We start from the raw sequence: 55,007 nt of genomic DNA, 5'->3' as shown, positions 1-55,007 counted from the left end.
CCGCTCGGCCTACGCCGCGCTCGCCGCCGACGTCCGCGAGCGTCATGGCATCCCCCTCGAGCGGATCGGCGCGATGGGCGTGTCGGCGATGATGCACGGCTATCTGGCCTTCGACGAGACCGACGAACTCCTCGTGCCGTTCCGCACCTGGCGCAACACCACGACGGGTCCTGCCGCCGCCGAGCTGACCGATCTGCTCGGCGTCAACATTCCGCTCCGCTGGTCGGTCGCGCACCTGCGACAGGCGGTGCTCGACGCCGAGCCGCACGTCCGGCGCGTGCGATTCCTGACGACGCTCGCCGGCTACGTGCACTGGCGCTTGACCGGCTGCAAGGTGCTGGGCATCGGCGACGCGTCGGGCATGTTCCCCATCGATGCGGCGACCGGCACGTATGACGCCGCTCTCGCCGCTCGCTACGACGGCCTCGGCGGTCCGGCCCCGATCGCCGAGCTGCTTCCCGAAGTGCTCGCAGCGGGCGATTCCGCCGGGCGGCTCACCGCCGAAGGAGCGGCGCTGCTCGACCCGTCGGGTGCCCTCGAGCCCGGCGCCCTGCTCTGCCCGCCCGAGGGCGATGCGGGCACGGGAATGGTCGCGACGAACGCCGTGGCCCCCCGCTCGGGCAACGTGAGCGCCGGCACCAGCATCTTCGCGATGGTCGTGCTCGAGCGTCCGCTCGCGCGGCTGCACCACGAGCTCGACGTCGTCACGACGCCCGCGGGAGACCCCGTCGCGATGGTGCACTGCAACAACGGCGCGAGCGAGCTCGCCGCGTGGGCGGGCCTGTTCGCCCGGTTCGCCGCGGCCGCCGATGCTCCCCTCGAGCTCGACGCCGTGTTCGACGTGCTGTTCCGCGAAGCGATCGACGGGGCAGCCGACGCGGGCGGGATCCTCGCCTACAACCACCTGGCCGGCGAGCCGATCGCCGGTCTCGCCGAGGGCCGACCGCTCGTGGTGCGAACGCCCGACAGCGTCCTCACGCTCGCCAATCTCATGCGCGCCCAGCTTTACGGCGTCTTCGGAACCCTCGCGCTGGGCATGCGCGTGCTCACCGACGAGGGCGTCGCACTCGATCGGATGTTCGCGCACGGGGGCCTGTTCCGCACGGCCGGCGTCGCCCAGCGCTTCCTCGCCGGCGCACTGGCGGCACCCGTCTCGGTCCGCGACACCGCGTCCGAGGGTGGCGCGTGGGGCATCGCGGTGCTCGCCGCCTATGCGCGCACTGCCGCAGCCCACCCCGGCACGCTCCTCGAGCCCGCGGCCTCTGGAGCGGGCACGTCCGACGCCTCTCTTTCCTCGTATCTCGATGACCGCGTCTTCGCGGACGCCGTCGTCGTGACCGCCGACCCCGACCCCGCGGACATCGCCGGGTTCGACGCGTACCTCGAGCGCTACCGCGCCGGGCTCGCCGTCGAGGCCGCTGCCGTCGCCGCTCTCTGACCCCGTTCCGCTCCGCAAATCGCGCGAAGCCGGCCCCGCATCCGGATTCCCGGCTCGCGCGACCTGCGCTCATCGAAGGACATCCTCATGACCCGCACACCCCTTTCCACCTCCCTCGACGGCTACGAAGTGTGGTTCGTCACGGGCAGCCAGGGCCTCTATGGCGACGAGACGCTGCGTCAGGTCGCGTCGCAGTCGCAGGCCGTCGTGGAGGGTCTGGCGGACCTTCCCGTCACCGTCGTGTGGAAGCCCGTGCTGACCGACGCCGACAGCATCCGCCGCCTCGCGCTCGAGGCCAACGCCCGCGACGACGTCATCGGCATCATCGCCTGGATGCACACGTTCAGCCCCGCCAAGATGTGGATCGCGGGACTCGATGCGCTGCGCAAGCCGCTTCTGCACCTGCACACGCAGGCGAACGTCGAACTGCCGTGGTCCGAGATCGACTTCGACTTCATGAACCTCAACCAGGCAGCGCACGGCGACCGCGAATTCGGGTACATCCAGACGCGCCTGGGCGTCGCCCGCAAGACCGTCGTCGGTCACGTGACGAACCCCGCCGTGCGTCAGCAGATCGAGGATTGGCAGCGCGCGGCGGCCGGGTGGGCGGCATCCCGCACGCTCAAGCTCGCGCGGTTCGGCGACAACATGCGCTACGTCGGCGTCAGCGAGGGCGACAAGACCGAGGCCGAGCTGCGCTTCGGCGTGCAGGTCAACACGTGGGGCGTCAACGAACTCGCCGAGGCGGTCGGGCAGGTGACGGATGCCGCGATCGACGACCTCGTCGCGGTGTACCTCGACGAATACGACGTCACGGGGGAGCTGCGGCCCGGCGCTGAGCGCCACCAGTCGCTCCGTGACGGCGCGGCGATCGAGCTCGGCCTGCGCTCGTTCCTCGAGGAGGGCGGCTTCGGTGCCTTCACGACGTCGTTCGAAGATCTCGGCGCCCTGAAGCAGCTGCCGGGCCTGGCGGTTCAGCGGCTCATGGCCGAGGGGTACGGCTTCGGTGCGGAGGGCGACTGGAAGACGGCGATCCTCGTGCGCGTCGCGAACGTCATGGGTGCGGGCCTGCCGGGCGGGGCCAGCCTCATGGAGGACTACACGTACGACCTCGTCGCCGGTGAGGAGAAGATCCTCGGCGCGCACATGCTCGAGGTGTCGCCCTCGCTCACGAACGCGCGGCCGCGTCTCGAGGTGCATCCGCTCGGGATCGGCGGCAAGGACGACCCCGTCCGGCTCGTCTTCACCGCCGATCCGGGGGCGGCCCTCGTCGTCGCGATGAGCGACATGCGTGACCGGTTCCGCCTCGTCGCCAACGTCGTCGAGAACGTCGAGGCGCCCGACCTGCCGAATCTCCCGGTCGGTCGCGCCGTGTGGAAGCCCGCACCCGACTTCGCCACGTCGGCGGCCTGCTGGCTGACGGCGGGCGCCGCGCACCATACTGTGATGACGACCGCCGTCGGCGTCGAGGTGTTCCGTGACTTCGCGGAGATCGCCGCCACCGAGCTCGTCGTCATCGACGAAGACACCACGGTCCGCGGGTTCCAGCGCGAGCTGCGGTGGAACCAGGCGTATTACCGACTCGCTCAGGGAATCTGATCCATGGCACGAACCGCGACCTCCGGCACTCAGCACGCGCTGCGCGCCGGCGACTACGAAGCCGTCGTGGCGAGCGTCGGCGCGACGCTGCGTTCGCTGACCTACCGGGGGCGAGATCTCGTCGTGCCCTTCGGCGCCGATGACGTGCGTCCCTCGTACCGCGGGGCGACCCTCGCGCCGTGGCCGAACCGCGTCGTCGACGGCGCGTACTCCTTCGGCGGGCGGGACTTCCGCCTGCCGCTCACCGAGCCCGCGCGCGGCCACGCGCTGCACGGCCTGGCCGCGTGGCTCGACTTCGAGGCGATCGACAAGGGCCCCGACCATGTGACGCTCGCCGCCGCGATCCAGCCGCAGACCGCGTACCCGTGGCGCATCATCGTCTTCACGACCTATTCGCTCGGGCCCGACGGTCTGACGCAGACCGTGACGGCGCGCAACGAGTCGAGTGAGCCGGCCCCGTGGGGCGTCGGACCGCACCCGTATCTCGTCGCCGGAGAGGGCACGGTCGACGACTGGACCCTCGAGCTCCCCGCCGGCGAGGTGCTCGAGGTGACGGCCGACAGGCTCGCGCCGACCCGGGTCGTCGCGGTCGACGCCGATCCCGAGCGGTTCGACTTCCGCAGCGCGCGCCGCGTCGGCTCCGTCGAGCTCGACCACGCCTACACGGGCCTTCTCCGCGGCGAGGACGGCGACGTGACGGTACGGGTGACGGATGCCGCCGGCTCAGGCGTCGCGATGTCGTGGGGCGCCGCGTGCCCGTGGGTGCAGGTCCACACCGCCGACAAGCCCGAACCCGCACTGAGCCGCCTGGGTCTCGCGGTCGAGCCGATGACGTGCGCGCCCGACGCCTTCAACGCCGACCGCTATCGGCATGACTCGGGGCTCATCGCGCTCGAGCCGGGAGCGGAGGCCGAGGCCGGCTGGCGCATCTGCGCGATCGGCTGAGGCGTCGCGAAACGAGGACGCCCGTCGGGATGCGTGGCATCCTGACGGGCGTCTTGCGCACTCATTCACCGGATGCTGCGAAACCCCCGAGTACTCTCCAGGGTCCCGCGCATGCTCGGCGACGGCGCAGTGTGGTCAGGGAATCAGTCCCTGAGGTCTTCTTTGATCTCGTTGCGGGTCTTCACCGAGTCCCGTTCGGCTTCGGCACGCTTCACCTCGGCGTCGGCCTTCATCTCGTCGGCTTTGTCTCCGATGCGGTCCGTGGTGTCCTCCCACGTGTCCTTGATCTTGTCGCCGACAGCATCGGCCGTATCCTTCGCGTCATCCAGGAATCCCATGGTCCTGCTCCTTCCGTGGTTTCGCGTGACATCGACGTTACGGGGACCGCCGCGAAACTCAGCGGGGGTTGCGTTCGCGCGTGCAGATTGCTACCGACGCGCGTGTCGCCGGTGGCAGAATCGTGCCATGCGATTCGAGACGACGCTGTTCTTGAGCGGCAACAACACCGGGATCGAGGTCCCACCGGAACTCATCGACGAGCTCGGCGCCGGCAAGCGGCCGCCCGTCGACGTCACGGTGAACGGGTTCGCGTACCGCAGCACGGTCGCTGTGATGGGTGGCAAGTACCTCATCCCGTTCAGCTCGGACAAGCGTGCCGCGACGGGGCTGAATGGCGGCGACCCCATCACCGTCGAGATCACCCTCGACACGGCGCCGCGCGAGGTCGACGTGCCCGATGATCTGGCGGCCGCGCTCGCCGACGCCGACGTGCGGGCGGCGTTCGACCGGCTGGCGCCGAGCGCACGCAAAGCGCACGTGACGAACGTCGAGGGCGCGAAGGCCGCCGACACCCGCGCGAGACGCATCGCGGCGATCGTCGCCAAGCTCTCGGGCTGACTCGCGGCATCCGACTCTCGCATGTCGCCCCGGACGATAGCCTCGTGGGGGGAGGTGCTGTGAGCAAGACCACGGACGCGATCGCCGAGGGCGTGTCCATCGCGTTCGCCGCAGCCAGACTGGTGGTGCGCAACCACATCCTCGTCGAGACGATCGCGCACGGCGCCCCCTTCGACGTCGAGCGCTTCGCTCCCGTCGCGCGTGATGCCCTGCTCTCGCTCGCGACCGAGCAGGAGGCCGCGGCAGACCTCGCGAAGCAGCAGCGCCGCCGCGCGTGGGGCAAGTTCACCGACCCCGACGGAACGCACGACTACCGTGACCGGGATACCCGCAACCTCCGCAAGCGCCACAAGCAGTACGTCGGTGTCGCGAAAGAGCTGCGCCAGCGGGCCGACGATCCCGATGCCGTCCGGTCGCTGGTCGAAGCATCGAGGGATGCCGCGTGGGGAGACGTCGAGGCGAATCTGCAGCGCCGCCTCACGGTCGAGGGCATGCGGCCCGACCTCGACCCCGATTACGAGCGCATGCGCGCCGCCCGGATGCAGTCCCTGCGCCTCATCGATCTGCCGCGTCTCGCCGCGCATCGGCGTCGTTCCGCCGACCCGCAGGACTCCGACGCGGAGGAGTGACGTCGATTCGCGACGAACGCGAGCGTGGGGTATTCTGGACGCTGGCCCGAGCGCAAGCGCGGGCCATGCGCCTCTAGCTCAATGGATAGAGCATCTGACTACGGATCAGAAGGTTGGGGGTTCGAGTCCCTCGAGGCGCGCGTACTGTGTTGAGACAGTCATGATCGAAAGCCCGCGAGCAATCGCGGGCTTTCGTGTCTCCGCTGTCGGCCGGCTCACGCGGTCACGTCGTCCCAGCCCTCCTGCGCGGTGTCGCACGTCTCGCGGAACACGAACTGCGACGGCAGCTTGCGTTGAGAGCTCGACCAGTCGATCGCGGGGCGCCGCTGCTCGGGCGGCAGATAGCCCAGTCGGTAGACGGCCATGAGCTCGAGGTCGTCGGGAACCCGCAGCAGATCGACGATCTCCTGCCACCGCCCCGGTGCTTCCATCGGGAACGAGATGAACTGGATCCCCATCCCGAGCTCCACCGTCGTGAGCCAGACGTTCTCCATCGCGGCGCCCATGCTGAAGACCGAGTAGAACGACGACAGCTCGCCCGGCCGGTACTCGCTGCGATCGAGCATGACGGCCAGAAGCAGTGGAGATCCGGCGACCAGCCTGCGGTTCTCGGCCCCGAGGGTCTTCGGCACGCCGAGAGCGTTCATGAGCTTCTGGCCACGCGACGTGAACACCTGGCCCGTGAAGGGCCGCAGCGGTGCCGGGAGCTTGTCGAACAGCATCCCGCTGCGCTCGTGCTCCATCTCGGCCTCGCTGAAGCGGAAGTACGGCTTGTCGCGCTCGAAGAACGTGCCGTTCGACATCACCTCGGTCATGCTCTCGCCCGAGATGCGCGCGATCGTCTCGATCGTGTCGCGGTGCTCGATGACGATGAAGCGCCACGGCTGACTGTTCAGCTGCGACGGGGCACGGCTCGCCGCCTCGAGCAGCAGGCGCTGATGCGCCGGCGACACCGGGTCAGGAAGGAACGGACCGTTCGTCGTCTTGCGACGGCGGATGACATCCAAGAACTCCATGGGACTCCTCACGCTGATCGGATGACGGCGGCGATCACGAACGGCGCTGCGGTCAGCGCGAGGATCGGATGCCGCCGCGTGTGTGTTCCGGCGAAGGGGATCGCCGCGAGGGGCCCGACCGCGGGAGCGAGCGCCAACGCCGCTCGACGACTCCGATCCCGCGGGCGCCCCCACCACGCCGAGCTCACCGCAGCCGCGGTCAGCGCGGACGTGGCGATGTAGAGCGCGTGGTGCACCCAGCGCGCGCGACGCGTGTCGACCCACCCGAGGGCGACCGTGAGCCCCAGCGCGCAGTTGGCGGCGTAGCATCCCGCCGTCCAGCCGAAGATGCCGGTCGTGCGTCGACGCGGGGTCGCAGCGAGCACGGAGGATCGCGTGTTCAGAAGACCGGCAGGCCGCCGGTCACGCCGACGACCGTCCCGCTGACGTAGCTCGCCTCGGCGGGGGAGGCGAGGAAGACATACGCGCCGGCCAGTTCCGCGGGCTGGCCGATGCGGCCGAGCGGAGTGTCCTTGCCCATGTTCGCGACGGCGGCGGGTTCCTTCGTCGCCGGCTGCAGCGGGGTCCAGACGGGGCCGGGGGCGACGGCGTTGACGCGGATCCCGTCGGGTCCGAGCTCGCGCGCGAGATTCACGGTGAGGTTGTTGATCGCCGCCTTCGTCGCGGCGTAGTCGATCATCGTGACCGACGGATCGTACGCCTGCACGGAACTCGTGTTGATGATGCAGTCGCCGCGGTCGAGGTGCTCCAGCGCCGCCTGGCTGACCCACAGCGTCGCGTACAGGTTGGTCTCGACGGCACGGTGCAGGTCTTCGGCCGCGAGCCCCTTCAAACCCTCTTCGCCGCGCGCCCAGTGGAACCCGGCATTGTTGGCGACGATGTTGAGTCCGCCGAGTTCCTCCGCGGCACGGGTCACGACGTCGCGGCAGGTCTGTTCGTCGCGCAGGTCTCCCGGCAGCAGCACGGCCGTGCGGCCGGCCTTCTCTATCCAGTGCGCCACGTCACGCGCGTCCTCTTCCTCCTCGGGCAGGTAGCTGATCGCGACATCGGCGCCCTCCCGCGCGAACGCGATCGCGACGGCCCGGCCGATCCCCGAGTCCCCGCCCGTGATGAACGCCTTCAGCCCGTCGAGGCGTCCGCGGCCCTGCCAGGACTCCTCGCCGTGGTCGGGACGGGGATGCATAGGCGCGGTCAGGCCGGGAGGGGACTGCTGCTGCTCGGGCATGCCTCCTTCGTCATCGGCGAGCGACTGGGCGTGCTTGGCGACGGGTGCTTCGGGCATGGTGGGCTCCTTCACTCGCGGGATTCGACCCTCAGAGTAAGGAGCGCGCCGCGGCGATGTCTGCCCCCTATCGACCAGGGGTGATGGATGCTACGCCCCGGTGTCGCGGCTCAGACGAGAGGTTCGGGAGCCGGTGCCGGCATCGAGAAGTCCCCGGCGTCGAGCCGCAGCTTCGCGATCGACTGTGTCAGCGGCGGGATCACCTCTTCGCAGACCTGCGCGAAGACCTGCTCGTTGAGCGCGGCCGTGGCAGCCTCCGTGATCTCGTACCCTGCCGGCGTGATGGTCAGCAGCGCGGCTCGACCGTCGCGGGGGTGGGGATCGCGGCGCACGAGCCCGTCGCGTTCCAGCCGGGCGACCGTGTTGGTCACGCTCGCGGGGTGCACCTGGAGTCGGGCTGTCGCGCTGGCCATCGGCATCGTGCCTTCTTTGCTGAACGCCAGCAGTCGCAGCATCTCGAACCGGGCGAAGGACAGCGAGAACGGCCGCAGGGTCTTCTCGACCTCGGCGAGCATCAGCTGGTGCGCGCGCATGACCGATGTCACGGCCGCCATACCGTCCGCCGCTTCGCCCCAGCCGTGCGCGATCCACTGACGCCGGGCTTCGGCGATGGGGTCGACGTGCAGCGGCTTGGGGGGCAAGAGGGGCTCCTTCCTGGCATCCACCGTATCGCCGGGGGCGCGTCGATCCGTCGATCGCGATCTTTTGATTGCAGATTAGATAGTTGAATGTCATAGTACTTCTATGACGCGAGAACTCACCCACTTCATCGGCGGCGCTCGCGTCGCCGGCACATCCGGCCGCTTCGGCGACGTCTTCGACCCGAGCACCGGCGAGGTGCAGGCCCGCGTTCCGCTGGCGAGCACGGCCGAAGTGCAGGCGGCGATCGGCAACGCCGAAGCGGCGCAGGTCGAGTGGGCGGCGCAGAACCCGCAGAAGCGGGCGCGCGTGCTGCTGAAGTTCCTCGACCTCGTCGCGAAGGACACGCCGACCCTCGCGCGGATGCTGTCGAGCGAGCACGGCAAGACCGTGCCCGATGCGATCGGAGACATCCAGCGCGGTGTCGAGGTCGTCGAGTTCGCTGCCGGAGCGCCCCACCTGCTGAAGGGGGAGTACTCCAGCGGTGCCGGCACCGGGATCGACGTGTACTCGATGCGCCAGCCGCTCGGCGTCGTCGCGGGGATCACGCCGTTCAACTTTCCCGCCATGATCCCGCTGTGGAAGGCCGGACCGGCGCTGGCCGCGGGCAACGCGTTCATCCTGAAGCCGAGCGAGCGCGACCCCTCGGTTCCCCTGCGCCTGGCCGAACTCTTCCTCGAGGCCGGGCTCCCCGAAGGCGTGCTCAACGTCGTCAACGGCGACAAGGAGGCCGTCGACGCGATCCTGCACGATGACCGCGTCAAGGCCGTCGGGTTCGTCGGCTCGACCCCCATCGCGCAGTACATCTACGAGACCGCCGCCGCCAACGGCAAGCGCGCGCAGTGCTTCGGCGGCGCGAAGAACCACATGATCGTCATGCCGGATGCCGACCTCGATCAGGTCGCCGATGCGCTCATCGGCGCCGGCTATGGGTCTGCGGGCGAGCGCTGCATGGCGATCTCGGTCGCCGTGCCGGTGGGCAAGCAGACCGGCGACGCGCTCGCCGCGAAGCTCGCCGAGCGCGTGGCGACCCTGAAGGTCGGCCCCGCCCTCGACGAGAGCAACGACTACGGTCCGCTCGTGACGGCCGAGGCCAAGCAGCGCGTCGAGCACTACATCCAGGTCGGCGTGGACGAGGGGGCGACCCTGCTGGCCGATGGCCGCGGCTACGAGGTCCCCGGCTACGAGAACGGCTTCTACCTCGGCCCGACCCTGTTCGACCACGTCGAGCCCGAGCATACGATCTACCGGGAAGAGATCTTCGGGCCCGTGCTGATCATCGTGCGCGCCGACGACTACGAACAGGCCCTGAGCCTTCCGTCGACGCACGAGTACGGCAACGGCGTCTCGATCTTCACCCGCGACGGGGATGCCGCCCGCGACTTCGCCGCCCGCGTCGACACCGGGATGGTGGGGGTCAACGTGCCCATCCCCGTGCCGATCGCATACCACACGTTCGGCGGCTGGAAGAAGTCCGGATTCGGCGACCTCAACCAGCACGGTCCCGACGCGTTCCGGTTCTACACCAAGACCAAGACCGTGACGAGCCGCTGGCTGTCGCACGATCTCAAGGAAGGCGCGAGCTTCGTCATCCCGACGATGCACTGATCATGAGCGCGGGAATGACAGAGGAGCGCGCCGCCCTCGTCGAGGCGGTCCGCGATTTCGCCGAGGCAGCGCTCGCCCCGCACGCGGGCACGTGGGATGCGGACAAGCATTTCCCGATCGACACCTTGCACCAGGCCGGTCAGATGGGTCTGGGCGGCATCTATGCGCGCGAGGAGTTCGGCGGGTCGGGCCTGTCCCGTCAGGATGCGCTGGCGATCTTCGAAGAGCTCGCCAAGGGCGACACGACGATCGCGGCCTACATCTCGATCCACAACATGGTCGTGTGGATGATCGACACCTTCGGTGACGCCGAGCAGCGGGCGCGGTGGATCCCGAAGCTCGCGACGATGGAGGATCTCGGCAGCTACTGCCTCACCGAGCCGGGCGCGGGCTCGGATGCGGCGGCGATCACGACGAGCGCGCGGCGCGAGGGCGACGAGTACGTCATCAACGGCGTGAAGCAGTTCATCTCGGGCGCGGGTTCGTCGGCCGTCTACATCGTGATGGCCCGCACGAACGGCCCGGGCTCCCGCGGCATCAGCGCCATCGTCGTTCCCGCCGATACGCCGGGGCTGTCGTTCGGCCCGAACGAGAAGAAGATGGGCTGGAACGCCCAGCCGACCCGCCAGGTGATCCTCGAGGACGTGCGCGTGCCGGTGGCGAACCGGCTCGGCGACGAGGGCGACGGATTCGGCATCGCCATGAAGGGCCTCAACGGCGGCCGTGTCAACATCGGCGCCTGCTCGCTCGGCGGCGCCCAGTGGGCCCTCGACCGTGCCGTCTCGTATGTCCAGGACCGGCACGTCTTCGGGCTGCCGCTCACGGCGAACCAGACCATCGTCTTCCGGCTCGCCGAGATGGAGACGGATCTGCAGGCCGCACGAGCGCTGCTCGAGCGGGCCGCCGAGAAGATGGATGCCGCTGCCCCCGACGTCGCCGTCGCGTGTGCGCTCGCGAAGCGTTTCGCGACGGATGCCGCCTTCGATGTCGCCAACGCCGCGCTGCAGCTGCACGGCGGCTACGGTTATCTGCACGAATACGGCATCGAGAGGGTCGTGCGTGATCTGCGCGTGCATCAGATCCTCGAGGGAACGAACGAGATCATGCAGCTGATCGTCGGTCGCGCAGTGATCGAGCAAGGCCGATGACCGGCGACGAAGGGAACCCCATGAGCACCATCGCATTCATCGGACTCGGCCACATGGGCGGACCCATGGCGGCGAACCTCGTCAGAGCAGGGCACCGTGTGCTCGGCTTCGACCTCGTCGCCGAGATCCGCGATGCCGCCGCCGCCTCGGGAGTCGAGCTCGTGGCCGCCGGCACCGAGGCCGCCGCAGCGGCGGACATCGTGATCACGATGCTTCCCGCCGGCCGACACGTCCTGGCCGCGTACGGCACCGCGGACGAGCCCGGGCTGCTCGCCGCGGCGCGCCCCGGCACGCTCTTCATCGACTCGTCCACGATCGCCGTCGACGAAGCGCGTCTGGCCGCCGAAGCCGCGATCGCCGCCGGTCACCGCGCGCTCGACGCCCCCGTCTCGGGCGGCGTCGTCGGGGCAGAGAACGCGACACTCGCCTTCATGGTCGGTGGCAGCGACGCCGACTTCGCCGAGGCGCTGCCCGTGCTCGAGGCGATGGGCAAGCGAATCGTGCACTGCGGAGGCTCCGGCCTCGGGCAGGCCGCCAAAGTCTGCAACAACATGATCCTCGGCATCTCGCAGATCGCCGTTGCCGAGGCGTTCGTCATCGGTGAACGGCTGGGACTGTCGCATCAGGCGCTCTACGACGTGGCATCCAACGCGTCGGGTCAGTGCTGGGCGCTCACGACGAACTGCCCCGTGCCGGGCCCGGTGCCGACCAGCCCCGCCAATCGGGACTACCAGCCGGGTTTCGCAGGGACCCTCATGGCGAAGGATCTGTCGCTGGCCGGTCAGGCGATCGACCTCACCGGAGTCGACGCGCGGCTCGGCTCGCTCGCGCGGGACATCTACGTCGCCTTCGCCGAGGGCGACGGAGCGAATCAGGATTTCTCGGGGATCATCAACACGATCCGCGAGCACAGCGCGGCAGCATCCGTCGCCGCGGACTGACGCCCGCGCGACAGGTTCGACTTCCCTCGGGGGCTGGGCTATGGTCGGCCGGAATACCCACCAGCTGTCACAAGGGAAGTGAGTATCCGATGGCAACGAAAGAGAACGGCAAGAAGGCGGCGCAGCTGTCGCTGAAGGAGAAGCGGGCGCTCAAGCGCGAGAAGTCGCAGGAAGACGTTGTCCGCACGCGCAAGCGCTGATCGTCGGCTCGCTCTCGCGGTCGCCCGTCATGCGCGACCGCGAGAGCGATCGGCGGTCAGCCGTGGGGGACGGCCGCGATGATCTTGACGGCGATGTTCACGCCGTTCGGGGCGCGATAGGTCAGGCGGTCTCCGGGGTGGGAGCCGACGATGGCCTGCCCCAGGGGCGATTCGGGCGAGTACACGGCCATGTCGCCGACCGGGCCCAGCAGTGCGCGGGCGCCGAGCAGGAACGTCTCCTGCGAGTTGTCGGATTCGAATTCGACCGTGACACGCATGCCCGGCTCGACGAGTCCGTCATCGGCCATCGATCCGACCTGCGCGCGGCGGATGAGGCCGCGCAGTTCGACGATGCGAGCCGACGAGACGTCGTCGGCGACGTCGCTCTTGGTGAGATCGTCCAGTTCCTGCTGCAACTGATTCAGGGCATCCTGCGTCAGCCAGATCGGCTCTTCTGCAACAGACACGGCAACCTCCACGAAGTGAACGGATGAAGTTTCGATCCTACCGCCGTTGGCCCCGAAACACCCCTTCCGTGACGCGACGACGTAGCCTGGTGATGTGAGCGCATACGTCTCGGCGTTCGAGTTGTTCTCCATCGGAGTAGGCCCCTCGAGCTCCCACACGGTTGGTCCCATGCGGGCGGCCCTCGATTTCGCGACCCGTCTTCGCGAGCTCGGACTTCTCGGCGACGTCGCGCGCATCACGTGCACGCTGTACGGGTCGCTGGGGGCGACGGGGATCGGTCACGGCACGCCCGACGCGATCGTCGCGGGCCTGCAGGGACTCGAACCCGAGACGGTGGATCCGGATGCCGTGCGGTCGGCCTGGAGCGATTGGCCGGACGGCGCCGATCTCGTGCTCGCGGGGGAGCGCTGCGTGCCGTTCGCGAAGCGCGACGTCGTCTTCGCGCCGCGCACGCGCCTGCCGGGACACCCGAACGCCATGTCGCTCGAGGCGTGGTCTCGCTCGACGGCAGGGCCGATCACGGCGGCGGGAGCGGTCTTCCGCGAGACGGGGGCGGCGATGCTGCCCCCCGCGCCGGTATCCGACGAGGGCCTCGTGCTGCGCGAGACGTACTACTCCGTCGGGGGCGGGTTCATCCGCCGCGACGGCGAGCCGCCGCGCGTGCAGGCTCACGCGTATCCGCTCGACTTCGCCAGCGCCGACGAGCTTCTCGCCCTGTGCGACGAGCGCGGCATCACGATCGCCGAAGCGGCGCGCATCAATGAGCAGGCGCTGCGCAGCGACACCGAGATCGCGGCGAAGCTCGACGGCATCTGGGACGCCATGGCCGGGTGCGTCGGAGCCGGGCTGAACGCCGACGGTGTGCTCCCCGGCATCCTGCAGGTCAAGCGGCGTGCGGCCTCGATCCGCGCGCAACTCGACGAAGCCGAGTCCTCGGGCCACCGTGAGCTTCCCGGTGAATGGCTCGGCGCGTTCGCGCTCGCCGTCAATGAAGAGAACGCCGCGGGCGGGCGCGTGGTCACGGCGCCGACGAACGGCGCCGCGGGGATCGTGCCCGCTGTCGCGATGTACTGGTGGCGCTTCCTCGCGGACTCGGGCCTCGGCGCCGGCAATGCCGTCACCCCTTACGGCGAGCTCGTCGGCAGTGCCCTGATGGGGTTCCACCCGCCCGTGCCCGAGCTCGTCGAAGGCTCGCCGGCCGCGCTCGCCGAGGCGAACCGGCGGCGCGGCATCCGTCGGTTCCTGCTGACGGCCACGGCGCTGGGCTCGCTGTTCAAAGCGAACGCGTCGATCTCGGGGGCCGAAGGCGGATGCCAGGCCGAAGTCGGCTCCGCATGCGCCATGGCGGCGGGAGGCTTGACGGCGGTCATGGGCGGCACGAATCGGCAGATCGAGAACGCCGCCGAGATCGCCATGGAGCATCACCTCGGTCTCACGTGCGACCCCGTCGGCGGGCTCGTGCAGATCCCCTGCATCGAGCGCAATGCGATCGCCGCGTCGACCGCCGTCACGGCGGCCCGGCTCGCGCTGCGCGGCGACGGCTCGCACTTCGTCTCGCTCGACACCGTCGTCGAGACGATGCGTCAGACCGGCATCGACATGTCGACGAAGTACAAAGAAACGAGCGAAGGCGGCCTCGCGGTCAACGTCATCGAATGCTGATCCCGCTCCAGGGGATCTCCGGCCTAGGATCGAACGCACCCCCTGGATCGTGAGCAAGGATGCCGATGTCCCGAGATCGCCTCGCGCCCGCGAGCGAGCCCACCCGGCGCCTCGCGCCGCTGTCCGGTCGCGTGTGGTTCACGGTGGTCCTGCTGGGCCTCGTCGGGCAGCTCGCGTGGACCGTCGAGAACATGTACCTCAACGTGTTCGTCTACGACACGATCTCGACCGATCCGACCGTCATCGCGATCCTGGTGGCGGCCTCGGCGATCGCCGCGACCTTCGCCACGATGCTCGTGGGGGCCTGGTCGGACCGTGCGCGCACGCGTCGCCCGTTCATCGCGGTCGGCTACATCCTGTGGGGTCTCACGACGGCGACGTTCGGGTTCGTCCAGCCGACGGCGGGCACGGATGCCGCGCTCGCGGTCGGCACGGCGGTCGTCGCCATCGTGGCCCTGGACTGCCTCATGTCGGTGTTCGGATCGGGAGCCAACGACGCGGCCTTCAACGCGTGGGTGACCGAGTCGACCGAGCCGGGTAATCGCGGACGTGTCGACGGCGTGCTCGCGATCATGCCGCTGCTGGCGATGCTCCTCGTCTTCGGTGCGCTCGACGGGCTGACGCAGGCGGGCGAGTGGCGCCTGTTCTTCGCGATCGTGGGCCTCGCGACGGCGGCCGTGGGGGTGCTCGCCTGGTTCCTCGTGCGCGATCCGGTCCACATCGCGCCCAGCGCCGACGGATATCTCTCGTCGGTCGTCTACGGCTTGCGCCCCTCGTCGGTGCGGGCGAACCCGCGACTGTATCTGCTGCTGCTCGCGTACGCGATCGTCGGCACGAGCACGCAGGTGTTCGTGCCGTACCTGATCATCTACATCCAGCGGTACCTGCGCATCGACGGCTACGCGATCGTGCTCGGCAGCGTCCTGATCGTCGCCTCGATCGCGAGCGTCCTGGGCGGGCGCGTCATCGACCGGATCGGCAAGGTCCGCGCGATCCTGCCCGCGACGGCGATCCTCGTCGCGGGTCTGATCGGAATGGCGTTCGCGCGCGACATGGTGAGCGTCATCGTCGTGGGTGCGGTGATGATGAGCGGCTTCATGCTGTCGGTCGCCGCCATCGCCGCGAGCGTGCGCGATGCGACGCCCCTCGACCGGGTCGGCGTCGTGCAGGGGCTTCGCATGATCGCCGCCGTGCTGGTGCCGATGGTCGTCGGTCCCTTCATCGGCGCCGCCGTCATCATCGGTGCGAACGAGACCTACACGGATCTGGGCGTCGTCAAGCAGGTGCCCACGCCCTGGATCTTCCCGGCGGCCGCCGTCGTCGCGGTGCTCGTCATCGTCCCCGTGCTGCTGCTGCGACGCGTCCGTAGTGCGGTCGACGAGGTCGGCGCATGAGCCTGCGCACACCGTGGGCGGACGCCCTCGATCCCGACGCGCCGCTGCCCGAGTATCCGCGGCCGCAGCTCGTGCGAGGCGACTGGCGCAGCCTCAACGGGCGCTGGCAGTACGCGGTCACGCCCTTCGCGGCATCCGATCCCCTGGCCGTCGCCGACCCGGCCAACCCGCCCTCGGCGTGGCAGGGCGAGATCGTCGTGCCGTTCTCTCCCGAGACCGAGCTGTCCGGCGTGGGGCGCGTCCTCGGCGCCGACGAGACGCTCTGGTATCGGCGGAGCTTCGCGCTGCCTCGCACCCTCGCCGAGGGGGCGCGGGTGATCCTGCACTTCGGCGCGGTCGACCAGTCGTGTCGTGTCGCGGTCGACGGTGTCGAGGTGGGCGCCCACACGGGCGGATACCTGCCGTTCGCGATCGATGTGACCGACGATCTCGCGCACACGGGCGAGCACGAGATCGTCGTCGCGGTGCGTGATGTGACGGATGCCGCCTGGCTGTCCCGTGGCAAGCAGTCCACGCGGCCGGGCGGCATCTGGTACGCGCCGCAGTCCGGGATCTGGCAGACCGTGTGGGTCGAGATCGTGCCGCGCATCGCCGTCGACGCGCTCGTCCTGACGCCCGATCTCGCCGCGGGCGAGGTCGTGGTGATGGTCGGCAGCGCGCACGCGCGGGCAGAGGATCGAGCCACCGTCGAGATCAGGGCGGCGGACGAGCTCGTGGCGACGGCATCCGTCCCGATCGGCGAGCCGACGCGGGTTGCTCTCACGGGGAGCGTCCGAGCGTGGAGCCCGGAGGACCCCTTCCTCTACGACGTGCGCGTCGTTCTCGGTGACGATCGCGTCGACTCCTACGTCGGCATGCGCTCGTTCGGCGTCGGAACGGACGCCTCCGGCCGGCGGCGCCTGCTGCTCAACGGCGAGCCGTACCTGCCCGTCGGACTGCTCGATCAGGGCTACTGGCCCGACGGCGGATACACCGCTCCCGCCGATGCCGCGCTCGAGTACGACATCCGGCTGGCCAAGTGCATGGGCTTCACGATGCTCCGCAAGCACATCAAGATCGAGCCGCTGCGCTGGTACCACCACTGCGACCGGCTCGGCATGCTCGTGTGGCAGGACGCCGTCAACGGCGGCACGCGCTACAACCCGCTCGTCATCACGGCGCCCGTCTTCGGCGCCCCCGCGCTCGACGACCGCCGGTACGCGAGGTTCGGGCGAGCGGATGCCGCGGGTCGGGACCAGTACGAGACCGAGCTGCACGACATGATCGAGCATCTGCGCAGCGTGCCGTCCATCGCGCTGTGGGTGCCGTTCAACGAGGGCTGGGGACAGTTCGACGGCGCGCGGATCGCGGACGACGTGCGGCGCCTGGATCCGACGCGTCCGATCGATCACGCGAGCGGATGGCACGATCAGGGGGCCGGCGACGTGCGGAGCCTGCACGTGTACTTCCGTCCCGTGCGGGCACCCCGTCGTGCGGATGCGCGGGTGCTCGCCGTCACCGAGTACGGCGGCTACAGCCTCGCCGTCCCCGGGCACACGGCGAGCGATCGCGTGTTCGGATACCGCCGCTACCGGTCGCGCGAGCGTCTCGTCGCCGCGCTCGAGCGGCTGCACGTGCGCGAGATCGAACCCGCGATCGCCCGAGGTCTCGCGGCGACCGTGTATACGCAGCTGTCCGACGTCGAGGACGAGGTCAACGGACTGGTGACCTACGACCGGCGGTTCGTGAAGGTGCCCGAACAGGCCATGCGGCGCATCAACGACGGGCTGCGCGCCGCAGCCCGATCCCACGAGGTGGAGAAGCCATGAACCCCACGCCCCTGCCCGAGCTGATCGAGCGCGTGCCGCTTACGCTGCCGAACGGGCGCCTGAACCGCGCGGCCGTCGGGTGGGCGCGCCAGCCGGTCGTGGACACCGCCGGGATCGGCTCGGGGTTCTGGGGTCGCAACAAGCGGTGGGAGTACTGGGGCATCACGACCCCGACGCATCTGCTCGCCCTCACGGTGTCGTCGATCGATTACGCCGCCGTGCACGAGGTGTGGGTCTTCGACCGCGCGACCGAGCGAGAGTGGCGTCACGGGGCGACGGTGCTGCCGGCTCGCGGGTTCACTCTGCCGCCGTCGCTCGGCGAGGGGTCGGCGCAGGCGCGCGCCAAGGGCCTCGAGATCGACATCGATCCCGCGGAAGCCGGGGGCACACGGCTGCGTGCCCGCATCGCCGATGCCTCGTTCGACGTCGTCGCCGAACTGCCCGACGGGCACGAGCGACTCGCGGTCGTCGTGCCGTGGAGCGACACCCGATTCCAGTACACCGTCAAGGACGTCGCCCGCCCCGCGTCGGGCACCGTCACGATCGAGGGCGTCTCGTACGATGTGCCCGCGGGGGAGTCGTGGGCCGTGCTCGACCATGGCCGGGGGCGGTGGCCGTACGACATCCGGTGGAACTGGGGTGCCGGGTCGGGCATCTCGCACGGCCGGGTCATCGGCATCCAGGTCGGGGCGAAGTGGACAGACGGTACGGGGTCCACCGAGAACGCCGTGGTCATCGACGGGCGCCTCCACAAGATCCACGACGAGCTCGTGTGGGACTACGACATCGCCGATTGGCGACGACCGTGGCGGGTCGTCGGCGGCGGGCTCGCAGCATCCTTCACTCCGTTCCACAACAAGGAGACGCGCACGAATCTCGGCGTCGTCGCGAGCGCGACGGATCAGTGCTTCGGGCACTGGGACGGAACCTTCCAAACGCAGGACGGTGTCTCGATCCCGTTCGCCGGTGTGCTCGGGTGGGCCGAGGAGGTGCACAACCGCTGGTGAGCGCGGTGCCTTGACCCGTACCCTGCCCGGAACGATAATCGCGCCGTGGCGAATGTCGTGGTCGCAGAAGCGGTACTCGTGCGGGATCTTCGCGTGCGGCGCGGCGGATCCGAGATCTTCGCAGGCCTGGATGTGACGATCCCGCGCGGCCAGATCACGGGCCTGCTCGGCCCGTCGGGATGCGGCAAGACAACGCTCATGCGCTCGATCGTCGGCGTGCAGAAGGTCACGGGTGGCATCGTCACCGTCCTGGGGGAGCGAGCAGGGTCGCAGCAGCTGCGCGGTCGGGTCGCGTACGACGCGCAAGCGGCCTCGGTGTACGGCGACCTCACGGTGCAGCAGAACCTGCGCTATTTCGCCCGGCTGGTCGAGGCTTCGCGCGGCGATGTCGACCGCGTGCTCGCGCAGGTCGGGCTGACCGGACAGCGGTATCAGAGAGTCGGATCGCTCAGCGGCGGTCAGGAGAACCGGGTGTCGCTCGCCGTCGCGATGCTGGGCGCGCCCGAGCCCATCGTGCTCGACGAGCCGACCGTGGGGCTGGATCCTGTGCTGCGCGCCGAGCTCTGGGAGCTGTTCCGCGACCTCGCCGACGACGGCGTGACGCTCGTCGTGTCGAGTCACGTCATGGATGAGGCGCTGCGGTGCGACCGGCTCCTGCTCATGCGCGAGGGGCGGATCATCGCCGACACGACGCCCGAGGGGCTTCTGCGCGACACTGGGGCGCCGGATCCGGATGCCGCGTTCCTCGCGCTGGTCGAGCGCGGTGGGGCGCGTCCGGGGGATGCGGCGGCGCATGACGGCGCGGCATCCGCTCCTCCCCTCACCCGGCGACGGGCCCGCTCACGCCGTGCCGGTGGGGGCCGTGCGTGATCGGCGCGCGGACGCTCGCGACGGCGGGCCGGGTGCTCACGCAGCTGATCCACGACCCGCGCTCGATCGCGCTCATGCTCGTCGCGCCGAGTCTGCTGGTCGGACTGTTCGCGTGGCTGTTCAGCGAGCAGGAGGGAGTCTTCGATCAGTTCGGCGGGGCGATCCTGGCGTTGTTCCCGTTCATCGTGATGTTCCTCGTCACCTCCATCACGACGCTCCGCGAGCGGCGCTCGGGCACCCTGGAGCGGCTCATGACGACGCCGCTCGGCAAGGCCGATTTCATTGCGGGCTACGCGCTGGCCTTCGGGCTCATGGCGATGCTGCAGGCGGTCGTGACGGTCGTGTTCGCCGTCGGAGTGTGCGGCCTGAGTGTTGATGGTCCGCTGTGGCAGCTCGGCCTCGTGGCGATCGTCGACGCGGTCCTCGGCAGTGCGCTCGGGCTGCTCGCGAGCGCGTTCGCACACACCGAGTTCCAGGCGGTGCAGTTCATGCCGCTGCTGGTGTTCCCGCAGATTCTTCTCGGCGGTCTGTTCATGCCGCGCGAGGACATGCCCGATGTCCTGCACGCGATCTCGGACTGGTTGCCGCTCGGCTATGCGATCGACACGATCGACGCCGTCATGGCGGGGGAACAGGGGTGGGACGTCTTCGGTCCGCTGCTCATCGTCGGTGCGTTCGCGCTCGGTGCCCTGGTGCTCGCGTCGGTGACACTGCGGCGGCGCACGCCGTAGACCTCAGGAGCGCGGACGTCCGGATGCCCGAAGCTTGGTCGTGATGTCGCGCAGCTGAACCAGTTCGTCGTCGCTGAGCACCGACATGCGCTCGGCGATCGACGATCCGTGGGCGGTCGCGATGCGGCGGAACGCCGCGACGCCGTCGTCGGTCGCCCGCACGAGCGAGCCGCGGCCGTCTTCGGGATCCGGCGCTTTCGTTAGGAGTCCCCGCGCGACCATGCGGTCGACGAGGCGCGACACGCTTGGCTGGCTGATGAGCATGTTGGCCGTGACATCTCGCAGCCGCGCGGTGCGGTCCTTGGCGCGCGTCACCGTGAGGAGCACGTCGTACTCGGCCTGCACGAGGCCGGCGTCTTCGAAGTCGCCGCTGATCTCTGCGAAGATCTCGTGCTGTGCGCGGAAGAGGCTTTCCCAGGCGGCGATGGCGAGACGGCGATCTGTCATGGCGTCAAGGGTACGACCTGGCCGCGCACATAGGCTGTTCTGCATGACGCGCGCCGTCGGCACCCCCTCGCATCGGACCCGTCTCATCGTGTTCGCGATGATGGCGATTCTGCTGGCCACCTTCGCCCCGGCGACGGCCTCGGCGGCCGCGGACGTCGAAGACTTCACGTTCGAGAGCCTCGAGGTCGATTACGTCCTGTCACGCGCCGACGATGGCACGAGCCGTCTGCATGTGACCGAGACCTACGTCGCGGTGTTCCCCGAACACGATCAGAATCGCGGCATGCGTCGCACGATTCCCGACGAGTATCTCGGGAGTCCCCTGCGACCGCGTCTGATCTCGATCACCGACGGGGACGGCGCTGCGCGCGCCGAGGAGACCTCATCGGATGACGGATGGTTCTCGATGACTTCGCGCGCCCGCGACTACGTGCACGGTCGGCAGACCTACGTCTTCGCCTATGAGCTCGAGAACGTCACGCGGTTCTTCGCGGACACGCGCGCGGACGAGTTCTACTGGAACGTCAACGGCACGATGTGGGCCCAGCCGTTCGGGCGGGTCACGGCACGCCTGACCCTCGATCCTGCGCTCGCCGGTGCCGCGACGGGGGCGGCGTCGTGCTACGTCGGACGCCAGGGCTCGAGCGACACGTGCCGAATCGAGACGGATGCCGCCGCGGGCGGGATCGTCGCAACGGCGGGACCCCTGGATCCCCGCGAGACCATGACGATAGCGGTCGCGTTTGACGAGGGAACCTTCTCGGCGTTCGACGCCTCGTATCTCGCGTCGCCGTGGGGCTGGCTGCAGGGCATCGCAGGGCTCGGAGTGGTCGGCGCGCTGGTCGGTGCGGGAGTCGTGCGGGGTCGGCGACTGCGTGATGACCCGGGCCGGCCGACCATCATCGCCGAGTACACACCGCCGCCCGGCATCGATGCGCTCGAGAGCGCCGTGCTTCTGCACCGCACGTCGAAGGCGATTCCGGCCGAAGTGCTGGAACAGGCCGTCGTGGGCAGCATCCGGATCGTCGAGGGAGAATCGCGGCGGTTCACGGGGCGCGCCCCGCTCACCGCCGAACTCGTGGACCCGTCGCGCGCCGACGGCGACGGGCTCATGCTGCTGCACGGGCTCTTTCCCGACGGAAAGCCCGGCGACACGTTCGAGTTCGGGCGCTCCGACACGAGGTTCTCGACGGCGGCGCAGGGCATCATCGCTGCCGCGACGAAGCAGCTCACGGCCCGCGGACTGTGGCGACGGGTGTCGCCGTCGCGGTACTTCGCCGTGCTCGGTGCGATCGCGGCCACCGTGCTGGTGTTCGCTTTCGGCTTCGTCGCGCTCGACGGCGGCGTCGACGGTGCCGTGCCGATCACGCTCATGGTGGCGTCGGGCCTTGCTGTCCTGGTCACGGTCGTGCTCGTCTCGCGTAAGCCGCTCACGTCGGCGGGAGCCGAGGCGCGCGATCATCTTCGCGGGCTGCAGCAGTTCATCGAGTGGGCCGAAGCCGACCGGATCCGGATGCTGCAGTCGCCCGCCGGTGCCGAGCGCGTCGCCGTCGACACGCAGGATCCCCGTCAGATGCTGAAGCTGTACGAGACTCTGCTGCCGTACGCCGTCGTGTTCGGCCAGGAGAAGGAGTGGGCGCAGCAGCTCGCCGTGCTCTACGGCGACGGGCACTCGCCCGGCTGGTACGCCGGGACGAGCGGATTCAACGCGGCTTCCTTCTCGGCCGGCATCTCGACCCTCTCGGCGAGCACCGCGTCGTCGTCGTCGACCTCTGGGGGTTCGAGCGGCGGTGGCTCTGCCGGTGGGGGCGGCGGAGGAGGCGGCGGCGGGGGCGTGTGACGCGCTCATCCCGCCCGCTTTCGTCGTCGTCGTTCGAACTCGACGGCGGCCGAGCGCCGCACGGGTCGCCACAGCTGGAGCGGATCGATATGGCGGGGTGCCTTGACCTCGGGGATGCCGTCGACCATCCGCACCCGCCACCCGCTCGTCTCCAGGGTGCGATGGTGGTGCCAGCAGAGCAGGACCCCGAAGTCGACGTGGGTCGGACCACCTCGTGAGTGCTCGATGGTGTGATGCACTTCGCACCAGACGGCGGGGACGTGGCATCCGGGAATGATGCAGTTGCCGTCTCGCACGGTGATCGCGCGGCGCTGATGACCCGTGAACACACGCTGCGGTGATCCCAGCTCGATGATGCGGCCATCGTCGGAGAGGACGACGCGTTGGGTGCCGTGGGAGCACGCGATACGTCGGGCGACGGCGGCGGGAAGGTGCTGATCGGTGCCGTCGACGAACGCGACGCCATTCTCGGCTTCGAGCTCGGCGGCTGAGATCGTGACGAGCAGTGCCGGCGCCGCGCCGCCGATCGACGGGCTCTCGGTCGACCGTGCGGCGACCCCGAGGATCGCCGCGAGCGCATCGTGCTGCTTCTGCGCACGGGTGCGCGTATCGATTTCGGCGAACTCGTCGGGCTCGTGAGACTCGACGAATCGAGGACCCCCAACGAACTCGGTCGCCGTGCTCCCGATCGACTCGGTCGCCGTGCCCCCGGTCGTTGTGTCTTTGGCCGCTGTGCCCTCGGTCGTTGTGTGTTCGGTCGCTGCGCCCGCGACGCGGGGTGACATGTTCGCATCGAACAAGCGCTGCAGTTGCGCGGCGACGTCGGGCAGCAGACCGCCGGTGACGGGGATGAGGCCGTCGCGCACGCGCCCGAGCGTGAAGCCGCGCCGGCGGGCGGCGCGTTCGTATTCGGGCAGCACTCCGTCGGGATCGAGGACGAGTGCCCAGACCTGCGCTTGGCAGCGGAGGGTGTCCGCATCGCACGAGGGCTCGCCGGCAGCACCGACCGCGGCGCCCACGAGCTCTTCTTCGGCGGCCGCGAGCTCGGTCGGGTGACACCGTGTCGAGATCGGGCCGAGTGTGGTCGTGATGGCGGTCACGCTGTCGATCCCGATCTTTCCCTCTTCGAGCGCCGTGCGGAGCCGGGGGAACGCGGCGGGGATGTGTTCACCCGTCAAGCTCATCGACGGCGCGATGGGACGCGACGCGCGCAACCGCGCACGAGCCGTCGCCGTCGACACGCCCGTGAGCCGCGTGAGTGCCTCGGTCGCGGAAGTGCAGCCGAGCGCGTGCACCAATCGGGTGCCATCGGGCGTCGTGCGCCGTTCCATCTCGGCGGCGCCGATCACGCGTGCCGCATCGACCCGGCGTCCGATCGATTCGACGAGACGAGTGAACACGAGGAATTGGTCGTTCGACATCGCGCGCTGGCCCGCCTCGGTCAGCGTGGGGGACAGCACTTCGGCGAGCGCCTGCGCGAGCCCGTCGAGGGTCTCGAGTGCGGCATCCACCTGTGTTGTCATACCCTCAATTGTGGTGAGGGGTTCCGACATCGGAGTCGGAAGAGACCAGATCAGCCCTGAAAACTGTGGATAACTCCCGACCTCGTCAATCGGTGGAGGAACGGATGCCGCAGGCCCCTCGAAGGGCACGAGTAAGGGCCGGTCGGAGAGGCTCCCGACCGGCCCTTGTCCCTTGCACCAAGAGTGTCCTGCAATCACATGTCGGCAGCTGCCACAGCAAACAACTGCCGCCATCACTCTATAACGACGAGGTAACGAAAGGGAAGGCCCGCCGTTATCTTTTCGTGATCGTCCGTGTCCATGTCGTGTCTCACTCCAGTTGTCCGATTTTCACGGACCTGTCGAGTCGTCTCATTCCAGTTGTCAGATTCTCACTCCAGTTGTCCGGTGCTCGGCGCGCCGCGTAGTGCTGCTCCGAGGCCCAGGGTTCTTCCCGGCATCGCGGGCAAGACAGATGAAGCCGCGCCGCGCAGCCGTGTCATCCGCGGGTGGCGGTCCGGGGCCGATACACTCGCGATTGGATGAGTCGCGTTGCGCTCCTCCGCTCGCGACTTCGGCGGGATCGGTGCTTGGGCCGCCGGTCAGGCAATTCTGAAAGGCGCAGGCTGGGATGAGTTGCGCGGCAAGATTCCGGCCGTGAACAACAAGGCGACCTATCGCCAGCAGTACGACTGCCACGTGCTCGGTGCTTACACGCCATGGACCGGGGGGAGTTCCTGGGACCTGGAAGGCTGGCGGTCAAGTAACCCGAACTGGCTGAACAACGTGGCGAACCACAAGTGCAACTGGTGATCTGATGACGCAAGCTAGAACGCGGAGAACGAATAGGCGCATGGTCATCGCGCTCGTTCTCGCGGTCGCGCTCGTCCTCACCGTTCTCGTTGGCTTGGGGGTGTGGGTTGTCAAACGAGACTCCCGCCAGGATCTCAGCATTGCCGAGATCCTGGCGTCAGCGTCTCAGAACGGCGGCTACGCTTCGGAAGCGCTTCAAGGCATACAGGACGAAACCGTCGAGCTCTGCGCAGAAGTCAACGGATGCATCGAAGGGTACGAGTCGCCGACCGTCCAGCTCCTACGATTCAGCTCCAAGGAGAGCGCGGCAGTATTTGCGTCCTCGTCATCTGACGTACATCAGTCTGACTGGATCGTCATCGTGTACGTCAATAATTCGTTGACTGATAAGGGGCGGACCGAACTGGAGACATTAGTCGACGAGATGTGGACATCGGGGTAGCGGCTACAGGACCGGGACCCGCCGTCAGACGCAAGAACGATTCTGGTTGGTGAGGCCCACGTTGATCACCGGAAATCCTTCTTGCTGACGCCAAGACCAACACCCACACAGCGCGTACCTCGCGTTGAGTTCCTACGGTTCCCGCGCCAATGCCTCGATCATCCCTCGGGAGACACGGGGCGTGTCTGGGTGGGGCGATTCAGCCGATTCATGGCACGTCCGGTGAGACACGCGGGCACCGAGCCTTGTAGACACACCGTGAAATACCCAGGTCAGCCCCTCCCAGGATCTGACAACTCTCGTGAGATCCGACAGTCCATCGTCAAAGTTTTCGTCCGCTGCTCGGAGACTCGGACGAGACTGGCCGACTCGTCGGAGAGATCGTCGAGCAGATTGGGGTACGGCGCCGTCGCGGGGACGTCGCCGTAGTCAGCCCGCATTGCGCAACTCGAACTTCTGCACCTTTCCGGTCGCCGTGCGGGGCAGTTCCTCGACGATCCTCACAGCATCCGGGACCTTGAAGCCGGCAAGCCGACCGCGAACGTGGTCGAGGAGCTCACCCACCTGCACCGACAGGCCGGGCCTTGCCACGACGTACGCGAGCGGACGCTCCCCCCAGCGCTCGTGGGGAATGCCGATGACGGCGACGTCGAGCACGGCCGGGAATGAGAGGATCGCGTTCTCCACCTCGATGGTGGAGATGTTCTCTCCGCCCGAGATGATGATGTCCTTCGCGCGGTCCTTCAGCTCGACGTAGCCGTCGGGGTGCATGACGCCGAGGTCACCGCTGTGGAACCACCCTCCCGCGAATGCCGCCGCGGTCGCGTCGTCGTCGTGGAAGTAGCCCAGCATGACATTGTTGCCGCGCAGCACGATTTCGCCGACGGTGACCCCGTCACGGGGGACATCGTTCATGTCCTCGTCGACGATGCGTGGGGCATCGGCCTGGATCATCGCCACGCCCTGCCGGGCCACGCGGTCGGCGCGGTCGGCGGCGGGCAGCTCGTCCCACGCCGGCTGGTGCTCGTTGATGGTGAACGGTCCATAGACCTCGGTGAGCCCGTAGACGTGCACGACGTCGAAGTTCAGCCGTTCGAGCAGCTCGATGATCGTGGGGGAGGGGGCGGAGCCCGCGGTCGTGATGCGGACTCGCCGGTCGAGGGGATGCGCCTGGTCGGCGTTGGCGATCGTGGAGCACACCGTCGGCGACCCGCACAGGTTGGTCACGGCGTGCTCGTCGATGGCATCCCAGACCGCCTGGGGGCGTACGGCGCGTAGGCAGACGTGGGTGGCGGCGGCGGCGGTGACCGCCCACGGCGTGCACCATCCGTTGCAGTGGAACATCGGAAGCGTCCACAGGTAGGTGCTGTCTCGGCCGAAGCCGTTGTGGATCAGCTCGCCCAGAGCGTTCAAGTATGCGCCGCGGTGGGAGTACATCACGCCCTTGGGGCGCCCTGTCGTGCCGGAGGTGTAGTTGATGGAAATGGTCTCCAGCTCGTCGCAGACCTCCCATGACAGCGACTCGGGGTCGCCGTGGGTGGCGCTGTCGACGAACGCCGTGAAGCTCGTCGCACCCTCGGGGACGAGCGCTCCGAACTCCGGATCGGCGATCGAGATGATCTCCGGCGGCGCAGTGAGCGCTTCGGCCGCCGCTTCCGCCGTCGCCAGCAGTTCGGCGTCGACGAACAAGAGCTTGGCTCCCGAGTGCTCCAGGATGTACCCGATCTCCGCAGCTGACAGGCGGGAGTTGAGTGTGACGAGCACACCGCGCGCCAGCGGGACGGCGAAGTGCGCGATGAGTGTCTCGGGGATGTTCGGTGCCAGGAACGCCACACGGTCGCCGGGATGGATCCTCGCGCGGATGGCCGTTGCCAGAGACTCGGCGTCCGCACGGAACGCGGCGTAGTCCCAGCGCCGGGCGCCGTACACAATCGCCTCCTTGGTCGGGAACACCTCCGCCGAGCGCCGCAGGAATGACAGCGGGGTCAGCGGTGTGTAGTTGACGGCTGCGGAGGTTTCCGTGGTGTGTGCGGACATCGTCGTCGTCCTCATCATCGTGATCGAGCAGGCTGCATCCGAGGTTCACGCGTGCGCCCGACATTCGCAAGCAAACCCGTACTTTGGTAGGTGCTCCTGCGGTCGGTCAGGGGATGAGGCCCGCTGCTTTCGCGGACAGCACTGCCTGGAGCCGAGACCGGGCCCCCACCTTGCGCATCACCGACGACACGTGGCCTTTCACCGTGGTCTCCCGCAGATTGAGCCGCTGCGCGATCTCGGCGTTGCGCATGCCCGTCGCCACCAACGCGATGACATCCAGCTCGCGCACGGTCAGGTGAGGGTCAACGGAAGGGAGAACGTTCTGGTGTGCCGGGGACTCGCCGTCGGCGTCGCCGCGGTCCCGCTGCTGCGCGACGAGCTGCGCGACGCGATGATCGACCTCGTCCCGCACGGAGATCTCCCAACTCATCCGCTGCGCCGCAGCGACCAGGACGTCCAGTGCCTTGGCGCCGATCTGCGTGGGGATGCGGAAGCCGCCGTACAAGATCGCCCGCACGCGCGAGCAGACGACGACGGGCGCCGACGCGAGAGTCACGATGTGTTCGGCCGCGACCTCGCGCTCGTAGCGGTGGGTGATCGATCTCGCCTGTCGGTAGTCTGTGGTGTACCTCAGCGACCGGGTCGCCATGACCTTGCCGCCCAGGCCCTCACCGGCCTGGATCCCCAGGCCGTGGATGCTCCGCCCGATCGTGTTCGAGTAAGCGCTCAGTGGCGCGAACTGGGAGTCGACGAGGCCGCCGAAGCCGAGCTCGAACCCGCCCCGCGCGGTCGTCCAGTCGACGGCATCCGCCATCAGCTGAGCATCACGCGACTGCGTCGTCACCTCCCGCATGCAAGCGAGAGTAGCCGATGCGACCCGGCTCACTGGTTCTCGAAGAGGGCGACGCGCAGTTCTTGGCATAGTTCGCCGAGGGCCTGCGGAACGGCCTTGCTGATACGGGGGAACGCCATGAACCCGTGAGGCATGCCGACATAGGTCGTCGTGCGGACGGGGACCCCGGCCTTCCGGAGGGCGGCGGCGTACCGTAAGCCGTCGTCCCTGAGCGGGTCGTGCTCCGCGACCTGGATCAAGGCCGGCGGCAGATCAGCGAAGTCCGCGGCCAACAGGGGGGATGCGTACGGGTCCCGCGGGTCCTGGTCGGCCATGTAGTGACCCCGGAAGGCAAGGAGGTCCGCCTTCGTGAGGATCGGGGCGTCCGCGTTCTCGTCGATCGACGGACTTGCGAGCGTCAGATCCGTCACCGGGTAGATCAGCCCCTGCAACGCGATGGACGGACCAGACCGGTCGCGTGCCATCAGCGCTACGACGGCGGCCAGGTTTCCGCCGGCGCTGTCCCCGACGACTGCGAGGCGGGAGGCGTCCACGCCCAGTTCAGACCCCCGGCCGACGAGGTCGACGATGGCGTGATACGAGTCGTCGGCAGCGGCCGGCCAACGCGCTCCAGGCGCGAGTCGGTAGTCGAGCGAGGCCACCACGGCTTGCACGCCACTGGCGATGCTGCTCCCGAGCCAGTCGTAGGTGTCGAGAGACCCGGATGTCCACCCGCCCCCGTGGATGAGCACGACGAGCGGGGGAGTGCCCTGAAGACTGGTCGGGCGGTAGACGCGCACCGCGATCGGACCGTCGCCGCCCGCCGCGGTCGTGTCTCGGACCGAGACGCCCTTGACCAGACCGCCCAGCAGCAGGTCCGTGAGGGGGTTATGGCCGATCACCCGGCGCTGGTCTGCGAGGATCTGCTCCTCGGAGCGCCTCGTCACTGAGGTCCTTCTGAGCAGGCGGCCCAACATCTTCGTTCGCCGATCGAGTGCGACCATGACTTCTCCTCGCCTTTTGGCAATCGATCGTAGAGCCCTGGGCTACCCGAGACGATCAGACGGTACGAAAGAACTACAACGGCCGATTCATGCCCGCGGAAGGCGTTCGTCCGGGTCGTGGGATCTTCGTCGAGCCGAGGCCGACGAGCAGGTGCGCGTCTTCAGGTCGCGGGGTCATCGCGCCGTCCATCGCGGCCACTGGCGACAGCGACGGATTCGCGGTGCGTCATTCCGGTCATCCGCATGAGGTCGACGAGCGCCGAACGTGCCGAGACCAGCAGCACCCGCACCGCCGTCGTCGTGTCGTCGCGCAGCTGGGCGGTGATGGCACGGCCGACGTCCCGCAGTTCGCTCCGCAGCGCCAACGTCGCCTGCGGGTCGGCCGCCGCCGTCGCCCACTGGCCGACACCCCGGACGACCCGGGCGAGTGCGGCCACACGGATCGCAGCATCCGTCGCGTCCTCGTCGTTGCGATGAACGGCACGCGCTGCTCGCGCGAGGGAGACCAGCGCCGAGGTCAGTGCGAACCACTCGTCGCGCACCCGCACGGCGCGGACACGAAGATGCGCGCTCTTCCGCCCGCGCCTGCCCAAGCGAACGCTCTCGCGCGATGCTCTCACCGCGTCGTCGAGTTCGGCCACCGCTCCTGTCGCTTTGAAGACCTCCGCGACGAGCGCGTCGAGATCGGCGCCGGGTCTGCTCAGCCCCGCCGAAACTCTCTCGAGCGTGTCGGCGAGCTCATCCGTGGCGGCTGACACGGTGCTCACCAGCAGCCGGTCGCCGCGGAAGGCCGCGACCACGGCGATGAGGAGCGCGACCGCTCCGCCCACCAGCGCGTCCGCGATGCGCAGGAACGGGGGCGCCTGGGCGATCGGCGTGAGCACCAGGGTCACAACGGCTGCGACCGCGGCCTGGTTCGTGAAGAGCGCCGTGGCGCGCACGGCGACGGCTGCACCCATCGCCACCGCGACCGTGACCCCGAGCAGGACCGCGACGGGAAGATCGAGCAGAGCCACGAGCTCGCCGGCGATCACTCCCACCAAGACACCGCCGAGGACCTCGAGTGAGCGCTGCACCCGCTGCCCGCCGCTGAGACCGACGCAGATGACGGCGGCGATCGGCGCGAAGAAGGCGTTCTCGGTGCCGAAGAGCGCCGACGCAAGGGCATAGGCGAGCGCCGCGGCGACGGCGGCCGCGATGACCGACCCGCCGTGACGACGGACGCGCACGACCACCCCAGCCAGTCCCGGTCCTCGTCGATTCACGGCGAAACTTCACCCGTCGTGCGGGAATCCGAGGGTGGTGGTGCTGGCCAATGCGGCCTGCCTCGTATCGAACCTCGTCAGCTGAGCGACGATCGGGCGGTCGCTCGAGACGACGAGCCCATACGGCACACCGAGGGGAATCGCGTGCGGGTCGATCAGATCATTGATCCGCACATGGCACACGCGTCGTGCCGCCACGGTGAGGCGGTACGGTCCCGACGGCCCGTCGTCCTCGAAGTAGACCGTCGCCTCGATGCTCGCATCGACGCCGCCGGTGTTGAGGAGGCAGAGCTCGTCTCGGCTCGTGAACTCGGGCTCCGATCCGGTCGAGCCCACGGGCATGTAACCGCCGGAGAAGACCCAGGTGCGAGATCCGAGGGCATTCATGCGTCCTCCTCGAACAGCGTGCGCAGATAATCGTTCATGAAGACTCCGTCGGGGTCGAGCCGGCGTCGGATGCGTTGGAATTCGTCCCACTCCGGATACATGCGACGCAGATCGCTCGCCGTGCGCGTGTGCTTCTTGCCCCAGTGCGGTCGACCGCCGAAGTCGAGGAACATCGGCTCCATGTCGGAGAAGTAGTCGTCGTGGTCGAGCACGGAATTCTGCAGGAGCGCGATGGTCACGGTCGGCCCCGTGTTGCAATTGCTCAACATGGCGTCGTCCCCGGCAACCGTGCGCACGAGCACCCGCCAGCCGACGTGCTGCCGGTGACGCTCGATGACTCGCTGCCGCACAGCGCGGAAGACCTCCATGCCGCGCTCCAGCGGAAACATGTACTCCATCTCGTCGAACCGCAGTTCACGTCGGTTGGTGATGATGCGGTGACTCGGGCCGATCTCGTTCGCCTTGCGCTCGCGCATCGGCACGTCGATGAGATCGAGGTGACCCGGCAGGTCCATGAACCGCAGCTTGACCTCGTCGCGTCGCGGATACCAGTAGAAGTCCATGTGCCGGCTCGTCCTGGTGAGCTGATCGAACTCGTCGATCGCCCAGTCCGTGCCGGCGATGACGTTGCGCCGATGCAGGTCATACGCGTGGAGCACCCGCAACGTGAGCGACGTGAACATGCCGAGCGACCCGAGGGAGACCTGCGCCGCTCGAGTCATCGCGTCGGTCCCGTCGGTGCCGGCCTCGACGCCGAAGGGCACGAGGTCGCCGGTCCCGGTCACGAGGCGGCCGCCGACGACGGTCGAAGAGACGTTTCCGAGTCCCAGGCCCGTCCCATGCGTTCCCGTCCCGACCGCGCCGGCGATCGTCTGGTACGCGACGTCGCCGAGGTTCTCCATGGCCATCCCGACGTCCTCGAGCAGGCCCCCGAGGTCCTCGAGGGTTGTGCCCGCCCCCACCGACGCGGTCATCGCCGTGACGTCATGGGAGTCGAGCCCGGTGAAGCGACCGAAGTCGACCAGCGTGTCACGCGTCTGGACGAGCGGAGTCGACGAGTGCCCGGACCCCACCGGACGAACGCAGAGCCGGCGTGCGCGCGCATCGGCGACGAGACGCCGGAGGTGCTTCTCGCCTTTCGGTCGTGCTCGTCTCTCGTAGGCGAATTCGACGCTCTCCGACCAATTGCGGAATCGCTCAGCCATGGGCCTCCTCATCTCCACACTGCACCGACGGCGCGGCCGCAGCACCGGGTTGACAAGGGGACATCATCTTCGAACGAGGAACGGTCAGGTTCCCGAGCCGGTGCGGCCGCGTCGGGGTCAGACGTCGAGTTCGCCCACGATCTCGCCGAACAGTTCACCCGTCTTGCGGAATCCGAGGCGAAGGTAGAACTGCTCCGGCCCGTCGGGCCCCGGCTCCCACAAGACGGTGATCTTCTCGATGCCCCGCCGACGTGCTTCGGAGGCCACCTGCTCGACGGCGAATCGGCCGATGCCCCGGCGCTTCGCCTCGTCAGCGACGTTGAGGCGCCACACTCCCGCGCGGAACGCCTCGATTTCGTGGTTCGGATCCCAATTGGCCATGACGAACCCGACGATGTCGTCGTTGTCGGCGATGAGTCGCGGCCACGCGGTGGGCGTGACGTACGCCTCGGCGATCGAGTAGACGACGGGGGCGACATTCGCCTTCTCGCCGACTGCCGGAGGGATGCGGAGTGCGGCGGCCAGGTTCTCAGCGCTGAGTTCGATGAGCTCGAGGTTCATGACGGCACGGTAGCGCCGGCATCCGACATGCGAATCGTGCAGGATCTCGCCGGGAACACGGAAGGTCGGGACGATGCGTCCCGACCTTCCGTCTGCGGCGGCTTACTTGAAGGCGTCCTTGACGTCTTCGCCGGCCTTCTTCAGGCCCGCCTTCGCCTGATCCATGTGGCCTTCGGCCTCGAGGCCCTTGTCGTCGGTGGCCTTGCCGACGCCTTCCTTGGCCTTGCCCTTCATGTCTTCAGCCGCATTCGAGATCTTGTCGTCCAGACCCATGGTGTCTCCTTCGTCTCGGACAGCGCGGGGATCTCCTCGCGTGTGGATCCATCGCACACCGTCAGCGCAAAGGCGTCCAAGGGGTTGACGCTCCCACCTCCGTGTGCAAAGTTCGCGGCCCCTTTCTCCCGCGAGACCGCATCGGGCCTCCCGCGAGACCGCATCGGGCCGCCGAAACCGTGGGTATTACCCGCAGTCTCGGCCTCCCGACGCAGTCTCGGCGTCATGGGGTCGTGCGGTGGGCGGGAGTGATACGGGTGGGCGGGAGTGTAGTCCGGCCCGTCGTGAAGGGCGAGTGCCTGTCCCGCGGCATCCGCGGTGCCTAGCCTGGCAGCATCCATCGCACGAAGGGAGATCTGTCATGGCACGGTTCGAGAACAAGGTGGCCCTCGTCACGGGGTCGGGTTCGGGTATCGGCAGAGCGGTCGTCGATCTGCTGCTCGCCGACGGAGCCCGGGTCGTCGGCGCCGACCTCAAGCCGGGCGATGAGGCCGAGAACTACGTTCCGGCGGTGTGCGACGTGACGAAGGAAGCCGATGTCGAAGCAGCGGTGGCGACGGCCATCGACCGATTCGGTCGTCTCGACGCCGCCTTCAACGTGGCCGGGGCGTCGCGCGCGGGAATGATCGTCGACCAGTCCGAGGAGGACTGGGACTTCACCGTCGACCTCGTCCTCAAGGGAGTGTTCCTCTCGGTCAAGCACGAAGCCCGGGCGATGACCGACGGCGGTGCGATCGTCAACGTCGCGAGCCTCAACGCGCACGTGCCGATGTGGTTCGGTGCGGCGTACGCATCCGGCAAGGCGGGAGCCGAGATGCTGACGAAGTCGGCGGCGCTCGAGCTCGGTGGACGAGGCATCCGTGTCAACGCGGTGCTTCCCGGGCTCGTCGAGACTCCGCTCACGAACTCGATGACCGAGAACCCCGCCCTGATGGAGGACTTCCGCAACAGCATCGTGCTCACCCGCGCCGCCGACCCGGTCGAGATCGCGAAGCCCATGCTCTTCCTCGCGAGCGACGATGCGTCGTACATCACGGGCACTTCGCTCGTCGTCGACGGTGGGTGGGAGATCACCGGCTACCCGAACCTCGCGAAGCACATGGGGTCCGCGCCCGGGGAATGACCCTCGCGCGTGACCCCGTGAGACTGCATCGGGGCGCCGAGACCGTGGGTAACACCCGCAGTCTCGGCGCCCCGATGCAGTCTCGGCGTCAATGGCGTGCATAGGCTGGGAGGGGCAGGGCGAGAGGGAGGAGCGGACATGATGCATCCGCAGAGCGGTGAGGTCGTCGACGACAGTGCGAGGCCGTGGCTGTCCGCGTACGCCGACGGGGTCCCCGCCGACATCGCCCCCGTCACAGAGACGCTCGTCGACCTGCTCGACGCCTCGGTCGCCCGGTTCGGCAAGAGGGACGCCCTGGAGTACTTCGGCGCGCGCACGACGTACGCCGACCTCGGCGAGCAGGTCGAGCGGGCGGCATCCGGTCTTCGCACGTTGGGGGTGAAACCCGGCGACCGGGTCGCCCTCGTGCTGCCGAACTGCCCGCAGCACGTCGTCGCGTTCTACGCCGTGCTGCGCCTGGGGGCCATCGTCGTCGAGCACAACCCGCTGTACACGCCGCGCGAGCTGCGCCACCAGTTCGAGGTGCACGGCGCTGTCGTCGCGATCGTGTGGGACAAGGTCGCCGATGTCATCGCCGCCCTGCCCGACGACGCCCGCCCCGCGAAGATCGTCGCCGTCCGGCTCACCGACGCCATGCCGCGCGTCAAGCGTGTGGCCCTGCGGCTCCCGCTCGCTCGAGCGCGCGCAGCGCGGGAGCGGCTCACCGCGCGGCCGACCGCGAAGGGGATCATCCCGTGGACGCGGGTGACGAAAGCGCGGCGGATCTCACGCCGCATCCCTCGTCCGCAGCTGGGGGACACGGCGCTGCTCCAGCTCACGAGCGGCACGACGGGTCATCCGAAGGCGGCGATCCTCTCGCACGCGAACCTGCGCTCGAACGCCGCGCAGGGGCGTGCGTGGCTGCCCGGTCTGCACGAGGGCGAAGAGGTCGTCTACGCCGTCCTGCCGCTCTTCCACGCGTACGGCCTCACGCTGTGCCTCACCTTCGCGATGTCGATCGGGGCGAAGGTGGTGCTCTTCCCGACCTTCGACGTCGATCTCGTCATCGCCGCGGCCCGCACGTCGCCGCCCACATTCCTGCCGGCGGTGCCGCCGATCTATGACGCCCTCTCGCGCGCGAGCGCGCAGCGGCGGATCGATCTGCGCAGCGTGCGGTTCGCGATCTCGGGCGCGATGAGCCTGCCCGTGCCCACCGTGACCCGCTGGGAGGAGGCGACCGGCGGACTACTGGTCGAGGGCTACGGGATGACCGAGACCTCACCCGTCGCTCTCGGGAACCCGGTCGGACCGTCGCGGCGGCCCGGGACCGTCGGTGTGCCGTTCCCGAGCACCCACATCCGCATCGTCGACCCGGACGACCCCGCGAGCGAGCGTGGTCCCGGCGAGGTCGGCGAGCTGCTCCTGCGCGGGCCCCAGGTCTTCCAGGGGTACTGGAATCAGCCGGCCGAGACCGCGGCCGTCCTGCTGCCGGGAGGCTGGCTGCGCACGGGTGACGTCGTGACGATGTCGGAGGACGGCTTCGTCACGGTCGTCGACCGCGTGAAAGAGCTCATCATCACCGGCGGGTTCAACGTCAGCCCCACCGAGGTCGAGCAGACGCTCCTGCTCCACCCCGATGTGGAGGGCGCGGCGGTCGTCGGCCTGCCCCGCTCCGCCGGCGGCGAAGACGTCGCGGCGGCGGTCGTGATGAAGCCGGGCACGGTCTTCGACTCCCGCGCGCTCCGCGACTTCTGCCGCGCGCACGTGACGGCCTACAAGGTGCCCAAGCGCATCGTCGAGGTCGATGACCTGCCGCGTTCGCAGATCGGCAAGGTGCTGCGCCGCGTCGTCCGGGACGACATGCTCGCGCGAACGGACTGAGGCGCGCGCGTCGCCACGTCAGGGCTGAGCGAGCAGGCGTTCCACGTCGCTGCGGTCGGGATACGACGACTGCGCACCCGGATGCTGCACCGCGATGGCCGACATCGCGGTGGCGAAGCGGACCGCGTCGGCAAGGTTCGCACCACGGGCCAGCTCGCACGCTGTCGCACCGACGAACGCGTCGCCCGCTCCCGTCGTGTCCACCGCGCGCACGACGTGAGCCGGGATCGAACGCAGTCCGTCGCCATCGGCGACGAGCGCACCCGCCGCTCCGAGCGTGATGACGACCGAACGTGCACCGGCCTCGAGCAGACCGAGAGCGAGGCCCGCGGTGTCGAGCGTTCCGTTGCCCAGGACGATGCCCGCCTCGTGTTCGTTGACGATGAGCGGATCGCACCAGCGCAGCACGTCCTGGTCGAGCCTCCGGGCGGGAGCAGCGTTGAGCACGATCCGCACGCGGGCCGTTCCGGCGAGCTCGAGCGCGTAGGAGACGGTGTCTTCGGGGATCTCCATGCTCACGACGAGAACGGATGCTGCGCGGATGGCTTCGGCGGCAGCATCCACCATCGCACGATCCACCTCGCGGTTCTCGCCGGGCGAGACGACGATCGAGTTCTCGCCGTCGGGGGTGAGCAGGATGAGCGCCGTGCCGGTCGCCCCGTCGCCCACACCCACCGCCGTGGTGTCCACGCCGGCTTCGGCGAGGCGCGTGCGCAGAAGGCGGCCGTGATCGTCGTCGCCGACGCGCCCGATGAAGGCGGTGCCCACGCCTGCCCGCGCGGTGCCCACGCCTGCCCGCGCGGCGGCGGCGGCCTGGTTGGCGCCTTTGCCGCCGGGATGCACGCGCAGATCCGAGCCGAGCAGCGTCTCGCCCGCGCCCGGCCGTCGCTCGACCTCGACCACGAGGTCCGCGTTGGCGCTTCCCAGGACGACGACGCTGCTGTCGGACATGTTCTCCACCTCTTCGCTCGGCGGCGCCGGGCTCGACGGCATCGTACGCCGCGAGTGGGGCGATGACGTCGTCTTCGGCGACATCGCGCAGCACGGCGGCGGTTCGGTGTCCGACCCGCCGAGCGGCGGGCCGGTGAGGATTCGTGGCAGAGTCGAGGGGACCGAGACCGCGATGGAGAGGCGATGTGCAGATGAGCGACGAATCGATGAAGTTCGGCGAGATCGGCGTCTGGCGGGCGTCGCGCGGGCTCGACCCCGATCTCGCGCGCGGAATCGAGCGGCTGGGCTATGCGGCGCTGTGGGTCGGCGGGTCCCCCGCGGGCGATCTGCACGATGTCGAAGCCGTCGTCGCCGCAACCGAGCGCATCGTCGTCGCCACGGGCGTCGTCAACATCTGGCACGCCGACGCGACCGAGGTCGCCGCGTCGTACCACCGCATCGAGGAGAACCACCCCGGCCGGTTCGTGCTGGGCATCGGCAGCGGGCACCGCGAAGCCGACGCCGCGCGCACGCGCCCGCTCGCGGCGATGCGGGACTACCTCGACGTGCTGGATGCCGAGGGGGTGCCGGCCGACCGCCGCCTCCTCGCCGCCCTCGGCCCGAAGACCCTGCAGCTCTCCGCCGAAAGGTCCCTCGGCGCGCACCCCTATCTCACCACCCCCGCGCACACGCGCTTCGCGCGCGAGGCCCTGGGGCCGGACGCCTTCCTCGCGCCGGAGCAGATGTTCATCGCGACCGACGACCCCGAGGCTGCACGCAAGATCGCGCGCGGCACGCTGCGCAGCTACCTGAAGATGTCGAACTACGCCGACATGCTCGTGAAGTTCGACTTCGATCGCGCACAGCTCGAGGGCGAAGCAGACGACGCCGTCATCGACGCGCTCACGCCGTGGGGCGCGCCCGAGACGATCGCATCTGCCGTCCGGGCGCACCTCGATGCGGGCGCCGACCACGTGTGCATCCAGTCGCTGCCCATGCGCGAGGATCCGCTGGGTGCACTCGAGACGATGGCCGACGCGCTCGGCATCACGCCCGGCTGATGGAGCACGCCGGACGCCTCCCCGAGGAGGCCCCCGATCCGCGGATCGAGCGTGAGGAGATGCTGAAGCGCATGCCGATCCCCGTGCTCGTGTTCGCGCCGCAACCGGCTGTGGGACACGCCGACATCGGCGTCGGCACGGGCACCGACGCGGCGGGACTCCAAACCATGACGGCGAGCGTCACATCGACGCTGTGGCGCAACCCCGACGACAAGGACGACCCGGTCAACCTCGCCGATCTCGACGACGCGACCCGTCGCTCGATCGACGAGGTGCCGCCGTGGCCGCGGCCGCGCTGGCTGATCGAGCAGGTCGAGCGGATGCGGTATCGCACGCTCTGGGAAGCGGTCCAGACGACCTGGTACCGCGAAGCATCCGAGTTCACGACCCTCGGGTACCTGCTCGTGCAGCACGCGAACCACATCCTGATGAACCAGTTCCGAGAAGAGCACGCCGTCGGGCTGCACGACTGGGGCTCACCCGCCCTGACGTCGGAGCGGGTCATCCGGCGCGGCGTCGACGTCGTGATCGACGGCGAGATCGTCGTCGGCGCCGAGATCGACACCGACCCCTTCGTCTATGCGATCGGCGCCGAGCTCGCCAACGGGGGAGTGTTCACCGCCGTCATCCCGCGCGAGGACCTTCCCTACCTCGATCTCGCGTTCGCGACGCGGGCCGGTTAGGGCTCGTCGAGGAACCGCTGCCAGCCGTCGGCGTCGGCGTGCTCGAAGACGAGGTTCGTCTCGGTGTGGGCGACCGCGGGATGCCCCGTGAGGTAGGTGAGCACGAACTCGCGCAGTTCGCCCGCGTCGCGCGCGAGCACGTGCAGCAGGAAGTCGTCTGCGCCGGCCATGTGGAACAGCCGCACGACGCCGGGAAGCCCCGTCGCGGCACGCCGGAAGGCCTCGATCTCGGTGCGGGCGTGCTTCACGAGGCGCACGGCGATGAGCGCCTGCACGGTCGCGCCGAGCCGGTCGGTGTCGAACTCGACGCGGTAGCCCTTGATGACGCCCTGCGACTGCAGACGGCGCAGCCGCAGCGACACGGTGGACTCCGCGATGCCCAGTTCTGCGGCCAGCGCTGCGCCCGATGCGCGAGCGTTGTCGCTCAGGGCGCGCAGTAGCGCCCGATCGGTCGGATCGAGGTCGAAGGACCGTGACACCGCGGCATCCTCTCGGTTCGTTTTTCGCAGGATCTGCGATGATTTCTGTAATTGTAGGCGGTGCTTCATTACGACTTGAGGATGCCGCGAGAATCTGCTGTCCTGAACCTCATGCAACCCGAGCGCCATCGGTGGGAGACGCGTGCTGTGCACGGCGGTATGGCCGGCCTCCGCGAAGCCGGTTCCCACGTCCCGACCATCGACTTGTCCACGACCAATCCGCTGCCCGACGTCGAAGTCGGAGGCCTGTCCTACGAGGAGCTCGCGACAGGTCACGACCTCGGCCCCGGGCGCAGCGCCGTCTATCAGCGGCTCTGGCAGCCCGGCGTCGCGCGGTTCGAAGAGGCGCTCGCCGATCTCGAGGGCGCCGAGGGCGCCGTCGCGTTCGCGAGCGGCATGGCCGCGCTGACGGCGTGTCTCATCGCGACCGTCTCGGCGGGCAAGCCGCACGTCGTCGCGGTCCGTCCGCTCTACGGCGGCACCGACCACGTGCTCCAGAGCGGCCTGCTGGGCACCGAGGTGACGTGGTCGGCACCCGGCGACGTGGCCGCGCACATCCGTCCCGAGACGGGGCTGGTCATCATCGAGACGCCCGCCAACCCCACGCTGGAACTGCTCGACATCGCCGCCGTCGTCGCGGCGGCGGGCGACGTGCCGGTACTCGTGGACAACACGTTCGCGACCCCCGTGCTGCAGCGTCCCATCGAGCACGGCGCGACGCTCGTCATGCACAGCGCGACGAAGTACCTCGGCGGGCACGGCGACGCCATGGGCGGCGTCGTCGCGGGTCCGACCGCGTGGGTCGAGCGGCTCCGCCAGGTGCGCGCCCTGACGGGCGGCATCCTGCACCCCATGGGCGCCTACCTGCTGCATCGCGGTCTGCGCACCCTCGCCGTGCGCGTTCGCGCGCAGCAGGAGACCGCTCAGGCCCTCGCCGAGCGCATGAGCGCGCACGACGCGGTCGCACGCGTGTTCTACCCCGGCCTGCCGGGCCAGGACCCGCAGGGTCTGCTCGGCCGCCAGCTGGCCGGCGCCGGTTCGATCATCGCGATCGAGCTCGCGGGCGGCTATGTCGCCGCGGCGCGCTTCACCGAGGCGTGCGAGCTCGTGACTCACGCCGTGTCGCTGGGCGGCGTCGACTCCCTCGTGCAGCACCCGGCCTCGCTGACCCATCGACCTGTCGTGGGCGACGCGAAGCCCGGCGCGGGCATCGTGCGACTGTCGATCGGTCTCGAGCACGTCGATGACCTCACCGCGGATGTGCTCGCGGCGCTCGACGCCGCCGACGCGCCGGCCGAACGCGTCGTGATCGCCGACGAAGGGCTCGTGGGTCAGAGCTGACGTCTCGCGCAGCATCCGTCCGAGCGGGATGATGGGGGGATGCTGCGCATTCCTGACGTGACCCTCAACGACGGCACCCGCTTTCCCGAGCTCGGACTCGGCACGTACGGGCTCGAGGGCGACGAGGGTGTGGAGGCCATGGCCGCCGCCATCGGGAGCGGCTACCGGCTGCTCGACACGGCCGTGAACTACGGCAACGAGAGCGACGTCGGTGAGGCGGTGCGCCGCAGCGGCGTCGACCGCGACGACCTCGTGATCACCTCGAAACTGCCCGGCCGGCACCACGGCTTCGACGAGGCCATCGCGAGCGTGGAGGGCTCGCTCGACGCGCTCGGGCTCGAGCGCATCGATCTGCACCTCATCCACTGGCCGAACCCGAGCGTCGGAAAGTGGCTGGACACGTGGCGCGGCCTCATCGAAGCGCGCGAGCGCGGGCTCGTGCGGTCGATCGGCGTCTCGAACTTCACGATCACGATGATCGAGCGGCTCATCGCCGAGACCGGCGTCACGCCCGCCGTCAACCAGATCGAGCTGCACCCGTACTTTCCGCAGGCGACATTGCGCGCGTTCCACGCCGAGCACGGCATCCGCACCGAGAGCTGGAGCCCGCTGGCGCGGCGCACCGAACTGCTCGGCGAACAGGTCATCGCCGACATCGCCGCCGTGCGGGGGGTGTCACCGACGAAGGTCGTGCTGCGCTGGCACATCGAACTCGGCTCGACGCCCATCCCGAAGTCGAGCGATCCCGACCGTCAGCGCGAGAACGCCGACGTCTTCGGGTTCTCGCTCGACGAGGCCGACATCGCGGCGGTCTCCGGGCTCGAGCGAGGACGGCTGTGGGACGGCGACCCCGACCGGCACGAAGAGATGTGATTCACGCGTCGGGGAGTGCGTCGAGCCACTCCGCGAAGGTCTGACGGCCGCGTACGGCATCGGGGCCGGCCAGCAGCGCACCGCTGCGCTGGGCCCGGCCCATCGCTCCGGGAAGGCTGAGGGGCGGCATCCACCCGCAGTGCCCGATCGCCCGTGCATACGCGCGCATCATGTCGGCGAGGCTCTCTTCGCGCGGTCCGCCGAGGTCCGTCGCGCGGCCGGCGGGTCCTTCCTGGGCGCGGCTGACGAGGTGCTCGGCGACTTCGCGCGCGGCGATCGGCTGCGTGCGCGCACGCAGAGCGAAGCGCAGCGGCCCGGCTGCGGCGCGCACGTACATCTGCGCCGCGAACTCGTGGAACTGCGTCGCGCGCTGGATCGTCCAGGGCACGGGGCCGGCCGCGACGAGGCGTTCCTGTGCGAGCTTGCCGGCGTAATAGCCCTCGGGCGCGGCATCCGCCCCCACGATCGACAGCGCGATGTGATGGGCGACGCCGGCGGCGCGCTCGGCGGCGAGCAGCGAACGCGTGGCACCGGCGAAGAACGAGATCGACTCGTCGGCCCTGAGGGTCGTGACGTTCGACACGTCGATGACGGCGTCGACGCCGACCAGGGCGCGGGGGAGTCCGGCTCCGGAGAGCAGCTCCACGCCGCGGCTGCGCGCCAGCAGGACCGTGTCGTGCCCGCGCTCGCGGGCGACGTCGACGACGTGCCCGCCGGTGAGCCCCGTGCCGCCGGCCACCGCGATCCGCATCCGTCCTCCCCATCTCGTCGCCCCCCGGCGGCCCCAGCTTACGACCGCGAGACTGCAACGGCGCGCCGAGACCGTGGGTAGACCCCGCAGTCTCGGCGTGCCGTTGCGGTCTCGCGGTCAAGGAGGGTCACTCCCACAGCACGACGCGGCGGCCGGCGATCGCCTCGACGCGCACGGGGGTGTCGTAGAGCGCTGCGAGGCATTCCTCGGTGAGGACCTCGTGCACCGGGCCATGCCGCACGACGCGCCCGTCGCGCATCGCGACGATGTCGTCGGCGAACTGCGCCGCGACGTTGATGTCGTGCAGCACCACGACGATCGTCATATCGCGCTGCGCGCTCTGTTCGCGCAGCAGCTTCATGAGGCTCACCGCGTGCCGGGGGTCGAGGTTGTTGAGCGGCTCGTCGAGCAGCAGGTGATCGGTGTCCTGCGCCATCGCCATCGCGACGAAGGCCCGCTGCCGCTGGCCGCCCGACAGCTCGTCGAGGAACCGCGTGCGCACGGCCCCGAGGTCGAGCAGGGCGAGGGCGTGCTCGATGCGCTCGCGATCCTTCGGCGTGCGTCCCGGTCCGCCGTGCGGAAAACGGCCGTACGACACGAGGTCCTCGACGCTGAGCCGAATCGCCAGATGATTGTCCTGCCGCAGGATCGCCAGACGCCGCGCGATCTCCCGCGTGCCCGTCGTGGACACGTCGAGACCGTCGACGGTGATCGTGCCTGCCGTCGCACCGATCAGGCGTCCGACCGCAGAGAGCAGCGTCGACTTGCCCGCGCCGTTCGGTCCGATGATGGCCGTGACGCCGCGGCCGATGTCGAGGGTCACGTCGTCGACGGCGACGAGAGTGCCGTGGCGCTTCGCCACGGAGTCGATCCGGATCATGTCATCGGGCCCTTCCGGTCAAGACGAGGACGATGAAGAACAGCCCGCCGACGAACTCGATGACCACCGGCAGCTCGGTCGCGAAGCCCAGCACGCGGGCGAGCAGGAACTGACCCCCGACGAGCGCGATCGCGCCGATCGCGACGGCGGCGGGGATGCTGCGCCGGTGCCGATGCCCGACGATGCCGTAGGCGAGGTTCGCGACGATGAGCCCGAAGAACGTCACAGGACCCACGAGAGCGGTGGATGCCGCGACGAGGGCGGCGATCACGACGATGACGTGCATCACGATGCGCCGGTGCTCCACGCCCAGTGAGATCGCCCGTGCCTCGCCCAGCGAGAGCACGTCCAGCGCCCGACGGATCGGCCACAGCGACGCGATCGCGATTGCGACGAGCGCACCCGTGGGAAGGAGCAACTCCCGGTTGATCGAGGTGAAGCTCGCGAAAGCGAGGTTCTGCACGATCGCGAAGGTGTCCGGATCGAGCAGACGCTGCAAGAACGACGTGACCGAGCGGAACAGCACGCCCAGCACGAGACCCGCGAGCACGATCACGTGCAGGTCGAGGCGGCGCCGCTGAAAGAGCCACCAGTACAGCAGCACGATCGACCCCGCCATGAGGACGAGCTCGACGGTCCACGACGCGAGCGGTGGAGCCGACACCAGGAGGGCGGGACCGATCGCGAACGCGACGAGCACCTGGATCGCCATGAAGACGGCGTCGAAGCCCATGATGCCGGGGGTGAGGATGCGGTTGGCCGTGATCGTCTGGAACAGCACGGTCGCGACGCCGATCGCAGCGGCGGCGATCACCATTCCGATGACGGTGCGTGAGCGCAGGTCCAGCGCATACTGCCACGCACCGGGAAGGCCCGTGAACAGGAACAGCGCGATCGCGGCGATCGCGACGACGATCAGGGCGGCGAGACGCACGGCCGGGGAGCGATAGGCCGACGCGATGCGGTCGGTGCGGACGAGAGTCGTCATCGGCGGGCACCTGCCCCCGCAGCGGGAGTTCGAGAACGGTGCGGGCGCGCCGCATCCGACGGCTGGGCGGTGCCCAGCAGCATCCACAAGAAGACGACCCCGCCGATGACGCCCATCACGATCGAGATCGGCAGCTCATAGGGGAACCGCACGACCCGACCGATGATGTCGCACAGCAGCACGAGCGCGGCCCCGAGGAGGGCGACGACCGGGACGGATCGGCGCATGTTGTCGCCGACGAGACGGCTGACGATGTTCGGCGCGATGAGCCCGAGAAAGGGGATCGCACCCGTGATGACGACCATGACGCCCGTCACGATCGCGATGATGCCGACGCCGAGCCCCATGACGGCTCGCGTGTCGAGGCCGAGCCCGCGCGCGGTGTCCTCGCCGAGCCCCGCGACGGTGAAGCGGTCCGCGGCGATCCAGGCGATGAGGGCGGCCGCCGCCGCGACGTAGAGCATCTCGTAGCGGCCTCGCATGACGCCGGAGAAGTCGCCGATGCCCCAGCTCATGAGTTCCTGCAGCACGTCGGACCGGTACGCGATGAAGGTCGTGCCCGCGCCGATGACGCCGGCATAGAGGATGCCGACGATCGGCACGAGCACGCTCGAATGCGACGGGATCCGGCGGGCGAGGGCGAGGAACCCGACCACGCCGACGAGGGCTCCGGCCGCGGCGATCACGGCCTTGACCCCCAGAGGCAGGCCGGGGGCGGCGAGAAGGAGCAGCAGGAGCGCGAAGCTCGCGGCATCCGTCGCTCCTGTCGTGCTCGGCTCGACGAACCGGTTGCGCGTGAGCAGCTGCATGATCAGGCCCGTCACCGCGAAGGCGATGCCGGCGAGGATGAGGGCGAGCGTGCGGGGCACCCGGCTCGCGACCAGGATGAAGACGTCGAGCTCGGCCACGCCGATGAACAGCGAGACCGTCGCGAGGGCGATCACCGTGACCACCCCCGCGACGATCAGCGACGTCGGAGAGAACCGCTTCAGAGGTCTGCGCTCCCGGTTCGCCGTCGTGGGATCACGCGTCAGCCCGTGATCGCGTCGTGCACCGTCGTGAGGACGTTGTCGATCGCGGTGAGGCCGTTGATGACGATGTAGAGCTCGTTGCCCGGCAGTTGCACGATGCGCCCCTCCTGGGCGGCCGTCGTGCGGTCGACGATCTCGTTGTCGAGCGTCTCGGTCGCGGTGCTCTCGCCGCCGGTCGCGGCGCCGCGGTCGAAGGCGAGGATCCAGTCGGGGTTCGCCGTCAGGATGAACTCGTTCGTCACGGTGTCGCCGTGCGACGAACCGTCGGCGCCGGGAAGGTCGGCGGCGACGACCGCGGGGGTGAACCCGAGCGAATCGAAGAAGTAGCCGAAGCGCGAGCCCTCGCCGAAGGCACCGTACTCGCCGCCCGAGATCGACAGCACGAGCGCCGTGCCCGAGACTTCCGCGCGGATGGCGGCGAGCAGATCCTCGATGTCGGCGGTGAGCTCGGCGACCTCGTCCTCGCGGCCGAAGATCTCGCCGAGCTGACCCGCACGGGCCAGCCCCGCCTCGACGTCGAACGTGCCGCCCGACGTGCCGGTGAGGTCGATCGTCGTCGCGATCTGCGAGAGCTCGTCGTACTGGCTCGTGCTGCGGGCCGCCGTGATGATCAGCTCCGGCGCGAGCTGGGCGACGGCTTCGAAGTCGGGCTCGAAGAGCGAACCGACCGTGGGCAGATCGGCGTACTCCGCCAGGTAGTCGGGCAGGGTCGCGTCCGGGATGCCGACGACGGCGTCTCCTGCCCCGATCGCGTGCAGGGTGTCGAGCGACGCGATGTCGAACGTCACGACGGATGCCGGTTCCCGGGGTACCACGACGGAGTCGCGCGCCGCGTCGCCGTCTTCGCGCCACACCGTTTCGCCGTCTTCCTCGACCTGGATGAGGGTGGGCCGGGCGTTCTCGACGAGGATCGTCGCGGCAGCATCCGAGGGGGCGTCTTCTTCGGCGGTGGCGGACGGTGAGGCGCAGGCGGTCACGGTCAGGGCGAGAGCGGCAAGGCCCGCGAGCGGCCACAGCGTTCGAGTGCGATGAGTCATGTAGGTAAGGCTAACCTTAACTCGCGCATTCGGAAATCCACGCCGTAACATCGCGCCCGGTCCGGGCGCGGCGTCAGGCGAGCGTCAACTCAGAGGCGAGCGCCGTCGTCGTCGCGGTTCTCGATGCCGACCTCGCGACCGCGCCAGGACTCGTACGCGATGAGCCAGCCGATCGACACGGCCGCGGCCAGCAGCAGGCCGAGCCACACATTGCCCCACACCATGCCGAACAGGATGCCGAGCGCGAACACCAGCGCAGTTCCGAAAGCCCATCCGGTGTGGCCGCGCTGCCAGCCAGGTCGTCGATTCGCCATGGTGCCCAGCCTAGGGGCACACGGCGCTCAGGACCGTTCGGGACCCGCGGACGCCCACCCGACCGCATCGTCGAGGGCCGCGACGCGGAAGAACCGCAGCTCGCACGGGAAGAGGAAGGCGATGGCGTGGATCACTTCGCCGACGATCGTGTGGTCGGTCACGAGGGCGATGCGCCCCCAGGCGCGCGCGGGTCTGCTCTCGAGCTCGGCATTCTGCCACAGCGCGCCGAGGGAGTAGCGGTCGAACTCTTCGCCGAGCACGAAGACGACGTTGACCTTCGCATCGTGCTCGATCGCCGCATCGATCGCGGGATCGACGACGTTCCGGTAATCGGAGGCTTCGACCGTGCCGACGGCGCGGAAGCCCACAACGCCGGCGGGGAGGTCGGGGAGTGACTCGATCATGACGTCATCCTCGCGTCCCGGGGGCGCGAGCACCAGAGCCCGGGTTCAGCGGGCGCGGTGGTCTTCGGGGTGCAGGCGCGGTCCTCGCCGCGGCTCGTGTGCGCCACTCACCCTGATCAGCCGGATGACCCGCTGCCGCTGCCCCGGCCACGCCGCGAGCAGCTCGAGCATGCCGTCGTCGTCGACGCGGTGGCCGGTCAGGGCGAAGCCGACCTCGTGCGCGAGATGGTAGTCGAAGACGCTCACGGCGTCGGGGTCTCCGAAGGCCCGGATGCGCGTCTCGGCGCTCGTCCACAGTCCGACGCCGCGCACCGCGGTCAAGACACGATCGCGCTCATCGCTCGTCGCGGCCGCCGTCACGGCCCGCACGACGGACTCACCGCGGCGTGCCGCCTCGACGACGGCCCGCGACTGCGGCGGCTCGAGACCCGCGCGATGCCACGTCCACGAGGGGATGCGCCGCCACTGGTCGATCGTGGGCGGCGCGAACATCGGGCGCGGCGTGGGTCCGGGAGCGCGCTCGCCGTGCCACGAGACGATGCGTCGCCACCCGCCGAAGGCCTGCAGGCCCGTGACCTTCTGCTCGAAGATCGCGCTCGCGAGGGCGTCGAAGACGAGGTCGGTGCGGCCCAGACGCAGACCGGGATGCCGGCGGTGCGCATCCGCGATGAGGGGATGCTGCGCCGCATCGAACCCGCGGGGGTCATCTCGCGCGCCGCACAGCGCCGGCAGCTGCTCGATCGCCCACTCGGCGCCACGGCCCCACGCGGCACCGCGGACGGCCCCGTCGGATGACTGGCGCAGCGCGAGCGTCGCGATCCCCGCGGGGGTGCGGGCCGCACGCCAGATGACGTGGCCCGCCGTCGTCATGGTCGGGTCGTTCGCGCCGTGACGCTGGTGCAGCACGGTGCGCCGCAGGTCGAGAGGGTGCGCGGGGCGGTACTCGGTCTCGATCGGGCGCGACGACGAAGACTGCGGCTCGACGAGGGGCCGACGGGCACCCGCCGGCAGGCCGCGCACGGCGGCGGCGTGCGCCCAGCGTCGCGCGGGCGCGCGGTTCGCGGAGGATGTCGTCACGCCTTCACACTACGTCGGCTCTCCGACGTCGGGATCAGACGCGGTCGGGCGACGGCGTGCCGTGGCCGAAGCGGATGACGACATCGGCGTGGCGGTCGAAGCGGTATCCGACTCCCCGCACCGTGCGGACGATGTCCTCGTATCGGCCGAGCTTCGCGCGCAGGCGGCGCACGTGCACGTCGATCGTGCGTTCGCCGGGGATCTCGTCCTCGGTCGCGGTGCGCCACAGCGACGAGACGAGTTCGGCCCGCTCGATCGTGCGGCCCTCGCGCAGCACGAGATACTGCAGCAGCTCGAGCTCCTTGAAGGTGAACGCGGCCGACTCGCCGTCGATCAGCACGCGCTTGCGCGAGATGTCGACGACGACGCCGCCGGGCGCGTTCTCGTCGTCTTCGGGCTCCTCCGGCGTCGCGCGGGCGAGGGCGGAGGGCTCGTGCAGTGCACGGCGCACGACATCGACATCCCGGCCGCCCGCGCCCGTGGGGGCGAGCGCGACCGTCGCGTACGTCTCGGCGCTGGGTGCCAGGTCGGCGAGCGTGCGGCGCAGGGCGTCGACCAGCACGCCGAGCGAGACGCCCGACGCGTCGACCTGAGCCTCGTCGAAGCCGACATAGAGGGCGAAGCCGCGGGGCGTCGTGCCCTCGGGCAGATGGCGCACCGGGGCGGGCGCGGGCGCGGCCGCGGGAGCGGCGGCGGGAGGAATGATCGCGACGGGCGACGTGACGGCGCGGAGGTGGCGGGGCTGCGAGACGGCGGGGCGTTCGAGGAGAGCGGTGTTCGACATGATGATGAGGGTCCTTGCGGAAGCGAACCCGAGCGGGTTCCACGTGCGGCGATGAGCCCCGGAGGGGGCGGGTGCGCGGCATCCGGATCCAGGATCCGAAGCGGCGGGAGACTCGCGGCCGGCGCGCGTTCAGAGCGGGCGGCGGCGGTCTGCGGCGATCAGCGCGTCAGCGGCACATTCGACAACACAGAGCAACGCGGCCGGGCATCATCATCCCGGCAGTCCCGTTCGCCTTCCAGGCGGACAGAGAGCGTGCGTTGTCAGACATGACGCCGATTATGACCGAACGTGTCGCAATGCGTCAAATCGCTCGGTGAGCGCGCCGCCCGGATGGTCGGATGACGCAGAGTGCTCAACGCCGGGAACCGGCGTCGGTGACCGCCCCCGGCACGGCGTGCGGGGGATAGCCTGACGGCATGACTGAGCTGCGCTTCTCGCATGAACCGGATGCCTCGCGGTACACGCTGCACCGCGGCGACGATCTCGTCAGTGTGCTCGACTACAACGACGACGGTCGCTCGGTCGCGATGACGCGCGCCTACACCGTCCCGACGTTCCGCGGACACGGGTACGCGGCGATCATCGTCGACCGTGCCGTAGCGGCGCTCGAGGAGAGCGGCGACCGCACCGTCATCCCCGTGTGCTGGTACGTCGCCGATTGGTTCGCGGCGAACCCCGATCGCGCGGCGATCGTCGAGCCGCGCCATCGGGCATGATGCTCGACATGGAGGACCTCTTCACGACCGTCGCGGTCGTGTTCGAGGTGATCGGCGCGCTCGCGATGGTGGTCGGCTTCGTGATCGCCATCGTGCTGGGAATCCGCTCCCTCGCGCGTCGTGAGGGCGGCGGGACGGCGTTCCAGGTGCTGCGCACGACCCTCGGATCGGCGATCCTGCTGGGCCTGGAGGTGCTCGTCGCGGCCGACCTCATCCGCACGATCACCTCGAAGCCCTCGATCGAGGACGCCTTCATCCTCGGGCTCATCGTGCTCATCCGCACCGTGCTGTCGATGTCGATCCAGATCGAGATCGAAGGGGTGCTGCCGTGGCGGCGCGCTCTGCTCACGAGCGGCGGGCAGCTGCTCGGCGAGGCAGTCGCCCGAGACCGCGCCGCGTCGCGGGACGCAGCGACGACGGATGCCGCGACGCGGGGTCGCGGCGCCTAGTCACGCTTGTCCGACGCTGTCAACGGGGTGCGCCGCATCGCCGCGGCGCGCGACGCTGGTGGGGACGAAAGGAGTCCGCGATGGACCGCGATCTTCCCGAGGGCGTCGACGAAGCCGATGCGCCGGCCGGCCGCGAGCCGATCACCGACGGCGCCGCGAGCGATCAGAACGCCGCCGTCGAGGGATCGCCCGATCTCGTGGACGACACGTCCGCGACCGAGGCCGGTCTGCTGACCGACGCCGCCGCGCCGCCCGACGACCCCGTTGCGGGCGAGCGCGTGCGTCGCAATGCCGACCCGGACCTCAGCGCGGACCGAGGAGAGGAACCATGATGAGCACGACGGGCAACGAATTCGAGCAGCCGGGGATCAACCTCCCGGACCGCAAAGACGCCGACGGCGCCGAAGCGACACCGGCCGAAGGCGAGCCGACGCGCGAGGACGTCCCGGCGCAGAACGAGCCGACGCACACCGCCGTCGGTGTCGGCGTGGTGTCCGAGGGCGCCGACCACCACGGTCAGGACGGCACGCGCGACACCCTGACGGCAGGGGAGGCGCAGCGCGAGGGAGGCGCACTGGGCAGCGAGCAGACGCAGAACCTGCCGGCCATGGACCAGAACAACGCGTCCGAGGTCGAGAAGGTGGCGGGCATCCTCGCGCAGACGCGGTCCGACGTCTTGCAACTGCCGCGCGAGCGCGTCGTCGAGGTGCTCCACCAGCGCCTCGAGCAGGCCGGCATCGCGCTCCCGGACGCCGAGGTCGAAGAGCTCGCGGATCAGATCACGACGGGCGACGCCTGACGATCAGCCGACGAAGCCGAGGATGAGGGCGGCCGAGGGCGCGGCATCCCGGATCATCGTCTCGTGACCGTGCCCTTCGACCTCGGCGAGCCGCCCGTCGGGGAGCGCGCGGACGACCTCTTCGCACCAGGAGCGAGGCGCGACGACGTCGTGCTCGCCGCGGATGACGAGGGTCGGCGCAGCGACGGCGGGGAAGACGTCTTCGGGTCGGTGCTGCAGCATCGCGCGGAATTTCATGCGCAGCCGCGGTCCGGCCCGGACGTATTCGCGCGCACCCACCGCGATCACCTTGGGGCTTTCGACGGCGATGTCGCGCACGAGCCGCCACAGCTGCCGCAGCGGCGTGCGGGCGGCCGGATCGCACGCCGGCCCGAGCAGCACGACACGGTCGACCAGACCCGGATGCCGCGCCGCCAGCTCGACGGCGATCTGCGCCCCCATGGAGTGGCCGGCGACGACGACCGGGGAATCGGATGAGGCCCGCACGAAGGCTGCGAGCAGGTCGGCCGTGCGCTGGATCGTGAGGATGCGGACGGGCTCGGGCGCCTCGCCGTAGCCGGGCAGGTCGACCGCGACGACGGGAGCGACGTCGCTCAGCACCTCAGCGAGATCTCCGAAGACGCTGCGCCCCATGCCGATGCCGTGGACGAGCAGGAAGGCGGGACGACGCTCGCCGGACGCGGGCCCCTCGTGCTCTTCGGCGATGAGGGTCGCGCCGGCGTACGTGAAGGATTCCGTGCGCGGCATATGTGAAGCGTAGCCACAACGGTGTCCGAACGCGCCGCCGGGCTCAGGGGCGATGTCGGAGGGGTCGCCTACCGTCGAGACATGCGCATCCTGCACACCTCGGACTGGCACATCGGCCGGTCGTTCCACGGGAACTCGACGCTCGAGGCCCTCGGCGGCGTGCTGACCACTCTCACCGACCAGGTGCGTGAGCACGGCGTCGACGTCGTCATCGTCGCGGGCGACGTCTTCGACTCCGCCGTGCCGGCGGCGGCGTGCTATTCGCTGCTCTCCGACACGCTGCGCGGTCTCGCCGACGCGGGCGCGCGCGTCATCGTCACCAGCGGCAACCACGACTCCGCCGCGCGACTGGGATTCCAATCCGCGCTGCTGCGCGACGACATCCGGGTCGTGACCGATCCGCGCAGGGTGGGTGCGCCCATCACGATCGACGACGCACACGGGCCCGTCCACTTCTACGGCATCCCGTACCTCGAACCCGCGCTCGTGCGCTCGGTCTGGCCCGACGTCGGGATCCGCTCGCAGGCGCAGGCGGTCGCACACGCCATGTCGCTCGTGCGCGCCGACCTCGCCGAGCGCGGAGGTCGCTCGGTCGCGATCTCGCACTGCTTCGCGGCGGGAGTCGAGGCGACACCGGGGGTCGAGCGGGACATCCAGCAGGGCGGACTCGACGTCGTACCGCTGTCCGTCTTCGACGGTCCCGACTACATGGCGCTCGGGCACATCCACGGGCGCCAGCAGCTCTCCGAACGCGTGCGCTACGCGGGCGCGCCCCTGCACTACAGCTTCGGCGAGTGCGACAAGCCGCGCGGGTCGTGGCTCATCGACCTCGACGCCGACGGCCTGACCGGTGCGGAGTGGATCGCGCTTCCCGTGCCGCGCCGGCTCGTTCGCCTCGTCGCCCCGCTCGACGAGCTGCTCTCCTCCGACGCGTTCACGGTGCACGAAGACGCCTGGGTCGATGCGCGGTACACCGACGCCGCTCCCCAGCGCGATCCCATGCGGCGCCTGCAGCAGCGGTTCCCGTTCTGCGCCAAGGTGACGCACGCGCCGACCGAGCGGCACACCGCCGGCCAGGACACCTACGCCGCCCGCGTGCGCGCGGCGCGCACCGACGACGAGCTGATCGACGCGTTCCTCGCGCACGTGCGCAACGGCGTCGGCGCGACTCCGCGCGAAGCCGAGATCGTGCGCGACGTGCTCGCCGCGCACGCGTCGGCGGTCCCCGGCGACGAACGGCCCAAGGTCACGACATGAAGCTGCACCGTATCGACCTCGAAGGGTTCGGGCCGTTCCGCGACCGTCAGACGGTCGACTTCGACGCGTTCGACGCCGACGGGCTGTTCCTCATCACGGGGCGCACGGGCGCGGGCAAGTCGAGCATCCTCGACGGCGTCTGCTACGCGCTCTACGGCACGGCACCCCGGTACGACGGCGGCGACCGCGGGCTGCGCAGCGACCACGCCGAACCCGATGAGGCGACGATGGTGCGCCTCGAGTTCACCGCGGCGGGGCGTCGCTGGCGTGTCACGCGCGCGCCCGAATACGAGCGGCCGAAGGCACGCGGCGCGGGCACGACGGTGCAGAAGTCGACCGTGCTCGTCGAAGAGCTCGCAGACGAGGTGTGGCACGGCCGCGCGACGAAGTACCGCGAAGCCGCCGAGATCCTCGACGAGATCCTCGGGCTCACGCGCGACCAGTTCCAGCAGGTGATCCTGCTCGCACAGAACCGGTTCGCCGAGTTCCTCCTGGCCAAGAACGACGAACGACAGGCGCTGCTGCGCACGCTGTTCGGATCGCTGCGCTACGAGGAGTACGAGCGCGAGGTCGACCGCCTGCGCTGCGACGCGCGCGCCGCGCTCGAGGGCGACAGCGCCACGCTCGACGCGCTTCTCGTGCACGCCGAGGCTCTCGTGCGCGACAACGCGCTCGACGGGGCACCCGCCGAACCCGACGACGAGGCGACGACGACGGCGGCGCAGCGGGTCGAAGCGGTGTGCCGGGCCGTGCCACGCGCCCGATACCGCGCAGAGGGCTCGGGTCGGCGGCGTGACGACGCCCAGGCCGCGCACGACGCCGCCCTCACGCACTACAGCGCGCAGAAGGCCCTGCGCGAACGCCAGGAGCGACGCCTCGCGTCGCGGCGCGCGCTCGCCGCACTCGAAGAGCGCGCGCCGCAGGTCGACGCCGACCGCGTCCGACTCGAGCGGTCGGCGGCGGCCGAAGCGCTGCGTTCGCCCCTCGGCGCCGCGGAACGGGCCACCGCTGCGGTCGCACGCGCCGTCGAGCGCGAAGCACGCGCACGGGCGACGTGGGTCGAGCGGGTCGGGGCCGACACCGCAGCCGCCACCGAGCCGGACGACGCCGCGGCGCTCGCCGCTGTCGTCGATGAGCTCTCCGGAGATCTCGCGATCTGGGCCGCAGCCGCCGAGCACGAGTCCGCTGTGCCGGCGCTCGCCGACGCCGTGCGCCTCGCCGACACCGCGATCGACGGCCTCCGGGACGAGACGGAGCAGCTCCGTGAGGTCGCTGCGCGGCGAGCGACCAGACTCGCCGAGCTCGAGCCCGAGATCCGGGCGCTCGAGGCTGCGGCTCCCGCCGTCGAGCCCGCCCGCGACACCCTCGCAACGGTCACGACGCGCCTCGAGGCGGGGCGTGAAGCGGAGCAGCTCGCACCGCTGGCACACGCGGCCGAAGCCGAGCACCTCGAGGCGACGCGGTCGCTCGAACAGCGCACAGCCGCCGTTCGAGCTCTGCTCCAGCGCCGACTCGACGGCTACGCCGGTGAGCTGGCGGCCGCGCTCGTCGACGACGAGCCATGCGCCGTCTGCGGGGCGATCGAGCACCCGCATCCTGCCGTCCCGGCCGGCGATCCGGTCACCGACGAAGCGGTCGCCGAAGCCGAAGCGGCCGTCGAGCTCGCGTCCGCGACGGCGACGGCCGCGTCCGCCGCCGCCCGTGCAGCGCGTGCCGCCCACCACGACGCGCTCGCCCGTGCGGGCGGAAGCTCCGTGGTCGACCTCGAGGCCGCCCACCGCGCCGCCGAGGAACGACTGGCCGCCGCAGAAGCCGCGGCGACGACGATCGCGACGCTGGCGGCCGAGGTGCGCGAACTGCGTGAGATAGAGGCGGCGATGGGCGACGAGCAGGCCGCGCTGGCGGCCCGGCTCGCGGCGGCGAAGGAAGACCGCGCCGCGCGGGCCGAACGGCTCACGGCGGCGACCCGGGCCGTCGCCGCCGCACGCGGGGACCACCCTTCGGTCGCGGCGCGCATCGACGAGGCGACCCGCGTGCGCGACGCGGCCCGGGCCCTCACGCTGGCGATCGACGATCGGCTGCGGGCCGAGCAGGTGGCCGCCGACGCGCAGCGCGACCTCGAGGAGCGTCTGGCCGAATCGACCTTCGACGACGCGGCATCCGTCGGCACGGCACTCCTCGACACCGCCGTGCGCGAGCGGCTCGCTTCCGACCTGCACCGTCACGACGTCGACGTCGCGACCGAGCGCGAACGGCTGTTGGCGCTCGAGACCGAGCTGGCCGGCGCGTCCGACGAACCGGTCGATCTCGCGCCGGTCGCCGAGGCGGCATCCCTCGCGCGCGAAGCGTGGAACAGCGCCGTCACCGAAGCGGCGCGCGACACCGAAGTCGCCGCACGGCTCGCCGAGGCGGCCGAACGGGCGACGCGGGCCCACGCGGCATCCGCCGAGCGCGAAGCCGAGCACGAGATCATCGCGGGGCTCGCGGACGCACTCGCGGGCCGAACCGACACCCGCATGGACCTCGAGACCT

The 55,007-nt window shown here is 69.8% G+C and carries 57 protein-coding genes and 1 tRNA gene (2 of these 58 running past the window's edge); 30 read left to right on the top strand and 28 right to left on the bottom strand.

Annotated features, from left to right (window positions below):
• The 3 genes from ACWIBS_RS04325 to ACWIBS_RS04315 form a co-directional block, all read left to right on the top strand.
• Window positions 1-1,438, top strand: the 3' portion of a protein-coding gene (locus ACWIBS_RS04325; protein WP_376128483.1) for a xylulokinase. 182 nt of this gene lie to the left of the window's left edge; 1,438 of the gene's 1,620 nt are visible here — the last part of the coding sequence; its start codon lies off the left edge, out of view; the stop codon is at window positions 1,436-1,438.
• 87 nt (window positions 1,439-1,525) lie between these two features.
• A complete protein-coding gene (araA, locus tag ACWIBS_RS04320) occupies window positions 1,526-3,037 on the top strand; it encodes an L-arabinose isomerase (RefSeq protein ID WP_376128481.1) in 1,512 nt (503 codons plus the stop codon).
• A gap of 3 nt (window positions 3,038-3,040) precedes the next feature.
• The gene (locus tag ACWIBS_RS04315) at window positions 3,041-3,982 is read left to right on the top strand and encodes an aldose 1-epimerase family protein (protein WP_376128479.1); all 942 of its coding nucleotides are present in this window, start codon (window positions 3,041-3,043) and stop codon (window positions 3,980-3,982) included.
• 143 nt (window positions 3,983-4,125) lie between these two features.
• On the opposite strand, the gene ACWIBS_RS04310 is transcribed toward ACWIBS_RS04315, so the two are convergent.
• Window positions 4,126-4,320 (bottom strand): hypothetical protein, encoded by a 195-nt coding sequence (locus ACWIBS_RS04310; RefSeq protein WP_376128477.1) that lies wholly within the window; start codon window positions 4,318-4,320, stop codon window positions 4,126-4,128.
• 127 nt (window positions 4,321-4,447) lie between these two features.
• Between ACWIBS_RS04310 and ACWIBS_RS04305 the strand changes: the two genes are divergently transcribed.
• The 3 genes from ACWIBS_RS04305 to ACWIBS_RS04295 all read left to right on the top strand — a co-directional run bounded on the left by ACWIBS_RS04305 (window position 4,448) and on the right by ACWIBS_RS04295 (window position 5,648).
• Window positions 4,448-4,879 (top strand): YdeI/OmpD-associated family protein, encoded by a 432-nt coding sequence (locus ACWIBS_RS04305; protein WP_376128475.1) that lies wholly within the window; start codon window positions 4,448-4,450, stop codon window positions 4,877-4,879.
• A gap of 59 nt (window positions 4,880-4,938) precedes the next feature.
• Window positions 4,939-5,508 carry an asparagine synthase gene (locus ACWIBS_RS04300; protein WP_376128473.1) on the top strand — a complete coding sequence of 190 codons (570 nt, stop codon included), beginning with the start codon at window positions 4,939-4,941 and terminating at the stop codon, window positions 5,506-5,508.
• Between the two features lie 67 nt (window positions 5,509-5,575).
• Window positions 5,576-5,648 (top strand) — tRNA-Arg (locus ACWIBS_RS04295).
• Between the two features lie 75 nt (window positions 5,649-5,723).
• Here the strand turns inward: ACWIBS_RS04295 and ACWIBS_RS04290 are convergent.
• The 4 genes from ACWIBS_RS04290 to ACWIBS_RS04275 form a co-directional block, all read right to left on the bottom strand.
• Window positions 5,724-6,524: a nitroreductase family protein gene (locus ACWIBS_RS04290; RefSeq protein ID WP_376128471.1), complete on the bottom strand. Its 801-nt coding sequence runs from the start codon at window positions 6,522-6,524 to the stop codon at window positions 5,724-5,726.
• An 8-nt stretch (window positions 6,525-6,532) separates the two neighbouring features.
• On the bottom strand, window positions 6,533-6,889 hold the full coding sequence (locus tag ACWIBS_RS04285; RefSeq protein WP_376128469.1) for a hypothetical protein: 357 nt from the start codon (window positions 6,887-6,889) through the stop codon (window positions 6,533-6,535).
• A gap of 14 nt (window positions 6,890-6,903) precedes the next feature.
• Complete coding sequence (locus ACWIBS_RS04280; protein WP_376128467.1) at window positions 6,904-7,806, bottom strand: SDR family oxidoreductase; 903 nt, start codon at window positions 7,804-7,806, stop codon at window positions 6,904-6,906.
• A gap of 110 nt (window positions 7,807-7,916) precedes the next feature.
• Window positions 7,917-8,447, bottom strand: coding sequence for a MarR family winged helix-turn-helix transcriptional regulator (locus ACWIBS_RS04275; RefSeq protein ID WP_376128465.1), 531 nt, complete (start codon window positions 8,445-8,447; stop codon window positions 7,917-7,919).
• 103 nt (window positions 8,448-8,550) lie between these two features.
• On the opposite strand from ACWIBS_RS04275, the gene ACWIBS_RS04270 reads away from it, so the two are divergent.
• The 3 genes from ACWIBS_RS04270 to mmsB are packed head-to-tail and all read left to right on the top strand — an operon-like array spanning window position 8,551 to window position 12,142.
• Window positions 8,551-10,053 (top strand): CoA-acylating methylmalonate-semialdehyde dehydrogenase, encoded by a 1,503-nt coding sequence (locus ACWIBS_RS04270; RefSeq protein ID WP_376128463.1) that lies wholly within the window; start codon window positions 8,551-8,553, stop codon window positions 10,051-10,053.
• Between the two features lie 2 nt (window positions 10,054-10,055).
• Window positions 10,056-11,201, top strand: a complete 1,146-nt coding sequence (locus tag ACWIBS_RS04265) for an acyl-CoA dehydrogenase family protein (RefSeq protein WP_376128461.1) — start codon at window positions 10,056-10,058, stop codon at window positions 11,199-11,201.
• Between the two features lie 20 nt (window positions 11,202-11,221).
• Entirely contained in the window at window positions 11,222-12,142 is a 921-nt protein-coding gene (mmsB, locus tag ACWIBS_RS04260) for a 3-hydroxyisobutyrate dehydrogenase (protein ID WP_376128459.1), read from the top strand.
• 256 nt (window positions 12,143-12,398) lie between these two features.
• Here mmsB and ACWIBS_RS04255 read toward each other — a convergent pair whose 3' ends face one another.
• Window positions 12,399-12,809, bottom strand: a complete 411-nt coding sequence (locus ACWIBS_RS04255; RefSeq protein WP_376128457.1) for a GreA/GreB family elongation factor — start codon at window positions 12,807-12,809, stop codon at window positions 12,399-12,401.
• Between the two features lie 94 nt (window positions 12,810-12,903).
• Between ACWIBS_RS04255 and ACWIBS_RS04250 the strand changes: the two genes are divergently transcribed.
• The 6 genes from ACWIBS_RS04250 (at window position 12,904) to ACWIBS_RS04225 (ending at window position 20,282) form a co-directional block, all read left to right on the top strand.
• On the top strand, window positions 12,904-14,472 hold the full coding sequence (locus ACWIBS_RS04250; protein ID WP_376128455.1) for an L-serine ammonia-lyase, iron-sulfur-dependent, subunit alpha: 1,569 nt from the start codon (window positions 12,904-12,906) through the stop codon (window positions 14,470-14,472).
• 65 nt (window positions 14,473-14,537) lie between these two features.
• On the top strand, window positions 14,538-15,866 hold the full coding sequence (locus ACWIBS_RS04245) for an MFS transporter (RefSeq protein WP_376128453.1): 1,329 nt from the start codon (window positions 14,538-14,540) through the stop codon (window positions 15,864-15,866).
• Window positions 15,863-17,674 (top strand): glycoside hydrolase family 2 protein, encoded by a 1,812-nt coding sequence (locus ACWIBS_RS04240; RefSeq protein WP_376128451.1) that lies wholly within the window; start codon window positions 15,863-15,865, stop codon window positions 17,672-17,674. The genes ACWIBS_RS04245 and ACWIBS_RS04240 overlap by 4 nt, the downstream gene beginning before the upstream one ends.
• Entirely contained in the window at window positions 17,671-18,681 is a 1,011-nt protein-coding gene (locus ACWIBS_RS04235) for a DUF2804 domain-containing protein (protein WP_376128449.1), read from the top strand. The genes ACWIBS_RS04240 and ACWIBS_RS04235 overlap by 4 nt, the downstream gene beginning before the upstream one ends.
• A gap of 45 nt (window positions 18,682-18,726) precedes the next feature.
• Entirely contained in the window at window positions 18,727-19,551 is an 825-nt protein-coding gene (locus ACWIBS_RS04230) for an ABC transporter ATP-binding protein (RefSeq protein ID WP_376128447.1), read from the top strand.
• Window positions 19,548-20,282: an ABC transporter permease gene (locus ACWIBS_RS04225; RefSeq protein WP_376128445.1), complete on the top strand. Its 735-nt coding sequence runs from the start codon at window positions 19,548-19,550 to the stop codon at window positions 20,280-20,282. The genes ACWIBS_RS04230 and ACWIBS_RS04225 overlap by 4 nt, the downstream gene beginning before the upstream one ends.
• A gap of 3 nt (window positions 20,283-20,285) precedes the next feature.
• On the opposite strand, the gene ACWIBS_RS04220 is transcribed toward ACWIBS_RS04225, so the two are convergent.
• Window positions 20,286-20,729, bottom strand: a complete 444-nt coding sequence (locus ACWIBS_RS04220; protein ID WP_376128443.1) for a MarR family winged helix-turn-helix transcriptional regulator — start codon at window positions 20,727-20,729, stop codon at window positions 20,286-20,288.
• Window positions 20,730-20,772: 43 nt separating this feature from the next.
• Here ACWIBS_RS04220 and ACWIBS_RS04215 point away from each other — a divergent pair, with 43 nt between their 5' ends.
• Window positions 20,773-22,569 (top strand): DUF2207 domain-containing protein, encoded by a 1,797-nt coding sequence (locus ACWIBS_RS04215; protein ID WP_376128441.1) that lies wholly within the window; start codon window positions 20,773-20,775, stop codon window positions 22,567-22,569.
• Between the two features lie 5 nt (window positions 22,570-22,574).
• Here the strand turns inward: ACWIBS_RS04215 and ACWIBS_RS04210 are convergent, their stop codons facing one another.
• Window positions 22,575-24,092 carry an HNH endonuclease signature motif containing protein gene (locus tag ACWIBS_RS04210; RefSeq protein WP_376128439.1) on the bottom strand — a complete coding sequence of 506 codons (1,518 nt, stop codon included), beginning with the start codon at window positions 24,090-24,092 and terminating at the stop codon, window positions 22,575-22,577.
• 531 nt (window positions 24,093-24,623) lie between these two features.
• On the opposite strand from ACWIBS_RS04210, the gene ACWIBS_RS04205 reads away from it, so the two are divergent.
• Window positions 24,624-24,884, top strand: coding sequence for a DUF2599 domain-containing protein (locus ACWIBS_RS04205; RefSeq protein WP_376128437.1), 261 nt, complete (start codon window positions 24,624-24,626; stop codon window positions 24,882-24,884).
• A 40-nt stretch (window positions 24,885-24,924) separates the two neighbouring features.
• Window positions 24,925-25,326: a hypothetical protein gene (locus ACWIBS_RS04200; RefSeq protein ID WP_376128435.1), complete on the top strand. Its 402-nt coding sequence runs from the start codon at window positions 24,925-24,927 to the stop codon at window positions 25,324-25,326.
• A gap of 429 nt (window positions 25,327-25,755) precedes the next feature.
• Here ACWIBS_RS04200 and ACWIBS_RS04195 read toward each other — a convergent pair whose 3' ends face one another.
• The 8 genes from ACWIBS_RS04195 to ACWIBS_RS04160 form a co-directional block, all read right to left on the bottom strand.
• On the bottom strand, window positions 25,756-27,363 hold the full coding sequence (locus tag ACWIBS_RS04195) for an AMP-binding protein (protein ID WP_376128433.1): 1,608 nt from the start codon (window positions 27,361-27,363) through the stop codon (window positions 25,756-25,758).
• A 106-nt stretch (window positions 27,364-27,469) separates the two neighbouring features.
• Window positions 27,470-28,216 carry a helix-turn-helix transcriptional regulator gene (locus tag ACWIBS_RS04190; RefSeq protein WP_376128431.1) on the bottom strand — a complete coding sequence of 249 codons (747 nt, stop codon included), beginning with the start codon at window positions 28,214-28,216 and terminating at the stop codon, window positions 27,470-27,472.
• A gap of 29 nt (window positions 28,217-28,245) precedes the next feature.
• Window positions 28,246-29,142, bottom strand: coding sequence for an alpha/beta hydrolase (locus ACWIBS_RS04185; protein WP_376128429.1), 897 nt, complete (start codon window positions 29,140-29,142; stop codon window positions 28,246-28,248).
• 218 nt (window positions 29,143-29,360) lie between these two features.
• Complete coding sequence (locus ACWIBS_RS04180; protein ID WP_376128427.1) at window positions 29,361-30,428, bottom strand: FUSC family protein; 1,068 nt, start codon at window positions 30,426-30,428, stop codon at window positions 29,361-29,363.
• A 45-nt stretch (window positions 30,429-30,473) separates the two neighbouring features.
• Window positions 30,474-30,851: a sensory rhodopsin transducer gene (locus ACWIBS_RS04175; RefSeq protein ID WP_376128425.1), complete on the bottom strand. Its 378-nt coding sequence runs from the start codon at window positions 30,849-30,851 to the stop codon at window positions 30,474-30,476.
• The gene (locus ACWIBS_RS04170) at window positions 30,848-32,056 is read right to left on the bottom strand and encodes a D-arabinono-1,4-lactone oxidase (RefSeq protein WP_376128423.1); all 1,209 of its coding nucleotides are present in this window, start codon (window positions 32,054-32,056) and stop codon (window positions 30,848-30,850) included. Before ACWIBS_RS04170 ends, ACWIBS_RS04175 begins: the two co-directional genes overlap by 4 nt.
• A 117-nt stretch (window positions 32,057-32,173) precedes the next feature.
• Window positions 32,174-32,617: a GNAT family N-acetyltransferase gene (locus tag ACWIBS_RS04165; RefSeq protein WP_376128421.1), complete on the bottom strand. Its 444-nt coding sequence runs from the start codon at window positions 32,615-32,617 to the stop codon at window positions 32,174-32,176.
• Between the two features lie 102 nt (window positions 32,618-32,719).
• Window positions 32,720-32,890: a CsbD family protein gene (locus ACWIBS_RS04160; RefSeq protein ID WP_376128419.1), complete on the bottom strand. Its 171-nt coding sequence runs from the start codon at window positions 32,888-32,890 to the stop codon at window positions 32,720-32,722.
• A 361-nt stretch (window positions 32,891-33,251) separates the two neighbouring features.
• Between ACWIBS_RS04160 and ACWIBS_RS04155 the strand changes: the two genes are divergently transcribed.
• Both ACWIBS_RS04155 and ACWIBS_RS04150 read left to right on the top strand, forming a co-directional pair.
• Complete coding sequence (locus tag ACWIBS_RS04155; RefSeq protein ID WP_376128417.1) at window positions 33,252-34,013, top strand: SDR family NAD(P)-dependent oxidoreductase; 762 nt, start codon at window positions 33,252-33,254, stop codon at window positions 34,011-34,013.
• A gap of 138 nt (window positions 34,014-34,151) precedes the next feature.
• Entirely contained in the window at window positions 34,152-35,873 is a 1,722-nt protein-coding gene (locus tag ACWIBS_RS04150) for a long-chain-fatty-acid--CoA ligase (protein WP_376131327.1), read from the top strand.
• An 18-nt stretch (window positions 35,874-35,891) separates the two neighbouring features.
• On the opposite strand, the gene ACWIBS_RS04145 is transcribed toward ACWIBS_RS04150, so the two are convergent.
• Complete coding sequence (locus tag ACWIBS_RS04145; RefSeq protein ID WP_376131324.1) at window positions 35,892-36,824, bottom strand: ribokinase; 933 nt, start codon at window positions 36,822-36,824, stop codon at window positions 35,892-35,894.
• Window positions 36,825-37,015: 191 nt separating this feature from the next.
• On the opposite strand from ACWIBS_RS04145, the gene ACWIBS_RS04140 reads away from it, so the two are divergent.
• Entirely contained in the window at window positions 37,016-37,864 is an 849-nt protein-coding gene (locus ACWIBS_RS04140; protein WP_376131321.1) for an LLM class F420-dependent oxidoreductase, read from the top strand.
• Window positions 37,864-38,547: a hypothetical protein gene (locus ACWIBS_RS04135; RefSeq protein ID WP_376131318.1), complete on the top strand. Its 684-nt coding sequence runs from the start codon at window positions 37,864-37,866 to the stop codon at window positions 38,545-38,547. Before ACWIBS_RS04140 ends, ACWIBS_RS04135 begins: the two co-directional genes overlap by 1 nt.
• Here ACWIBS_RS04135 and ACWIBS_RS04130 read toward each other — a convergent pair.
• Window positions 38,544-39,026, bottom strand: coding sequence for an Lrp/AsnC family transcriptional regulator (locus tag ACWIBS_RS04130; protein ID WP_376131315.1), 483 nt, complete (start codon window positions 39,024-39,026; stop codon window positions 38,544-38,546). The two genes, ACWIBS_RS04135 and ACWIBS_RS04130, sit on opposite strands and share 4 nt — an antisense overlap.
• A gap of 81 nt (window positions 39,027-39,107) precedes the next feature.
• Here ACWIBS_RS04130 and ACWIBS_RS04125 point away from each other — a divergent pair, with 81 nt between their 5' ends.
• Window positions 39,108-40,367 (top strand): trans-sulfuration enzyme family protein, encoded by a 1,260-nt coding sequence (locus ACWIBS_RS04125; protein ID WP_376131312.1) that lies wholly within the window; start codon window positions 39,108-39,110, stop codon window positions 40,365-40,367.
• Between the two features lie 39 nt (window positions 40,368-40,406).
• Window positions 40,407-41,240: an aldo/keto reductase gene (locus ACWIBS_RS04120; RefSeq protein ID WP_376131309.1), complete on the top strand. Its 834-nt coding sequence runs from the start codon at window positions 40,407-40,409 to the stop codon at window positions 41,238-41,240.
• A 1-nt stretch (window position 41,241) separates the two neighbouring features.
• On the opposite strand, the gene ACWIBS_RS04115 is transcribed toward ACWIBS_RS04120, so the two are convergent.
• The 9 genes from ACWIBS_RS04115 to ACWIBS_RS04075 all read right to left on the bottom strand — a co-directional run bounded on the left by ACWIBS_RS04115 (window position 41,242) and on the right by ACWIBS_RS04075 (window position 48,507).
• Entirely contained in the window at window positions 41,242-41,991 is a 750-nt protein-coding gene (locus ACWIBS_RS04115) for an SDR family oxidoreductase (protein WP_376131306.1), read from the bottom strand.
• A gap of 127 nt (window positions 41,992-42,118) precedes the next feature.
• Window positions 42,119-42,871: an iron ABC transporter ATP-binding protein gene (locus ACWIBS_RS04110; protein ID WP_376131243.1), complete on the bottom strand. Its 753-nt coding sequence runs from the start codon at window positions 42,869-42,871 to the stop codon at window positions 42,119-42,121.
• Window position 42,872: 1 nt separating this feature from the next.
• Window positions 42,873-43,859, bottom strand: coding sequence for an iron chelate uptake ABC transporter family permease subunit (locus ACWIBS_RS04105; protein WP_376131246.1), 987 nt, complete (start codon window positions 43,857-43,859; stop codon window positions 42,873-42,875).
• Entirely contained in the window at window positions 43,856-44,812 is a 957-nt protein-coding gene (locus ACWIBS_RS04100; RefSeq protein WP_376131249.1) for an ABC transporter permease, read from the bottom strand. Before ACWIBS_RS04100 ends, ACWIBS_RS04105 begins: the two co-directional genes overlap by 4 nt.
• A gap of 77 nt (window positions 44,813-44,889) precedes the next feature.
• On the bottom strand, window positions 44,890-45,927 hold the full coding sequence (locus ACWIBS_RS04095) for a siderophore ABC transporter substrate-binding protein (RefSeq protein ID WP_376131252.1): 1,038 nt from the start codon (window positions 45,925-45,927) through the stop codon (window positions 44,890-44,892).
• Between the two features lie 89 nt (window positions 45,928-46,016).
• Window positions 46,017-46,241 carry a hypothetical protein gene (locus tag ACWIBS_RS04090; RefSeq protein ID WP_376131255.1) on the bottom strand — a complete coding sequence of 75 codons (225 nt, stop codon included), beginning with the start codon at window positions 46,239-46,241 and terminating at the stop codon, window positions 46,017-46,019.
• Window positions 46,242-46,268: 27 nt separating this feature from the next.
• Window positions 46,269-46,646, bottom strand: coding sequence for a SpoIIAA family protein (locus ACWIBS_RS04085; protein WP_376131258.1), 378 nt, complete (start codon window positions 46,644-46,646; stop codon window positions 46,269-46,271).
• 45 nt (window positions 46,647-46,691) lie between these two features.
• Window positions 46,692-47,657 carry a DNA-3-methyladenine glycosylase family protein gene (locus tag ACWIBS_RS04080; protein ID WP_376131285.1) on the bottom strand — a complete coding sequence of 322 codons (966 nt, stop codon included), beginning with the start codon at window positions 47,655-47,657 and terminating at the stop codon, window positions 46,692-46,694.
• 100 nt (window positions 47,658-47,757) lie between these two features.
• On the bottom strand, window positions 47,758-48,507 hold the full coding sequence (locus tag ACWIBS_RS04075) for a winged helix-turn-helix domain-containing protein (RefSeq protein ID WP_376131261.1): 750 nt from the start codon (window positions 48,505-48,507) through the stop codon (window positions 47,758-47,760).
• A 416-nt stretch (window positions 48,508-48,923) separates the two neighbouring features.
• On the opposite strand from ACWIBS_RS04075, the gene ACWIBS_RS04070 reads away from it, so the two are divergent.
• From ACWIBS_RS04070 to ACWIBS_RS04055, 4 genes are all read left to right on the top strand, one after another.
• Window positions 48,924-49,223 carry a GNAT family N-acetyltransferase gene (locus tag ACWIBS_RS04070; protein WP_376131264.1) on the top strand — a complete coding sequence of 100 codons (300 nt, stop codon included), beginning with the start codon at window positions 48,924-48,926 and terminating at the stop codon, window positions 49,221-49,223.
• Between the two features lie 8 nt (window positions 49,224-49,231).
• A complete protein-coding gene (locus ACWIBS_RS04065) occupies window positions 49,232-49,672 on the top strand; it encodes a DUF1622 domain-containing protein (RefSeq protein WP_376131267.1) in 441 nt (146 codons plus the stop codon).
• 80 nt (window positions 49,673-49,752) lie between these two features.
• Window positions 49,753-50,004: a hypothetical protein gene (locus ACWIBS_RS04060; protein WP_376131270.1), complete on the top strand. Its 252-nt coding sequence runs from the start codon at window positions 49,753-49,755 to the stop codon at window positions 50,002-50,004.
• Window positions 50,001-50,471: a hypothetical protein gene (locus tag ACWIBS_RS04055; RefSeq protein WP_376131273.1), complete on the top strand. Its 471-nt coding sequence runs from the start codon at window positions 50,001-50,003 to the stop codon at window positions 50,469-50,471. Before ACWIBS_RS04060 ends, ACWIBS_RS04055 begins: the two co-directional genes overlap by 4 nt.
• A 3-nt stretch (window positions 50,472-50,474) precedes the next feature.
• On the opposite strand, the gene ACWIBS_RS04050 is transcribed toward ACWIBS_RS04055, so the two are convergent.
• Window positions 50,475-51,218 carry an alpha/beta fold hydrolase gene (locus tag ACWIBS_RS04050; protein WP_376131276.1) on the bottom strand — a complete coding sequence of 248 codons (744 nt, stop codon included), beginning with the start codon at window positions 51,216-51,218 and terminating at the stop codon, window positions 50,475-50,477.
• An 81-nt stretch (window positions 51,219-51,299) separates the two neighbouring features.
• Between ACWIBS_RS04050 and ACWIBS_RS04045 the strand changes: the two genes are divergently transcribed.
• Both ACWIBS_RS04045 and ACWIBS_RS04040 read left to right on the top strand, forming a co-directional pair.
• On the top strand, window positions 51,300-52,475 hold the full coding sequence (locus ACWIBS_RS04045; RefSeq protein WP_376131279.1) for an exonuclease SbcCD subunit D: 1,176 nt from the start codon (window positions 51,300-51,302) through the stop codon (window positions 52,473-52,475).
• On the top strand, window positions 52,472-55,007 hold the 5' portion of the coding sequence (locus ACWIBS_RS04040; protein ID WP_454136491.1) for an AAA family ATPase. Its footprint extends 488 nt past the window's final position; 2,536 of the gene's 3,024 nt are visible here — the first part of the coding sequence; its start codon is at window positions 52,472-52,474; the stop codon falls past the right edge of the window. The genes ACWIBS_RS04045 and ACWIBS_RS04040 overlap by 4 nt, the downstream gene beginning before the upstream one ends.

Source organism: Microbacterium sp. NPDC055442, assembly GCF_053644215.1.
The sequence above is the reverse complement of the archived record's forward strand: the minus strand, read 5'-3'. Positions and strand labels throughout refer to the sequence as shown.

What these genes read in the sequence shown, in the direction of transcription:
- ACWIBS_RS04085 (WP_376131258.1), bottom strand. Translation starts at nt 46,646, where the DNA reads ATGATCGAGTCACTCCCCGACCTCCCCGCCGGCGTTGTGGGCTTCCGC.
- ACWIBS_RS04150 (WP_376131327.1), top strand. Translation starts at nt 34,152, where the DNA reads ATGATGCATCCGCAGAGCGGTGAGGTCGTCGACGACAGTGCGAGGCCG.
- ACWIBS_RS04220 (WP_376128443.1), bottom strand. Translation starts at nt 20,729, where the DNA reads ATGACAGATCGCCGTCTCGCCATCGCCGCCTGGGAAAGCCTCTTCCGC.
- araA (WP_376128481.1), top strand. Translation starts at nt 1,526, where the DNA reads ATGACCCGCACACCCCTTTCCACCTCCCTCGACGGCTACGAAGTGTGG.
- ACWIBS_RS04065 (WP_376131267.1), top strand. Translation starts at nt 49,232, where the DNA reads ATGGAGGACCTCTTCACGACCGTCGCGGTCGTGTTCGAGGTGATCGGC.
- ACWIBS_RS04210 (WP_376128439.1), bottom strand. Translation starts at nt 24,092, where the DNA reads ATGACAACACAGGTGGATGCCGCACTCGAGACCCTCGACGGGCTCGCG.
- ACWIBS_RS04055 (WP_376131273.1), top strand. Translation starts at nt 50,001, where the DNA reads ATGATGAGCACGACGGGCAACGAATTCGAGCAGCCGGGGATCAACCTC.
- mmsB (WP_376128459.1), top strand. Translation starts at nt 11,222, where the DNA reads ATGAGCACCATCGCATTCATCGGACTCGGCCACATGGGCGGACCCATG.
- ACWIBS_RS04155 (WP_376128417.1), top strand. Translation starts at nt 33,252, where the DNA reads ATGGCACGGTTCGAGAACAAGGTGGCCCTCGTCACGGGGTCGGGTTCG.
- ACWIBS_RS04170 (WP_376128423.1), bottom strand. Translation starts at nt 32,056, where the DNA reads ATGGCTGAGCGATTCCGCAATTGGTCGGAGAGCGTCGAATTCGCCTAC.
- ACWIBS_RS04315 (WP_376128479.1), top strand. Translation starts at nt 3,041, where the DNA reads ATGGCACGAACCGCGACCTCCGGCACTCAGCACGCGCTGCGCGCCGGC.
- ACWIBS_RS04290 (WP_376128471.1), bottom strand. Translation starts at nt 6,524, where the DNA reads ATGGAGTTCTTGGATGTCATCCGCCGTCGCAAGACGACGAACGGTCCG.
- ACWIBS_RS04265 (WP_376128461.1), top strand. Translation starts at nt 10,056, where the DNA reads ATGAGCGCGGGAATGACAGAGGAGCGCGCCGCCCTCGTCGAGGCGGTC.
- ACWIBS_RS04240 (WP_376128451.1), top strand. Translation starts at nt 15,863, where the DNA reads ATGAGCCTGCGCACACCGTGGGCGGACGCCCTCGATCCCGACGCGCCG.
- ACWIBS_RS04090 (WP_376131255.1), bottom strand. Translation starts at nt 46,241, where the DNA reads ATGGCGAATCGACGACCTGGCTGGCAGCGCGGCCACACCGGATGGGCT.
- ACWIBS_RS04120 (WP_376131309.1), top strand. Translation starts at nt 40,407, where the DNA reads ATGCTGCGCATTCCTGACGTGACCCTCAACGACGGCACCCGCTTTCCC.
- ACWIBS_RS04175 (WP_376128425.1), bottom strand. Translation starts at nt 30,851, where the DNA reads ATGAATGCCCTCGGATCTCGCACCTGGGTCTTCTCCGGCGGTTACATG.
- ACWIBS_RS04215 (WP_376128441.1), top strand. Translation starts at nt 20,773, where the DNA reads ATGACGCGCGCCGTCGGCACCCCCTCGCATCGGACCCGTCTCATCGTG.
- ACWIBS_RS04190 (WP_376128431.1), bottom strand. Translation starts at nt 28,216, where the DNA reads ATGCGGGAGGTGACGACGCAGTCGCGTGATGCTCAGCTGATGGCGGAT.
- ACWIBS_RS04270 (WP_376128463.1), top strand. Translation starts at nt 8,551, where the DNA reads ATGACGCGAGAACTCACCCACTTCATCGGCGGCGCTCGCGTCGCCGGC.
- ACWIBS_RS04125 (WP_376131312.1), top strand. Translation starts at nt 39,108, where the DNA reads ATGCCGCGAGAATCTGCTGTCCTGAACCTCATGCAACCCGAGCGCCAT.
- ACWIBS_RS04200 (WP_376128435.1), top strand. Translation starts at nt 24,925, where the DNA reads ATGGTCATCGCGCTCGTTCTCGCGGTCGCGCTCGTCCTCACCGTTCTC.
- ACWIBS_RS04160 (WP_376128419.1), bottom strand. Translation starts at nt 32,890, where the DNA reads ATGGGTCTGGACGACAAGATCTCGAATGCGGCTGAAGACATGAAGGGC.
- ACWIBS_RS04140 (WP_376131321.1), top strand. Translation starts at nt 37,016, where the DNA reads ATGAGCGACGAATCGATGAAGTTCGGCGAGATCGGCGTCTGGCGGGCG.
- ACWIBS_RS04145 (WP_376131324.1), bottom strand. Translation starts at nt 36,824, where the DNA reads ATGTCCGACAGCAGCGTCGTCGTCCTGGGAAGCGCCAACGCGGACCTC.
- ACWIBS_RS04070 (WP_376131264.1), top strand. Translation starts at nt 48,924, where the DNA reads ATGACTGAGCTGCGCTTCTCGCATGAACCGGATGCCTCGCGGTACACG.
- ACWIBS_RS04060 (WP_376131270.1), top strand. Translation starts at nt 49,753, where the DNA reads ATGGACCGCGATCTTCCCGAGGGCGTCGACGAAGCCGATGCGCCGGCC.
- ACWIBS_RS04310 (WP_376128477.1), bottom strand. Translation starts at nt 4,320, where the DNA reads ATGGGATTCCTGGATGACGCGAAGGATACGGCCGATGCTGTCGGCGAC.
- ACWIBS_RS04165 (WP_376128421.1), bottom strand. Translation starts at nt 32,617, where the DNA reads ATGAACCTCGAGCTCATCGAACTCAGCGCTGAGAACCTGGCCGCCGCA.
- ACWIBS_RS04195 (WP_376128433.1), bottom strand. Translation starts at nt 27,363, where the DNA reads ATGTCCGCACACACCACGGAAACCTCCGCAGCCGTCAACTACACACCG.
- ACWIBS_RS04135 (WP_376131318.1), top strand. Translation starts at nt 37,864, where the DNA reads ATGGAGCACGCCGGACGCCTCCCCGAGGAGGCCCCCGATCCGCGGATC.
- ACWIBS_RS04075 (WP_376131261.1), bottom strand. Translation starts at nt 48,507, where the DNA reads ATGTCGAACACCGCTCTCCTCGAACGCCCCGCCGTCTCGCAGCCCCGC.
- ACWIBS_RS04115 (WP_376131306.1), bottom strand. Translation starts at nt 41,991, where the DNA reads ATGCGGATCGCGGTGGCCGGCGGCACGGGGCTCACCGGCGGGCACGTC.
- ACWIBS_RS04280 (WP_376128467.1), bottom strand. Translation starts at nt 7,806, where the DNA reads ATGCCCGAAGCACCCGTCGCCAAGCACGCCCAGTCGCTCGCCGATGAC.
- ACWIBS_RS04305 (WP_376128475.1), top strand. Translation starts at nt 4,448, where the DNA reads ATGCGATTCGAGACGACGCTGTTCTTGAGCGGCAACAACACCGGGATC.
- ACWIBS_RS04245 (WP_376128453.1), top strand. Translation starts at nt 14,538, where the DNA reads ATGTCCCGAGATCGCCTCGCGCCCGCGAGCGAGCCCACCCGGCGCCTC.
- ACWIBS_RS04050 (WP_376131276.1), bottom strand. Translation starts at nt 51,218, where the DNA reads ATGCCGCGCACGGAATCCTTCACGTACGCCGGCGCGACCCTCATCGCC.
- ACWIBS_RS04110 (WP_376131243.1), bottom strand. Translation starts at nt 42,871, where the DNA reads ATGATCCGGATCGACTCCGTGGCGAAGCGCCACGGCACTCTCGTCGCC.
- ACWIBS_RS04235 (WP_376128449.1), top strand. Translation starts at nt 17,671, where the DNA reads ATGAACCCCACGCCCCTGCCCGAGCTGATCGAGCGCGTGCCGCTTACG.
- ACWIBS_RS04105 (WP_376131246.1), bottom strand. Translation starts at nt 43,859, where the DNA reads ATGACGACTCTCGTCCGCACCGACCGCATCGCGTCGGCCTATCGCTCC.
- ACWIBS_RS04045 (WP_376131279.1), top strand. Translation starts at nt 51,300, where the DNA reads ATGCGCATCCTGCACACCTCGGACTGGCACATCGGCCGGTCGTTCCAC.
- ACWIBS_RS04095 (WP_376131252.1), bottom strand. Translation starts at nt 45,927, where the DNA reads ATGACTCATCGCACTCGAACGCTGTGGCCGCTCGCGGGCCTTGCCGCT.